The organism is Pseudoalteromonas sp. MER144-MNA-CIBAN-0113, from assembly GCF_040308965.1.
Lineage (GTDB): Bacteria > Pseudomonadota > Gammaproteobacteria > Enterobacterales > Alteromonadaceae > Pseudoalteromonas > Pseudoalteromonas tetraodonis.
This window is the reverse complement of the sequence record NZ_JBEOOG010000020.1, coordinates 1-57,671: the sequence shown is the minus strand read 5'-3', so window position 1 is coordinate 57,671 and position 57,671 is coordinate 1. Positions and strand designations below refer to the sequence as shown.

Annotated in this window: 48 protein-coding genes and 1 pseudogene (1 of these 49 running past the window's edge); 21 read left to right on the top strand and 28 right to left on the bottom strand. The window is 39.6% G+C overall.

Features of this window, described 5'->3' with window-relative positions:
* The 9 genes and pseudogenes from AAEY57_RS07545 to dnaK all read right to left on the bottom strand — a co-directional run.
* A pseudogene (locus AAEY57_RS07545) lies at positions 1–21 on the bottom strand (porin); its annotated part reaches 597 nt to the left of the window's first position; the annotation flags it as partial.
* Positions 22–194: 173 nt separating this feature from the next.
* Positions 195–1,556 (bottom strand): sigma-54-dependent transcriptional regulator, encoded by a 1,362-nt coding sequence (locus AAEY57_RS07540; protein WP_350607258.1) that lies wholly within the window; start codon positions 1,554–1,556, stop codon positions 195–197.
* On the bottom strand, positions 1,549–3,279 hold the full coding sequence (locus AAEY57_RS07535; RefSeq protein ID WP_350607256.1) for a sensor histidine kinase: 1,731 nt from the start codon (positions 3,277–3,279) through the stop codon (positions 1,549–1,551). Before AAEY57_RS07535 ends, AAEY57_RS07540 begins: the two co-directional genes overlap by 8 nt.
* A gap of 171 nt (positions 3,280–3,450) precedes the next feature.
* Positions 3,451–3,714, bottom strand: a complete 264-nt coding sequence (locus tag AAEY57_RS07530; protein ID WP_008112375.1) for a CBU_0592 family membrane protein — start codon at positions 3,712–3,714, stop codon at positions 3,451–3,453.
* Between the two features lie 163 nt (positions 3,715–3,877).
* Positions 3,878–4,129, bottom strand: a complete 252-nt coding sequence (locus tag AAEY57_RS07525) for a hypothetical protein (RefSeq protein WP_008112372.1) — start codon at positions 4,127–4,129, stop codon at positions 3,878–3,880.
* 136 nt (positions 4,130–4,265) lie between these two features.
* Positions 4,266–4,634: a response regulator gene (locus AAEY57_RS07520; protein WP_008112370.1), complete on the bottom strand. Its 369-nt coding sequence runs from the start codon at positions 4,632–4,634 to the stop codon at positions 4,266–4,268.
* Between the two features lie 180 nt (positions 4,635–4,814).
* The gene (gene ybaK / locus AAEY57_RS07515) at positions 4,815–5,276 is read right to left on the bottom strand and encodes a Cys-tRNA(Pro) deacylase (protein WP_076921728.1); all 462 of its coding nucleotides are present in this window, start codon (positions 5,274–5,276) and stop codon (positions 4,815–4,817) included.
* 104 nt (positions 5,277–5,380) lie between these two features.
* The gene (gene dnaJ, locus AAEY57_RS07510) at positions 5,381–6,520 is read right to left on the bottom strand and encodes a molecular chaperone DnaJ (RefSeq protein ID WP_036932825.1); all 1,140 of its coding nucleotides are present in this window, start codon (positions 6,518–6,520) and stop codon (positions 5,381–5,383) included.
* A gap of 215 nt (positions 6,521–6,735) precedes the next feature.
* Positions 6,736–8,652: a molecular chaperone DnaK gene (gene dnaK / locus AAEY57_RS07505; protein WP_008112365.1), complete on the bottom strand. Its 1,917-nt coding sequence runs from the start codon at positions 8,650–8,652 to the stop codon at positions 6,736–6,738.
* A 239-nt stretch (positions 8,653–8,891) separates the two neighbouring features.
* On the opposite strand from dnaK, the gene AAEY57_RS07500 reads away from it, so the two are divergent.
* Positions 8,892–9,701 (top strand): thioesterase family protein, encoded by an 810-nt coding sequence (locus AAEY57_RS07500; protein ID WP_008464384.1) that lies wholly within the window; start codon positions 8,892–8,894, stop codon positions 9,699–9,701.
* Here the strand turns inward: AAEY57_RS07500 and AAEY57_RS07495 are convergent, their stop codons facing one another.
* Positions 9,702–10,472, bottom strand: a complete 771-nt coding sequence (locus AAEY57_RS07495) for a substrate-binding periplasmic protein (RefSeq protein ID WP_290219028.1) — start codon at positions 10,470–10,472, stop codon at positions 9,702–9,704.
* 139 nt (positions 10,473–10,611) lie between these two features.
* Here AAEY57_RS07495 and AAEY57_RS07490 point away from each other — a divergent pair, with 139 nt between their 5' ends.
* The 3 genes from AAEY57_RS07490 to AAEY57_RS07480 are packed head-to-tail and all read left to right on the top strand — an operon-like array spanning position 10,612 to position 14,101.
* Positions 10,612–11,841 (top strand): paraquat-inducible protein A, encoded by a 1,230-nt coding sequence (locus AAEY57_RS07490; protein ID WP_008112361.1) that lies wholly within the window; start codon positions 10,612–10,614, stop codon positions 11,839–11,841.
* The gene (gene pqiB, locus AAEY57_RS07485) at positions 11,838–13,493 is read left to right on the top strand and encodes an intermembrane transport protein PqiB (protein WP_008112360.1); all 1,656 of its coding nucleotides are present in this window, start codon (positions 11,838–11,840) and stop codon (positions 13,491–13,493) included. Before AAEY57_RS07490 ends, pqiB begins: the two co-directional genes overlap by 4 nt.
* A complete protein-coding gene (locus AAEY57_RS07480; RefSeq protein WP_008112359.1) occupies positions 13,493–14,101 on the top strand; it encodes a PqiC family protein in 609 nt (202 codons plus the stop codon). Before pqiB ends, AAEY57_RS07480 begins: the two co-directional genes overlap by 1 nt.
* Here the strand turns inward: AAEY57_RS07480 and AAEY57_RS07475 are convergent.
* Positions 14,098–14,613: a GNAT family N-acetyltransferase gene (locus AAEY57_RS07475; protein ID WP_350607249.1), complete on the bottom strand. Its 516-nt coding sequence runs from the start codon at positions 14,611–14,613 to the stop codon at positions 14,098–14,100. The two genes, AAEY57_RS07480 and AAEY57_RS07475, sit on opposite strands and share 4 nt — an antisense overlap.
* Positions 14,614–14,915: 302 nt before the next feature.
* On the opposite strand from AAEY57_RS07475, the gene AAEY57_RS07470 reads away from it, so the two are divergent.
* Positions 14,916–16,298: a Na+/H+ antiporter NhaC family protein gene (locus AAEY57_RS07470; RefSeq protein ID WP_008112356.1), complete on the top strand. Its 1,383-nt coding sequence runs from the start codon at positions 14,916–14,918 to the stop codon at positions 16,296–16,298.
* A 102-nt stretch (positions 16,299–16,400) separates the two neighbouring features.
* On the opposite strand, the gene AAEY57_RS07465 is transcribed toward AAEY57_RS07470, so the two are convergent.
* Positions 16,401–19,283 carry an insulinase family protein gene (locus AAEY57_RS07465; protein WP_008112354.1) on the bottom strand — a complete coding sequence of 961 codons (2,883 nt, stop codon included), beginning with the start codon at positions 19,281–19,283 and terminating at the stop codon, positions 16,401–16,403.
* 153 nt (positions 19,284–19,436) lie between these two features.
* On the opposite strand from AAEY57_RS07465, the gene AAEY57_RS07460 reads away from it, so the two are divergent.
* Entirely contained in the window at positions 19,437–19,856 is a 420-nt protein-coding gene (locus AAEY57_RS07460) for an MAPEG family protein (protein ID WP_350607245.1), read from the top strand.
* A 44-nt stretch (positions 19,857–19,900) separates the two neighbouring features.
* Here AAEY57_RS07460 and AAEY57_RS07455 read toward each other — a convergent pair whose 3' ends face one another.
* On the bottom strand, positions 19,901–20,644 hold the full coding sequence (locus AAEY57_RS07455) for a peptidylprolyl isomerase (protein WP_350607242.1): 744 nt from the start codon (positions 20,642–20,644) through the stop codon (positions 19,901–19,903).
* Between the two features lie 296 nt (positions 20,645–20,940).
* Here AAEY57_RS07455 and AAEY57_RS07450 point away from each other — a divergent pair, with 296 nt between their 5' ends.
* Both AAEY57_RS07450 and ushA read left to right on the top strand, forming a co-directional pair.
* A complete protein-coding gene (locus AAEY57_RS07450) occupies positions 20,941–21,135 on the top strand; it encodes a hypothetical protein (protein ID WP_008112349.1) in 195 nt (64 codons plus the stop codon).
* Between the two features lie 75 nt (positions 21,136–21,210).
* The gene (gene ushA / locus AAEY57_RS07445; protein ID WP_008112347.1) at positions 21,211–22,830 is read left to right on the top strand and encodes a bifunctional UDP-sugar hydrolase/5'-nucleotidase UshA; all 1,620 of its coding nucleotides are present in this window, start codon (positions 21,211–21,213) and stop codon (positions 22,828–22,830) included.
* Between the two features lie 125 nt (positions 22,831–22,955).
* On the opposite strand, the gene AAEY57_RS07440 is transcribed toward ushA, so the two are convergent.
* Both AAEY57_RS07440 and AAEY57_RS07435 read right to left on the bottom strand, forming a co-directional pair.
* Positions 22,956–23,903 carry a hypothetical protein gene (locus AAEY57_RS07440; protein WP_008112345.1) on the bottom strand — a complete coding sequence of 316 codons (948 nt, stop codon included), beginning with the start codon at positions 23,901–23,903 and terminating at the stop codon, positions 22,956–22,958.
* Positions 23,903–24,772, bottom strand: coding sequence for a type 2 periplasmic-binding domain-containing protein (locus AAEY57_RS07435; RefSeq protein WP_008112343.1), 870 nt, complete (start codon positions 24,770–24,772; stop codon positions 23,903–23,905). Before AAEY57_RS07435 ends, AAEY57_RS07440 begins: the two co-directional genes overlap by 1 nt.
* 236 nt (positions 24,773–25,008) lie before the next feature.
* Between AAEY57_RS07435 and AAEY57_RS07430 the strand changes: the two genes are divergently transcribed.
* From AAEY57_RS07430 to AAEY57_RS07420, 3 genes are all read left to right on the top strand, one after another.
* On the top strand, positions 25,009–25,863 hold the full coding sequence (locus AAEY57_RS07430) for a S1/P1 nuclease (protein WP_008112341.1): 855 nt from the start codon (positions 25,009–25,011) through the stop codon (positions 25,861–25,863).
* Positions 25,864–25,906: 43 nt separating this feature from the next.
* Entirely contained in the window at positions 25,907–29,113 is a 3,207-nt protein-coding gene (locus AAEY57_RS07425; protein ID WP_036985049.1) for a TonB-dependent receptor, read from the top strand.
* 327 nt (positions 29,114–29,440) lie between these two features.
* A complete protein-coding gene (locus AAEY57_RS07420; protein ID WP_262976648.1) occupies positions 29,441–32,560 on the top strand; it encodes a TonB-dependent receptor in 3,120 nt (1,039 codons plus the stop codon).
* Positions 32,561–32,614: 54 nt separating this feature from the next.
* On the opposite strand, the gene AAEY57_RS07415 is transcribed toward AAEY57_RS07420, so the two are convergent.
* Complete coding sequence (locus AAEY57_RS07415) at positions 32,615–33,160, bottom strand: MarR family winged helix-turn-helix transcriptional regulator (protein WP_290191364.1); 546 nt, start codon at positions 33,158–33,160, stop codon at positions 32,615–32,617.
* Positions 33,161–33,190: 30 nt separating this feature from the next.
* Between AAEY57_RS07415 and hmgA the strand changes: the two genes are divergently transcribed.
* Together hmgA and maiA are read left to right on the top strand one after the other, a co-directional pair.
* The gene (gene hmgA / locus AAEY57_RS07410; protein WP_273002633.1) at positions 33,191–34,492 is read left to right on the top strand and encodes a homogentisate 1,2-dioxygenase; all 1,302 of its coding nucleotides are present in this window, start codon (positions 33,191–33,193) and stop codon (positions 34,490–34,492) included.
* A 7-nt stretch (positions 34,493–34,499) separates the two neighbouring features.
* Positions 34,500–35,129: a maleylacetoacetate isomerase gene (gene maiA / locus AAEY57_RS07405; protein WP_290191365.1), complete on the top strand. Its 630-nt coding sequence runs from the start codon at positions 34,500–34,502 to the stop codon at positions 35,127–35,129.
* Positions 35,130–35,138: 9 nt separating this feature from the next.
* Here the strand turns inward: maiA and AAEY57_RS07400 are convergent, their stop codons facing one another.
* Entirely contained in the window at positions 35,139–35,372 is a 234-nt protein-coding gene (locus AAEY57_RS07400; RefSeq protein WP_288984863.1) for a TIGR02647 family protein, read from the bottom strand.
* A 104-nt stretch (positions 35,373–35,476) separates the two neighbouring features.
* Between AAEY57_RS07400 and AAEY57_RS07395 the strand changes: the two genes are divergently transcribed.
* Positions 35,477–35,779, top strand: coding sequence for a DUF1496 domain-containing protein (locus tag AAEY57_RS07395; protein WP_290191366.1), 303 nt, complete (start codon positions 35,477–35,479; stop codon positions 35,777–35,779).
* A 97-nt stretch (positions 35,780–35,876) separates the two neighbouring features.
* Positions 35,877–36,185: a VF530 family protein gene (locus AAEY57_RS07390; RefSeq protein WP_008112331.1), complete on the top strand. Its 309-nt coding sequence runs from the start codon at positions 35,877–35,879 to the stop codon at positions 36,183–36,185.
* 42 nt (positions 36,186–36,227) lie between these two features.
* Here AAEY57_RS07390 and AAEY57_RS07385 read toward each other — a convergent pair whose 3' ends face one another.
* From AAEY57_RS07385 to AAEY57_RS07350, 8 genes are all read right to left on the bottom strand, one after another.
* Entirely contained in the window at positions 36,228–37,850 is a 1,623-nt protein-coding gene (locus AAEY57_RS07385; protein WP_138563385.1) for a diacylglycerol kinase family protein, read from the bottom strand.
* A gap of 308 nt (positions 37,851–38,158) precedes the next feature.
* Positions 38,159–38,779 (bottom strand): TetR/AcrR family transcriptional regulator, encoded by a 621-nt coding sequence (locus AAEY57_RS07380; RefSeq protein WP_335675335.1) that lies wholly within the window; start codon positions 38,777–38,779, stop codon positions 38,159–38,161.
* A 138-nt stretch (positions 38,780–38,917) separates the two neighbouring features.
* Positions 38,918–40,327, bottom strand: a complete 1,410-nt coding sequence (locus tag AAEY57_RS07375) for an efflux transporter outer membrane subunit (RefSeq protein WP_350607234.1) — start codon at positions 40,325–40,327, stop codon at positions 38,918–38,920.
* Positions 40,327–43,458 (bottom strand): efflux RND transporter permease subunit, encoded by a 3,132-nt coding sequence (locus AAEY57_RS07370; protein ID WP_350607231.1) that lies wholly within the window; start codon positions 43,456–43,458, stop codon positions 40,327–40,329. The genes AAEY57_RS07375 and AAEY57_RS07370 overlap by 1 nt, the downstream gene beginning before the upstream one ends.
* Positions 43,459–43,470: 12 nt before the next feature.
* Positions 43,471–44,640 (bottom strand): efflux RND transporter periplasmic adaptor subunit, encoded by a 1,170-nt coding sequence (locus AAEY57_RS07365; RefSeq protein WP_350607228.1) that lies wholly within the window; start codon positions 44,638–44,640, stop codon positions 43,471–43,473.
* 201 nt (positions 44,641–44,841) lie between these two features.
* Entirely contained in the window at positions 44,842–46,131 is a 1,290-nt protein-coding gene (gene paeA / locus AAEY57_RS07360; protein WP_350607226.1) for a polyamine export protein PaeA, read from the bottom strand.
* Between the two features lie 120 nt (positions 46,132–46,251).
* Positions 46,252–46,953: a substrate-binding periplasmic protein gene (locus tag AAEY57_RS07355; RefSeq protein WP_350607223.1), complete on the bottom strand. Its 702-nt coding sequence runs from the start codon at positions 46,951–46,953 to the stop codon at positions 46,252–46,254.
* A 98-nt stretch (positions 46,954–47,051) separates the two neighbouring features.
* The gene (locus AAEY57_RS07350; protein WP_350607220.1) at positions 47,052–48,161 is read right to left on the bottom strand and encodes an arginase family protein; all 1,110 of its coding nucleotides are present in this window, start codon (positions 48,159–48,161) and stop codon (positions 47,052–47,054) included.
* 412 nt (positions 48,162–48,573) lie between these two features.
* On the opposite strand from AAEY57_RS07350, the gene udp reads away from it, so the two are divergent.
* On the top strand, positions 48,574–49,329 hold the full coding sequence (gene udp / locus AAEY57_RS07345; protein WP_350607219.1) for a uridine phosphorylase: 756 nt from the start codon (positions 48,574–48,576) through the stop codon (positions 49,327–49,329).
* Here the strand turns inward: udp and cdd are convergent.
* Both cdd and ppc read right to left on the bottom strand, forming a co-directional pair.
* Positions 49,318–50,247 (bottom strand): cytidine deaminase, encoded by a 930-nt coding sequence (gene cdd, locus AAEY57_RS07340; RefSeq protein WP_350607216.1) that lies wholly within the window; start codon positions 50,245–50,247, stop codon positions 49,318–49,320. The two genes, udp and cdd, sit on opposite strands and share 12 nt — an antisense overlap.
* Positions 50,248–50,369: 122 nt before the next feature.
* Entirely contained in the window at positions 50,370–53,015 is a 2,646-nt protein-coding gene (ppc, locus tag AAEY57_RS07335) for a phosphoenolpyruvate carboxylase (RefSeq protein ID WP_350607214.1), read from the bottom strand.
* A 120-nt stretch (positions 53,016–53,135) separates the two neighbouring features.
* On the opposite strand from ppc, the gene AAEY57_RS07330 reads away from it, so the two are divergent.
* The 5 genes from AAEY57_RS07330 to AAEY57_RS07310 all read left to right on the top strand — a co-directional run bounded on the left by AAEY57_RS07330 (position 53,136) and on the right by AAEY57_RS07310 (position 56,995).
* On the top strand, positions 53,136–53,534 hold the full coding sequence (locus AAEY57_RS07330) for a thiol-disulfide oxidoreductase DCC family protein (protein WP_350607212.1): 399 nt from the start codon (positions 53,136–53,138) through the stop codon (positions 53,532–53,534).
* Complete coding sequence (locus AAEY57_RS07325; protein ID WP_350607210.1) at positions 53,531–54,256, top strand: SDR family oxidoreductase; 726 nt, start codon at positions 53,531–53,533, stop codon at positions 54,254–54,256. Before AAEY57_RS07330 ends, AAEY57_RS07325 begins: the two co-directional genes overlap by 4 nt.
* Positions 54,257–54,267: 11 nt before the next feature.
* Positions 54,268–54,876 carry a flavin reductase family protein gene (locus AAEY57_RS07320; RefSeq protein ID WP_350607207.1) on the top strand — a complete coding sequence of 203 codons (609 nt, stop codon included), beginning with the start codon at positions 54,268–54,270 and terminating at the stop codon, positions 54,874–54,876.
* A gap of 129 nt (positions 54,877–55,005) precedes the next feature.
* A complete protein-coding gene (locus tag AAEY57_RS07315; RefSeq protein WP_350607204.1) occupies positions 55,006–56,226 on the top strand; it encodes a M24 family metallopeptidase in 1,221 nt (406 codons plus the stop codon).
* 109 nt (positions 56,227–56,335) lie between these two features.
* A complete protein-coding gene (locus AAEY57_RS07310) occupies positions 56,336–56,995 on the top strand; it encodes a DsbA family oxidoreductase (RefSeq protein WP_350607202.1) in 660 nt (219 codons plus the stop codon).
* 37 nt (positions 56,996–57,032) lie between these two features.
* On the opposite strand, the gene AAEY57_RS07305 is transcribed toward AAEY57_RS07310, so the two are convergent.
* On the bottom strand, positions 57,033–57,671 hold a 639-nt coding region (locus tag AAEY57_RS07305), incomplete at its 5' end, for a transporter substrate-binding domain-containing protein (protein ID WP_350607200.1).

Below are 57,671 nucleotides of genomic sequence, written 5' to 3'. Positions count from 1 at the left end.
TTGGAATAGATTATTTTTCATTATGTATCCTAATTATGTGATGCTACTTGTTGTCTGCACCTACAAAGCAAGAACATGACCAACTAAAAATAATAAATATTTTCAGTAAGTTAAAAAATAAAGGTTTAAAAATAAACACTGAAATGTGCGGGTTTCCACACATAAAAAACACTCAACATCACCATTTCCACCCATTAATCGGTGAACATATCCCGATTAAGGTTATATTTACTCATTTTATCGTAGAGGGTTTTACGCGCAATTTGTAAGGTTGTCATGGTGTCTTTAATGCTGCCATGGTTAAGCTCTAGCGCCTCTTCAATTAAGGATTGCTCATAAAAGCTGACCTTTTCGGCTAGGCTCAAATCTAATGATAGCGTGCTGTTGCTTGAGTCACTTTGTGCAAATGCCAGATCGGGGCCTAGCAATACCGAGCGCTCGGCTTGATTTCTCAATTCCCGCACATTGCCAGGCCAATCGTGCGCTAGTAAACGTTGTTGTAGTTCTATATTGAGCGCCCCTAACGGTTTATGAAAGCGGGTCGCAGCAATAGAACTAAAATGCTTAAATAACAGTGGAATATCTGCTTTTCTGTCTCTTAATGCAGGAATACTGACTTTTACTAAACTCAATCGGTAATATAAGTCGGCTCTAAACTCACCTTTTTCTACCAGCGAAAGTAAATCGACTTTGGTGGCTGCGACAATACGAATATCAAGCTCTATCGCTTTATTAGCACCAACGGGGGTTACTTTTCGCTCCTCGAGTACCCGTAGTAATTTAACTTGAAGCGATAAAGGAGTGCTTTCAATTTCATCTAAAAAAACGGTGCCGCCTTGTGCAAACTCAAATTTACCTTTGCGATCGTGTGTTGCGCCAGTAAAGGCTCCGCTGATAGCCCCAAACAGTTCGCTTTCTATTAATTGCTCTGGGACTGCGCCACAGTTAATAGCCACAAACTGACAGCTTGAACGGTTACTATGATCGTGTAAATAACGGGCAACCAATTCTTTACCTGTGCCAGTTTCACCTTCAATTAATACATCTGCGGGTGTATCAATCACTGTGTTGAGTAAGTTCATCATGTGCTGCATTTTAAGGGTCTCGCCTAAAATGCGCACACCAGGCGCGGAGGTCTTTTCAACCGCACGCTTCAGAGCTCTATTTTCCATAACTAAAGCACGTTTGTCTGAGGCCCTAGCAATACAATCTAATAAATTTTCATTCAGGGGTTTTTCAAATAGATCATAAGCACCTAATTGCATTGCTCTAACCGCTACAGAAACATCGGCATAACCGGTTAAAAATATTACCGGAAGTTCACTGTCGAATGCTTTTACCTGCTCAATAAAAGTTAAACCATCCATAGTTGGCATATTTATATCACTGAGGACAACGCCACAAAAACTACGATTTAAGCGACTTAAGGCAACACTTGCATCACTAAAACACTGTACCTCATACCCCTCGAGCGTTAATAGCTGATTCAATGAATCGCGGATCATCGCTTCATCATCAATAACAATAATCTGTTTGCAAACAACGGCTTCAATCATTTTTAGTGGCCTCTATGCTTGATAAACTAATAATAAATTGCGCACCGCCTTCAGGGCGATTATGTGCAGTTAAGTAACCATTAAATGATTCAATAATTTGCTTTGAAATCGATAAGCCCAGCCCTAAACCGTTACTTGATTTGGTACTATAAAAAGGTTCAAAAATAGACCCCAGCACATGATGCTCAATACCAGGGCCACTATCTAATATAGAAAGCTTAACGCGCTCTTCAAAGCATTCAACATCAAAACTGAGCTCTCTAACTGGCTCACCTTTCATTGCCTGTGATGCATTGGTGATCACATTAACCAATACTTGTTCAAACTTTAACGCATCGACCCACACCGTGATCTCTTGCGAAAACTGCGGTGCACTTACGTTAACATCGTCTTGTTTAAGTTGCGGATGGGTGATCATCAACGCATTGTTTAATAACGCCGACAGTGGATGGGGTCGCAGTTGCATGGCCGCCGGTTTACTAAAGTGTTTAAGCTGCGCCACTATTTTATGAACCCGCTCTACTAAATTCTCAATAATAATTAAATTTTCACTTAATGCATTGAGTTTTCCTTTTTTGAGGAAAATTTTAGCGCTTGCCAAATAAGTGTTCATGGCGCTCAGTGGCTGGTTAATTTCATGATTAATACCCGCACTTAGTTGCCCTATTGTGGCTAATTTTGCCGACTGTACTAGTGCGGTTTGGGCTTTTTCCAGTGCTTGAGTACGCTCTAGTACTTCGAGCTCTAAACTGTGACGCGAATACAGTAATTTTTTATACCCGGCAAAGCGTGTCAATAAGCTATATCCAACAAAAATAAACACCCAATAAAATAACACTATCCATAGTAATCTAGGCACCTGTAAGGCGTTAATGTTTGAAATATCAACAAGCACTGTCATGGTTGCATTCAGATGAGTTAAGGGTCTTGAGGCGGAAACGTATTCATCTTTAGCAATTTTAAATTGCTCAATGCCTTGGCTTTTGTAGCGCTGTTGCTTAATTTGTAGCGGTTGATGATCTAAGTAAGCACGGCGCTGTTTAATATCACGACGCGCGGTAATATCAAGCTCTGTAAAACTATTTAAACGCCATGCGGGTTCATCTGACATGGCAATAATATTATCGGCAAGTTGCAAATAAAAATGGCTTCCTTTTGAGGTATTTAAAAGCGAACGATCGTTTTCAAATTTAGCGACATTAATTTTAAGCGCCACCACGCCAATGGCTTTTCCATCTAGGTAAATAGCTTGGGAAAAATAAATTCCGCGCTCTTTTGAGCGCTGACCAAGTGCAAAGTATGCGACCTTTTCACCGGCAAACGCTTGTTTAAAATAAGGTCTAAATGCAAAGTTACTACCTAAAAATGTATAGTCGGTTTGCCAGTTACTACTGGCAATAACATCGCCATGAGTATCTAGTATGTATACATCTGAGGCACCACTGGCTTGTTGAATATCAGCAACGTAATTGTTAATTGCATTAAAGTGTTGTGATTCATTATTAGTAAAACGAATCAATACGTTATTTTCAGTTAGCAGCTGAGGGATAGCCGCAAATCGAGCGAGTTCGTTATCGATATAATTATTTAATTGGATAACTTGTTGATCAGCTTGAATTTTGGCTTGCCCTAAATCATAAGCACGACCAAACGAAAAGGTGACCACCAATAATAGTACTAACAATATACAGGCAAAAATAATTTTTTTGGGGATGGAGAACATAAACGCCTATGACAACTATGATGCCAATAATAAGTAATAGCCAATATTGTAACGAGTTATCCCCCTTTGCAGAAGAAACTTTTTGTTAACAATTGTACTGAAACTAAAAAACCGTGAAATATTACATTCCACGGTTTAATCACCTTTTAAGGTGTGCTGTTTTAGCTTAATTTACGCTTTTGCAACGACAGGTTTGTCTTTAAAATATTTGTATAAGCCAATTAATGAGGCTGCAATCCAAAATATTTCAATCACAAAGCTTGCTAAGTTAAAGTTATAACAAAGGCTAATAAGTAACAAAATAGCGCCACTTAAATTCATTAAGTTATACGTTAAACTTTTAGGTGAAACTTTATTTAGTTGCAGCAAAAAAAATGAACCAACCACTAAAAAAGTACCACTCATACCAACAATATCAAATAAAAGTGCGATCACACGTCTATCCTTTTCCATTTTAAAACCCAACTGACTGGCCCAATCCATGGGGAGGGTTTTTTTCAATCATTGAAACAGCAAAACCAGCGAAGTTTACCAGTGAAATAAAAGCAAACAAGGGCTTATGTCCGCCCCTCACTACTTTAGACTATAAACAAAACGTTTATTTAAAAGTAACTTTACCACCAATCATTTTATAGGCGGGGGTCCCTCTTATGATTGTGGTGCGGGCAAAAGGTCGTTCACAGCCTGGGCATACGCATTCAGTATGGGTGTGATCTTGGGTTATTCTTTCTATAAAACATTTTACTAAAGCACCTTTGCCACCTTTACGGTATTTGAATAACGGTGCCTTACACGCAGAACAAAATATATCGACCGTTTTTGTAGGCCCTTTTTTATTGGGCTTAGCCATACTTCCTCAATAATTACTTTACGATTAGTTAATAGCATAATGCTATCACATCAGCGGTAGAAAATAATGAATGGCTGTTGCGCTAATACATTTTTTAAACAGCCGATAGATAACTCTACTTTATAAACGATTCGCTTTAGGCTTTTATCGATAAACGGGTTAATTGAGCTGATAACACATTCATATTAAAAGGCTTTACGATAAACCCTGACACTTTAGCATTAATCGCTTTTTTGACAGTCGAAGAACTATCTTCACAGGTCACCATAAGTACAGGAAGGTTTTTCAGCTCGGCATCTTTTCTAATATTATCAAGTAAAGTAATGCCATCCATTTTAGGCATATGAAGGTCTGTTATAACCAAATCAAACATTTGATTTTGCAGTATGTTTAATGCTTGAAGCCCATCTGTGGCTTCAACAATATCTTTATAATCTAACTGCCTTAACATATTAATTAATACATGACGCATTAACGGCATATCATCAACAACAAGTATTTTCATGCGTATGTTTTACCAAAATAGCTGCGAGCAAATTTTCGTTAAAACAAAGTAAAGGCGACACGCCAATCTAAAAGGTATTAACAAAAACGTGTTATGTGTAGTAACAACATTAGTTAACAATACCTATTGCCGCAAGTAATCAGATGGATACTTGTATCCCCTTATTTTAGCTAAAAAAGTTTAAAAAACTGCAAACGAAGCTTGAGTTATATGTGCTAAGCTTTTTGCACTTAGTGTTACTTCTAACCCTCGTTTTCCGGCACTAACATATATCATTTCAAAATCTAACGCACTGGAGTGTATGTATGTTTTTAGCCGTTTTTTTTGGCCAAGGGGGCTTACTCCTCCCAAAATATAACCGGTACTCGCCTGCACTTTTTGTGGGTCTGCCATCATCACTTTTTTTACTGCACAAAGCTTCGCAAGCTGTTTAAAATTAGCCTGCTGAGTGACGGGAGTCACCGCTACAATAAGCTGTTGCTCTGAGGTTTCTAGCACTAGGGTTTTAAATACTTGGGCGCTGTTAAGATTAAGCTTTTCAACCGCTTCAAGGCCGTAATTAGTATTGTTTATATCGTGCTCGTAACTGAGTATGTCAAACTTAATATCGCTTTTTTTTAGCTGCTCTATAGCGGGGGTCATCTGATAAAGTCCAAAATAAATTTCCCTAATAATTTAGCACATTAAACATAAAAAAACGGCGCTAAAAAAGCGCCGTTTTTATTAGGGTCTATTGATCCGACTAATTACTTAGTTAAGTCATCAAAAAACTTTTTAACCCCATCAAAAAAGCCTTGCTCTTTAGGGCGGTTTTTTGAGCTGTCTCTGCCCATACTTTCATCTAATTCTTTAAGTAAGTCACGTTGACGCTCGTTTAAATTAACTGGCGTTTCAATCACAACCTTACAAATTAAATCGCCTTGAGCGCCACTGCGTACTGACTTAACACCTTTGCCACGCATACGGAACATTTTGCCCGTTTGTGTTTCTGACGGTATTTTAAGCTTTGCACGCCCATCAAGCGTTGGCACTTCAATTTCACCGCCAAGGCCTGCGGTGGTAAAGCTTATTGGTACTTCACAATATAAATTATTAGCTTCACGAACAAATATTTTGTGTTCACGAACAGATACTTGCACATACAAGTCACCTGCTGGTGCACCATGCATGCCTGCTTCGCCTTCACCTGATAAGCGAATACGATCGCCAGTATCTACGCCTGCCGGGATTTTAACCGATAGCGTTTTAGTTTTTTCTACACGGCCTTGCCCATGACATTTATTACAAGGATCTGAAATGATCTGACCTTGTCCATGACACGTTGGACATGTTTGCTGTACGGCAAAAAAACCTTGGCGCATTTGTACTTGGCCTGCACCATGACAGGTTGTACATGTTTTTGGTTTAGAGCCCGCTTTTGCACCACTGCCATCACATGGTTCACAACTAACCCAAGTAGGTACTTTAATCTCAACGTCTTTACCACGAACCGCTTCTTCTAAGCTTAAGTCCATGTTGTAACGTAAATCTGAGCCACGTTGCTGGCGTGATTGACGTCGACCACCGCCGCCACCAAAAATATCACCAAATACGTCACCAAAAATATCACCAAAATCACCTTGGCCGCCGCCAAAGCCACCGTGACCACCGCCACCACCTTGTTCGAAGGCTGCATGGCCGTATTGGTCATACATTTGACGCTTTTGCGCATCAGTCAGTATTTCGTAAGCTTCTTTAACTTCCTTGAATTTAGTTTCAAGGTCTTTATCACCGGCGGTACGATCGGGGTGATATTTCATCGCTAAGCGTTTATACGCTTTTTTTATGTCTCGCTCACTCGCATCTTTGCTTACGCCGAGGACTTCGTAATAATCGCGTTTTGACATATCTATCACACTACTCTTTTCTATTTACAGCGTTAGCTGCTGGACAAACCGATAAATCATATCGATTTATCATTGAATTTTTAAAGCGTTTTATTCACTTCTCTTTACATGCAAAAGGCGCGTTAAGCTTTAGCCTACGCGCCTCATGTGTTCATCCTAACTCAAACACTTGATTTGGTCATGTGTTTTAAATTAGCGAGAAGCGTTAGCAACAATTACTTGTCGTCTTTAACTTCTTCGAACTCTGCATCAACAACATCGTCATCTTGTTTAGCTGACTGTTGTTGTTCACCAGCGTCACCACCAGCTTGTTGTGCTTTAGCTTGAGCGATTTCCATTAGCTTTTGAGACTTTTCAGCAAGCGCTTGCGTTTTCGCTTCAATCTCTGCTTTGTTATCACTCTTAATTGCTGCTTCTAGGTCAACAACAGCCGCTTCAATCGCGTCTTTGTCTTCGCTTGGCAGAGCATCACCCGCTTCTTCAATTTGCTTACGTGTACCGTGAACAAGTGCATCAGCTTGGTTACGTGCAGCTACTAACTCTTCAAACTTTTTATCGTCTTCAGCGTGCGCTTCTGCATCACGAACCATTTTTTCAACTTCTTCATCACTTAAGCCAGAAGAGGCTTGAATAGTGATTTTTTGCTCTTTACCTGTATCTTTATCTTTTGCAGATACATGTAAGATACCATCGGCATCAACATCGAATGTTACTTCGATTTGTGGCGTACCACGTTGTGCTGGGCGAATGCCTTCTAGGTTAAATTGACCTAGCGATTTGTTATCACTTGAACGTTTACGCTCACCTTGTAACACATGAATAGTTACTGCAGATTGATTATCTTCTGCTGTTGAGAATGTTTGCGATTTCTTAGTAGGAATCGTGGTGTTTTTCTCAATCAGTGCTGTCATTACTGACCCCATCGTCTCAATACCTAGAGATAATGGTGATACGTCTAGTAATAGTACGTCTTTCACGTCACCTGCAAGTACACCACCTTGAATCGCAGCACCCACAGCTACCGCTTCATCAGGGTTAACGTCTTTACGTGGCTCTTTACCAAAGAACTCAGCAACTGTTCTTTGAACAAGTGGCATACGCGTTTGACCACCCACTAGAATGATATCGTTGATATCGTTCACAGACAGGTCAGCATCAGCTAATGCGCGTTTAAGCGGTTCAATCGACTTAGTCACTAAGTCTTCAACCAGTGACTCAAGCTTAGCACGTGTTAATTTCACGTTCATGTGCTTAGGACCTGATGCATCAGCGGTTACGTACGGAAGGTTAACTTCTGTAGATTGTGCTGATGAAAGCTCAATTTTTGCTTTCTCTGCTGCTTCTTTAACACGTTGCATTGCAAGCGGATCATTTTGTAAATCGATACCTTGATCTTTCTTGAATTCAGCAACTAAGTAGTTGATTACACGGTTATCAAAATCTTCACCACCTAAGTGAGTGTCACCATTTGTCGCAAGTACTTCAAATGTGTGCTCGCCTTCAACTTCATCAATTTCAATGATTGATAAATCGAAAGTACCACCACCTAAGTCGTATACCGCTACTACGTTTTCGCCACGGTTTTTATCCATACCGTATGCAAGGGCTGCAGCTGTTGGCTCGTTGATAATACGTTTTACTTCAAGACCTGCAATACGGCCCGCATCTTTTGTAGCTTGACGTTGAGAATCGTTAAAGTATGCCGGTACTGTGATTACCGCTTCAGTTACTTCTTCACCTAAGAAGTCTTCAGCCGTTTTCTTCATTTTTTTCAGTACTTCAGCAGAAATTTGTGGTGCAGCGCGTTTTTCACCGCCGGCTTCTACCCATGCATCGCCATTATCTGCTTTGATAATTTTGAAAGGCATGATGCCGATATCACGTTGTACTTCTTCGTCTTCAAAGCGACGACCAATTAAACGTTTGATTGCAAATAACGTGTTTGTTGGGTTAGTTACCGCTTGACGTTTTGCAGGTTGACCTACTAACGTTTCACCGTCTTGCGTGTAAGCAATAATAGACGGGGTTGTGCGATCGCCTTCCGCATTTTCAATAACACGTGCTTTGTCACCATCAAGTACTGCAACACAAGAGTTAGTAGTACCTAAATCGATTCCAATAATTCTACCCATGAATCTTCTCCAACTTCTAAATTCGTTAATACATTCGATGACTAGTTAATAGGGATGCCACAAACTTAATTCAACTGTAAAAATGAAAAAAAACGCATTTTTTTTAATTTATTTACTAAATAACCCTAAAAAGAGTAGGGATTGCTCATTTTTTGTAATTTGGGAGCTTATTTATTGTCTGGTCTGATGAGTTTGGGTGTGATATAAATTCAGCAAATAACAGCAAAAGGACATTATTTGTGCACTTTGAACAATTATTAAAACAAGCAGCCCAAGCGAGTCAGGAAACTGACCCGTTAACCAATACCATGCAGTTTCCTGCTAACTGGTGCCAAGGTCGTACTGCTTTTGGTGGCCTCTCTGCTGCGCTACTTTATCAAGCAATGCGCAATAAAGTTGATTCATCAAGAAGACTGCTTTCTTTAAGTACAAACTTTGTAGGGCCATTATTGGCTGAAAAACCGTTTTCTTTATCGGTAGAAATATTACGTGAAGGTAAAAGCAGTACCCAAGTGCTCGCCAAAGCGATTCAAGATGATGCGGTGTGTGTCATCGTGCAGGCCTGTTTCGCCAAAAATCGTAACTCATCAATTAATGTGCCGGTATCAAAGTCGTTAACCTTACACCCTGTAAACGAAGGCCATTGTTTAGGCTTTGTACCTGGGAAAATGCCAGAATTTTTTCAGCATGTTGATTTATGCCCGCAACAAGGCGCCATGCCGTTTAGTAGTGCGCAAACATCTCACCTTGGTGGTTGGATGCGATTTAAACACACGCCTGAAGAAATTACAGAAGCTCATGTTATTGCTCTTACTGACGCATGGCCGCCAACATTACTACAAATGTTTAAGCAACCTGCACCGGCTAGTAGCATGTCATGGTATTTAGAATTTGTACAAGCGCCTAATTTAGTGCCAGGTGAATGGTTGGGTTTTGAAGCAATCACTCATCATTCAAAAGATGGCTATGGCTTAGAAGATGGCTGTATTTGGTCGCAATCGGGCGAGCTTATTGCACTCACCCGCCAAACGGTTGCCTTATTTGATTAATTAAAGAGCAGTGAAGTCGCGCTGGGTATATTGCTTATCTAAGTTAAGCATTATGGTGCGATATTCACCGCTTTGAATTATATTTGCTAAGCCTTTGTCAAACTGCTGTCTCAGCAAATCATTGTTAAAATACGCAGGCCTTGCCGCAGGTGGAAAAATAGCATGAATAACAAAATCTTTAGTGGCATTAGTTTTTTGATATTCCTTTAAGTAGTGAAGAAATATACGCCTATCGAGAATAATCGTATCAACCCACCCTGCCATTAAATGGTGTATCTGCGCTTGTTGATTGAATACTTCTTCATAGCCTCTCAAGTTTTCCAAGTTATGACCAAATTCTTTGGGTAAATAAGCAGGCGCATTTTGAAATGCTAAAACACTTTTAGTCGCCAGATCGTAAATACTATTAATAGTGAAGTTACTCTTTTTAAGACTCACCACCACATTCTCATAACTAACAACCGATTGGCTTCGATATATGCCAGCAATTAAAATACCCGAGTAATTTAATGCAATATCAACATGGCCTTGGTTCAATAAAGCATCTGCACGCTGATTTGACATGTAATGTACATCAACCTCATTTATGTCTTGATTGTTAAGTGCTGCCTTTACAATCTCGAGCTGAATACCTGAATCATTTTCACTTATTACATAAGGCACAACAGTAGGGTTAGCCGCAATAATAACTCGTTGCTGCTTAATACCTTTAACAAATGCCAAGCTATCGCCACATAAACACACTAAGGCTAATAAAAATAGCACTTTCACACTATCACCTAATCCGTTTTTTTTTCTGTTGTTGGGGTTACTTTTCTTATTATATTGTTAGTAATTTAGCCGCAGTGTTTGTATTTAGCTATTAATTATAGCAATATTTAAATTATTGAATTAACTATAAGCTAACATTTTGCAAACTGCCTGCCCAAGCTGTGATCTTATCATTGATATTCCCGACATTGATGCAAAGCAAGTCGCACTGTGCCCTCGCTGCAACCATAAGATTCGCGGTATTAATGTTAATAATGACATCGAAATAGTCGCCCTGAGCCTCAGCGCACTGCTGATGTTGCTCAGCAGTATGTTTTATCCATTTATTTCTTTTAGTAGCAACGGTATTACCCAAACGATTACCCTACCTGACGCTGCTCGTATTTTATTTAATTATGATAGTGACCTACTTGGCCTATTTATTGATATCAGCATTATTATTTTACCTATGAGCTTACTCATTATTTTAATCCCATTGCACTTAGGAGCACTTAAAGCACTGCCGCAAGCAGTTGCAAGAAAACTATTAAAATTCACTTTAACGCTAGAGCCTTGGATCATGTCAGAAATATTTCTGATTGGTGTTTTGGTTAGTATGGTTAAAATAATGTCATTAGCTGATGTTAGTTTTGGCACTAGCTTTTTTGCCTATGTGGGATTTGTAGTTTTATATGTTAGTGCGTTAACACGGTTAAATCGTGCTAGGCTGTGGTCTCAAGTAAGCCCTGCCACTACACTTCAAAATACTTCAAACGCTGAGCGGGCTATTGATGAGAATATAAAAGCCTGCCATGTTTGCCATCAGCTGAGCGTTGAATCAATCTGTCCTCGTTGCCACAGTAAAACGTATTTAAGAAACCCCTACAGCGTACAAAAGGCAGCGGCATGGTTGGTTACTTCACTTATTTGTTATATCCCAGCAAATTTACTGCCCATTATGTACACTATTAGCCTAGGGGATGAAACTCCTGCAACCCTTATTTCCGGTGTAATTACCTTATGGAATAGTGGCTCATACCCTATTGCGCTGATTATATTTTTTGCAAGTGTAGTGGTGCCATTAGCCAAGGCGCTTATTTTAAGCTTTTTGTGCATTATGGTTACAAAGCCCGCCAACCTTTATACAAAAGGTTACACAAAAGTGTACCAACTAACTGAATTTATAGGAAAGTGGTCTATGATTGATGTATTTGTTGTGGCTATATTAGTCGCCCTTGTGCAATTAGGAAACTTAATGTCGGTTATACCTGGTTTAGGCATCGTCTTTTTTACTGTTATGGTATTATGTCAAATGATGGCAGCACACGCATTTGACCCTCGTTTACTGTGGGATTCACCTAAAAATAAAAACGCAGAGAATAAAGCATGACTAAAACAGCCAACGTAGCACAAAAAACACGGATTTCTGCGATTTGGATTATTCCAGCGGTTGCCTTATTTGTTGGTATTTGGATGCTTTATCAGTATCAATTAAATAAAGGGCAAACAATCTACATCACTATGCCGCAAGCCGAGGGCATTATTGCTGGTAAAACAGAAATTAAAGTGCGTAGTGTAAAAATAGGTCAAATAGATCACGTACGCCTCTCCAACAACCAAGACAGCGTAATAGCTCGGGCACAAATAGATAAAAATTACGATAATTTACTTACCGAAGATGCCAGCATTTGGGTTGTAAAACCTCGCATAGATGAAACCGGCATTACTGGTATGAGTACTTTACTTTCAGGGGTTTATTTAGAGTTTTCACCAGGCGAGAGCAAACAATTAAAGAAGCAGTTTAAACTTCAAGAAGAGCCTGCATTAATAGGCAAAGATGTACAAGGTGGACGCTTTAAGTTGCTCAGTTACAATGCAGAAGTACTCGATGTGAGTACTGGCATATTTTTTAAAAACTATAAAATAGGCCAAATAGAAACCGCCACCTTTGATTGGAAAAACCAAGCAATGCAATACGGTATTTTTATTAAAGCTCCCTACGAGAACTTGATCACCTTAAACTCTATTTTTTGGGTTAACTCAGGAATAGAAATAGATCTTTCTGCTGATGGCATAAATATTAACACCGGTTCACTGAGCAAGTTATTAAAAGGTGGTATTTCTGTCGGTTTACCTGACCAGCAAGCTCCCGGCGATTTGGCAAAAGACGGTCATAGCTTTTCTTTAAGTCAAAGTTACAATCAAGCTCTAGAAGAGCGCTTTTATGACTTTGATTATTACCTTATCGAATTTGAACAATCGATTAGAGGACTCCGTATTGGTGCGCCAGTAGAGTATAGAGGTACACGCGTCGGCACAGTGGTTGAAGCGCCCGCCAATGTAATTATAGATGGAAAACCGGCTCATTTTCGCGCTAAAAGTACCGCTGTCCCTGTATTGATCAAAGTGGAATATGGACGTTTATACCACAACAACGCCTTAGCTAAAGAGTATTGGAAATCAAGCATAATCGAGTGGATAAAAAATGGCATGAGAGCGTCACTTAAACCGGGTAATTTGCTAACCGGTGCAGTTTATGTTGATTTTGACTTTTATACCGACCCCCCTAAAAGCGAGCTTAAAAAGCTTGCTCAATACGATGTGTTTCCTAGTGTATCGAGCGGGATAACGGTGCTTGCTGACCAAGTGTCTGATGTACTGAATAAGGTAAATAATTTAAAAATTGAAGACAGTTTAGCCAAAATGCAAACTACGTTTAGCGAGTATCAAGCTCTGGCAAGTGAGATGCGCACGTTATTAAATAAGCCCGATACACAAAATTTACCGGGCGACTTTAATCGTAATCTCGAAAAAATAACTAAAAGTATGGAACAATTTGAAATAACCATGCGCCAGTTTGACAAAACCATGGCAAGCTATCAAGCAGGCTCTCAAATGCACTATCAACTTGAGCAAACACTGCTACAAATTAAGCGTTTAACAGAAGAGTTTCAGCCTCTTACCCGTGGCTTAAACGAGCAACCTAATATGCTCATTTTTGACAAATCACTACCTAACGATCCACAACCGAGGAAGCAATAATGAAAGCACTATTTTTACTTTTAACGGGTGTGATCTTTATCAGTGGTTGCAGCTCTGCTATTCAAACAACAATTCAGTATTACCAATTTGAGCAACCCATTAATGACTCTTCGCGAAATGTGCAAGATACACAGGCACAACTGCGCGTGCAAACAGTCACCTTAAGAGGCGCATTGAATAACCGGGGTATTGCTATGAAAGTAGATAGTAATCAAATCCATGCTGCTAATTATCATCTATGGGGCGAGTCGCCAGATGTTATGCTCAGTGCCAGCGCGCAGCAAACATTATTTAATACCATGACCAACTGGATGGTTATTAAAGGCTTACCCGTTATTACTGACCAACAGCAACAAACATTTTACGAATTAGAATACGAACTACACCACTTTAACGGTGATCTGCAAGGTAATGCAGATATTTCAGGGCTATGGCGTTTATACTACACTCACCCAGAATCGGGTAGGCGTTTAATAAGCATCCATAATTTCTCATCTGTTTTGCCAATTGATGATGATGGCTATGATTCATTGGTGGCGACTCTTGAAAAAATGTGGCAACAAATCAACATCCTTGCGGCAAAAGAAATTGAAAAAGCGCGAATTTAATTTCGCTCTGTATTAAGTAAATATACATCTACCGCAATGTTAGTGTTCTCTATAATCACTTGACCTTGGGTTTTAAAACCGAGCTTTTGTAATACATTTTTTGATGCACGGTTATCATTGCGGGTGATCGCCGTAACTTGTTTAATCCCCAAGTTTTGTCTATGGTTTAGCAAGGTATTTGCCGCTTCAAAAATATAGCCCTTTTTTTCAAAACCGTCTTTTAGCGCAAACCCTAAATCGGGATATTGCAGAACAGCTCGCTGATAAAACCCAACAATACCAACCAGTGTTTCATCATGTAATACGATTATATAAGGCCCAAAGCCATGCTGCTTATGGGCAGATATAAAACTGTCTTTGATGTATTTTTTAGCGTCGTCTAAGGTGTAAATACCTTTATCACCAATGTATTTAGTGAAATTATCCTGATTAACCAACTTAAATAACTCTGCCGCGTCTGCTATTTGTGCGAAGCGTATGTATAAACGCTCTGTTGTAAAAGCAATATTCAAAATAACTCCTGATAAATTTTTAACGACCCGATATTTTTTTATTGACTGAAATAAAAAAGAAGATTATTTTTGCGCCGATGTTTTTAAAGGCACAACAATAGCGGCATGCATTCCTTGCGCCGTCTGGCGCCAAAGCCAACGCGTTTCACTAAAACTATTAATTTAACATAATTTTTTAAGTGCCCTCCACGCGTGCAAAAGCAGTGACTTGGAAAATGATTTAACAACAAACTTATCATCTTCTTTGTTTTTGTATAAGCAGTTTACTTTTTAAATCTGCTTTTAATTTTGTGATCTTATAAATGCTTGAACCTTCTGCGTTAACTCTACTGCCGCCTGCGGTAGTGGTTGTATTGGCTGTTGTTTTACGCCGCCCTATTTTATCGTTACTGATTGGTGCATTAGTTGGCCTTGTTTTAGCTGACCCTAGCAAAGTTCTCTCAAATTTTGCCAGCACATCACTCAAAGTAATGACTGATGAAACCATTGGTTGGTTAATACTTGTGTGTGGCGGCTTTGGTGCGCTTATTGCCTTATTAGTGCGCACTGGAGGGGCTTCTGCGTTTGGTAGTTTGGCTTTAAAGTACACCCGAGGTAAACGATCCTCCTTATTTATGACCTTTTGTTTGGGTGTCGTGATATTTATTGACGATTATTTAAACGCGCTTACCGTGGGTGAAACCATGAAGCGGATCACCGACAAATTTAAAGTGAGTCGTGAAATGCTCGCTTACGTTGTTGATTCAACGGCAGCGCCTATTTGTGTACTCGTCCCTTTGTCAACGTGGGCTGTATTTTTTGGTGGCCTGTTAGTGGATAACGGCATTGCAGAAGAAGGCAAAGGCATTGCCGTTTACATTCAAGCCATTCCGTACATGTTTTATGCCTGGTTTGCGGTGTTGACTGTGGTGCTGGTTATTGCCGGCGTGATCCCTACTTTTGGCCCCATGAAAAAAGCCGAGCAACAGGCGCTAACTCACGCTCCTACTTTAGAGCCTGCGATTTATACTCAAGTACAAACCGCCGATGAATATGCAGTAAAAGCAGCGGAGGAACACTTTGAAGATGCGGATCCTAAAGGTAAGTTATATAACTTTTTGTTGCCGATTATTTTATTAGTCGCATTTACCGTATATTTTGAAATAGATGTGTACAAAGGTCTATTAGCGACAATGGCTGTCACTTTGCCATTTTATGCGTTACAAAAATTAATGAGCTTTAGCGAAATGATTGAGCGTATGCTGGATGGTTTTAAAAGTATGATCCCCGCAATTGGAACCGTGATTGCCGCCTTTATTTTTAAAGATGTATGCGACTTAATTGGCTTACCACAATTTGTGATTGGCAGCTTAAGCCCGTATATGACCGCTGGCTATTTACCTGCGGTGGTATTTATTGCGATGTCGATATTAGCGTTTGCTACGGGTTCAAGTTGGGGGATTTTTGCGGTTTCAATTCCTATTGTCATGCCCCTTGCGACGGCGGTTGATGCAAATATTCCATTGGTGATTGGCGCATTACTTTCAGCGTCTTCATTTGGTAGCCAAGCCTGTTTTTACTCTGATTCAACCGTACTAGCAGCACAAGGCTCTGGCTGTAATTTGATCAGTCATGCTGTAACGCAATTACCTTATACCTTAATTGCTGCAGGCTTTGCCATAATTGGCTTTTTACTTATGGCCTAACATGGCAATGGTAGCCATTTTACTAAAACCATAATTAACGCCGTTAAAACAAAACCCAGTCAACAATGGCTGGGTTTTGTTTGGTTTTTGAGTGATTTCAACTTACTTTTGCAATTTTATATCGCTGTAGTAAGCATCTAAACTCGTCACTTTAGTTTGGTTTGGTAAATCAGCAAACTCGCTATCACTAAACTTAGTGCCGCGTAGCTGCACATTTAAGCGGGCTGCTTGTGGATTTAACATGGTTTGCTGGTAGTAGTCTTTAATATCAGCAAGGGTGACCTTTTCTACTTCTGCAATTAGCTTTTGTTTTGAATCAAAATCAAAGTTTTCACGGTACCAATCGTTAATCAATGGGCTCATTTCGTCGCTTAAATTCTTTGGCTGTTCTTTTAACGAAACCAACGTTGCATTTTTAAGCTGTGCAAATGTTTCTTCACTCATAGCATTAAGCTCAGAAGCGTACTCTTTTTTGAACTTATCAAAGCGTACTTGAATTTCTTTTGGCCCTTTGACCGGCGTTTGAATAAACAAACCAATACCAGAGTAATCCTCAATAGGACGCGCTAATGCCCCTACCGCATAAGCTAGTTGTTCTTCGGTACGCATTTTGTCAAACGCGATTGTTCTAAAGTGCCCTTGTAAAACCGCCGCCTGCGCTTTTTGTTTATAACCTGGCGTTGGGTGAATGGTCATATCGACAACGGCTACATCGGCTACATCAATATCTTTGTGTAATACGCGCGCTTCACCTTGTTGTGGTAACCAGGCTTTACTGCGAGCAAACTCAGATTTTGTATGATTATTTGGTAAAATAGCCGTTAACTCAGCAGCAATGGCATCAATATCTTTTTGGTTATAGTTGCCATAGCTAAATACGCGTAAGTTATTATTCGCTAATGTGCTTTGCTTTAATGCTTGTAAATCAGCGAGCGTCAGTGATTGAGCTGCCTTAATGAGCGCGTCAGTATCAAAACTACCGGTTCGAGTCAGTTTTGAATATTCACTAAACGCTTGTGCATACGGGAACTGTTTTTGCTGATTGAGTAAATCACGTTGATAACGGTCAATCGCTTGATTAAATGCTTGCGCTGAAATTTTATCGTCAAATCCAGCTAACGCTTGTTTAAGTAAGGTATCTTGTTTATCGGTAAAACCACTTAATGATAAAACTAAGCCATTGCTTGAGCTTAAATTAACATTCATACCGGCAATAGCCGCTTCGGTTCGTAGCTGACTTAATTGAGTGTTATATAAATCTGCCCACACAGAATAAAGGACGGTTGAGTTAATATCACGCAACCCTGTTTGTGTGTTGATATACACCTCAACTAAACCTTTGGGTTGCTCTGCAAACTGCTGGCTTGCTTGGCGCCAGATTTTTACACCGTTTTTATCATAGCTAAGTTCTGGGTGTTTTTGCTCTTTAAAAGCCTGCGTTTTAATTGCAAAACTCTCTGGCAGTAAGTTGTTAACACTTGGTAAGGCTAAATTAAATTCACTTGGTTTTTCCCAGCTGGCAATTTCTGCGTCGCTAATATCACTAATTCGGTATTTACCATCATAAAAATGTAATTGTGAATCAGTGTCTTCTTGTTGAGAAATATACCAAACACGTAAGGTATCTGCGTTAAGTTGTTTTAGTACATTATTAACCGCATCAGCATCAAACTTAGCGTAGTAGTATGGTGCGTTTATCGCATGATTTAACGGATAATCTTGCATGCTTTGAGTCAGCGCACTGACGTAGTTAAACTCATCGCCTTTTTCTAAAAATTTAAACTGGTTATTCAAAGAGGTGCGAATTTCATTAAAGTACTTACTATTAACACCTTCACGTTTAATTAAATCAATATATTGCATAATAGTCGCAACAATGGCTTCGCGGTTTTTCATGCCCTCATCAGTCAGCTCTATGTTCACATTTAAAGAGCCATAGTTACCATATTGATTTGGTGAAGCAGATGCTGATAACTGCGATACCCAGCCTTTATCACGTAATATTTGTGCTGGGCTACCTGGCATTTCATTGCTAAGTAAATAGGCAACAAAACGATTAGGTTTTACTGCAAATTCAGTTTGATTATTAGTGATTGTAAAGTCGAGCTGTAATTGTTTAACGTCTTCGTTTGGCGAGTAAAAAACACGTTTACCACCGGCATTATCAAAATTTAGCTTGGCTGATACTTTTGGCTTTTCAATATTTTTATTTTTAATATCAGCGAAGTATTTTTCTGCTTTTTTCTGCATTTCTTCAAGTGGTAAATTAGAAATTAACGCCACTTTCATAATATTTGATGAATAATATTTATTATAAAAATCAACAGTTTCTCTGTGTAATGAACTATCAGCTTTATCGCCTAACGTTTCAAGGTTACCAATTAAGAATCGATTAGCTGGGTGTTCACCCATCATTTTACGTGCAAGTTTAAATTGGCCAAAAAAGTCCATTTCACGACGCATTGACCACTCAGCATTCACTGCGTTTTTTTCTTTTTCTGTATATTCTGGGTAAAGCTTAGGGGCTTTAAAAAAGTCTGAAAAGCGGTCTAAGCCTTCATCAAACGCATCGTTATTAATTTTAAACATGTAGTTTGTAATATCGAGCCACGTATAGGCATTATGCGCTCCGCCGTTTTTAGTCATAAAATCGGAGTACCCTTTAGTGTCAGGGTAGCGCTCAGTGCCTAAAAACAACATATGTTCTAAATAATGCGCCATACCTTGCTGGCTCATTGGGTCGTGCAGTAGGCCGACACCGACACTCAATGAAGCAGCTGATTTTTCTGCGCTTGGATCAGAAACTAAAATCACTTCAATATCATTGGCAAGTGTTAGTGTTTTGTATTCACGATTATCGTTAGGGCTTACAACAAGCGCTGGTGATAAAAGTGATGTTTGTGATGATTGAGAAAGAGTGGCGGTATTCGAACAACCGCTTAATATTGCCAGTGCAATTGCACTTAAGCCGATGATGTGTTTCATTTTAGTTATATCCATTGCTGTTAAATACGGGCTTAGTGTTATAAAAAGACTAAATCACTTATAAACTACCATTATCAATTAATACTATGCTACTAATTAGTACTTAATTGTGTAACACATTGTGAATAGTTAATATAAATAATAAGGTAAGTTATGGAAAAGATAATAATAATAGCCATGTTTGTGCAGGTAACACTTTCATTAGTTGTTATGGTGATTATGGGAAAACGTCGTTTTGCAGCGGCTAAAAATAAACACATACAGTTAAGCGACTTTGCTGCTATGCGCCTCGATAATGCGGGCGATCATGTGAGAGTAGCGGATCGTAATTTTAGCAATCAATTTGAAATACCTGTGCTTTTTTATGCGGGTTGTTTGCTTGCTTTACAGCTTAATATGGCGAGTGTCTCTATTGCAGTATTGGCGTGTATATTTGTAGCGACACGCATTATTCATAGCCTCATTCACCTTGGTAGTAATCATTTAAGAGCTCGTTTTAGAGTATTTTTGCTAGGCTGCTTAGCTGTGTTTGTAATGTGGTTTTTGCTATTGCTGGGTGTACTTTTAAACTAAAAAATAACAGCGAATTTAGTAATTCGCCGTTATTTTTTTAAAGTTTACTTAGCACGTTTTAAGCGAGGTGCTACAAGCAATAGTGCGCCTAATAACCATGCCATACTGCCACTAGAGTCTGAACTTTGTGGTGGTGTCACTTCTACGTTATCAATTAATGTATTCTCTTTAGGTGTTAAATTTTGTGCTGAATTAGGATCGTCATCAAGCACAACCACCGTTTGTATTGATACTAAGTTTTGATTACTAATAACCACATTTTCATCTGAACATTGCTCTTTAGTAATACCAACCAATGGTACCTCTGCACAATGAACTAAGGCCGCTATTTTATCTAAAGTTTCTTGGCTTTGTGCTGTTATTTGTCCGAAAACGGTAAACCCACCATTTTGTAAATCTAAGTTTTGGCTGTTATCACTCATATTAAAAAACCATTGGCTAGTGGCGCTGTTTTCGTTGCCGCCCTGCTTTGCCATGGCAATTGTGCCTTTTACATTTGAGTAAACAGGTTCGTTAATAACCGCTGGCTTGGTTGTAATGGGATCCATTTCATCAGAAAAAGTAAAACCTCCTCCTTGAATGACAAACTTATCAACAGAGCGGTGTATAACCGTTTGATTGTAGGCGGCATCATTAACATAACTTAGGAAGTTTTCTACTGTTTTAGGTGTTTGTTGATCAAACAAGTTAATTTCTATCGTTCCTTGACTCGTTTGCATTTCGACTATGGTTGCTGCGCTTGAAAAGCTCGCTGCAGTTAAAATTGACGCTAAGATAAGCTTCTTCATTATTATTCCTATTTTTTATTGTCATTAGGCGTCATAGAGTAGTGTTATTCATTTTATAAATCGATACATAAGTACTTAACGCTACAATTCATATCAAAGTAATTACACTGCAGTTACAACTGTTTACATTTTAATTTTAAACACATTATGGAGAGTTAATTGTCTGAGTGCCTTGATGTACATCACGGTGACTCTTTTTTAAATTAACTTTAAGCCTAGCAAGGTACTTAAAAAGCCCCTTATCAATCACTCTTTTTTTGTTATTATCAGCCTACACAGTGATAGGAGTAAATATAATGGCAAACAACACGACTATTTGTGACTTTGGGCTACACCAAGGTGAACCATACACCCAGCTTCCCGTCAGCTTTTTGAAATGGATGATTGATGTAAATCATCAAAAATCTCAATACGCACATGATGAGCTCGCACGCAGAAAACGGGTTGTAGAGCAGCAACGTGAAGCCTTATTGGCTGAAAAATATGAATAAGTGCGTTTTTTTAACCTCGAACTAGTTTAAACTAGCCGCCTACTATACTGAGTTTTGTTAATCGATAGGTATTTTATGCGTACTCTTGTTTTTCTCATTTTATTTCTTGGTTTATATGGCTGTGCCAGTGACTCTGTCAATAAACCTGCAGCACACTATTTAACTGTTCTTCATACCAATGATAATCATGGTCGTTTTTGGCATAATGAAAAAGGCGAATATGGTATGGCCGCGCGTAAAACCCTAATCGACCAGCTAAGAGCCGATGCAAAAGCACAAGGGCATCAGGTGTTATTATTATCTGGTGGCGATATTAATACTGGTATCCCTGAATCAGACCTGCAATTTGCTGAGCCCGATTTCAAAGGCATGTCGAAAATTGGCTATGACGCAATGGCATTAGGTAATCATGAGTTTGATAATCCATTAAGTGTATTAAGACAGCAACAGCAATGGGCTAACTTCCCTCTTTTATCGGCTAATATCTTTGATAAACAAACTAACGAAACTATTTTTGAACGTTATAAGATATTCAACAAAGGCGGCTTAACCATTGCCGTAATTGGGTTAACAACGACAGACACCGCTAAAATTGGTAACCCGCAATACATTGGCCACTTAGAATTTAAAGATCCGGTTGAAATAACCGCCTCACTTACCCAAACATTAAAAGCAAAATACAATCCTGACATTACCATTGCGGTAACGCACATGGGGCATTATGTAGATGCCAATTATGGAATAAATGCTCCAGGTGATGTTACGCTTGCCCGCTCTTTAGATAAAAATGCCCTTGATATGATTATTGGTGGCCATTCCCAAGAGCCAGTGTGTATGGCTGCAGAAAATGTCACAGATGAGAATTTTAAGCCAGGTTTAGCCTGTAAACCTGATCGACAAAATGGAACCTGGATAATGCAAGCCCATGAATGGGGTAAGTATGTGGGTAAAGCGGAGTTTAAATTAGAAAACGGTCAATTATCACTGCTAAGTTATCAATTATTGCCCGTTAATTTATACGTAGATAAAAAGCAAAAAGACGGTAGCGTAAAATCCGTACTTGCTGCAAATTACATTAAACCAGATCCAGCGCTACAAACCTTTTTAGCGGCGTACCAACAAAAAGGGGCAAAACAAATTGAAGGTAAAATTGGCTTTGTGAATGACAGACTCGAGGGTGATCGTAACAAAGTACGCTTCGAGCAAACTAACCTTGCTCGCGTTATTATTCGAGCGCAAATGAATACCGTAGGTGCCGATTTTGGCATTATCAGTGGTGGTGGTGTTCGCGATAGCATCAATGCGGGTGACGTGAGTTATAAAGACATACTCAAAGTACAGCCTTTTAAAAACCGTGTCGCTTATATCGATTTCAAAGGCAATGATATTTTAACCTATTTAAATGTCGTGACGCGTTTCCCACCAGACTCTGGAGCCTACATGCAATACCACAACTTAGCCTTTGAACTTAAAGAGGATCAAGTAACTAACGTGTTCATCGCCGGCAAGCCGCTTGATATAAACAAAACATACCGCATGAGTATTAATGAATATAATGCTTCTGGTGGCGATAGTTACCCTAAAATTACTCACATGAAAGGATTCGTAAGCACCGATGAAACGGACGCTCAGGCATTAAAACGATTTTTTGCAGAGCACAGCCCTGTTGATGCACATGAGTTTGCACCTAAATAGTAATCTGTATTGAACAGTGATGAGTGTCATTGATATAGTCATGACACTCATCGTTGAGGTTTATGTGCTAACCAAACCAATTTAAGCTCTCTTAATCAGAGTTATGGTTAAGTAGCAAAGCACGATTACTTTCCTATTATTTCTATATTTCCTTGACCCACATTTGCTAACCCATAACTGTGCATTCGTGAGCGTGAGCCCTCTCCAAATGCTTTCGGTGGGTAGTATAATCCCTTTTGCTCAGGGCAATCGTTTAACACATCATCCAGTGACGCACGAATTTCACTCAATGTTTTCTCTAGACTGTTATTAAAGTTTGGACGTTTTCTTACTGTATGACCAAGCTCAACTAAACGATAGAAATACTTATTGGCAAGCTCTATCAATTCCTCGGGTACATTCTTGTTATGATTAAGCTTGATCTCTGGATTGTTAGTGCAGTATTCCACAAGCGCTAAATAAAAACATAACGGTTTGTTTGCCAGAGCTACTTGGTGCTCCAAAGAAACGCTACTCGATAATGTTTTACTTTTTAAATCAATAATCAGGGTTAATGGTTTTGACTCTGTAGTATTTGATTCTGCGTGAATAACCTGCTTATCATCATTTTTGTTGATATAGGCTAATTTTATTAAGTACGTAAGTAATATACTAAGAATAAAAAGCATCCCATAAATAGCTACCACATCACCCGTAAAATACGGCTGTCTCAAAGAGAAAACGATGAACACCACACCATTATTACTATTTAACTCTCGAATAAACTCTGTGGAAGTTTTTAAAGAAGCATCAAATTCATGTTGTGGCGTTATAGCTACAACCTCAATATCGGTACTATTAATAAAGGTGTTTAAGGTTTGAATATAATTAAGTAAAGCTGCTTTATTACCTGAGTGTTTAAGCAGCTCATTTGATAAATCTAACAAAGGTAAGTCTAAAGCGATTTGTTTTTCTATTTGTATTATTTGTAATTTATTTACTTGCTGTTGTTTTTGTATTGTCGAAATATAAAAAACAGACGAGAAAAACAAGAATAAAAAAATTGTGCATATTATCCATATTAACCTATTCATTACGACTCCCCTATAAAGGTAACGGGGTAACTGTTGCACTGCCAATATGGCTCAACATTTTGATAATATTGAAACGATTGTTCTTTAGACATACTCAATAAGTGAGACTGTACAGCACAGAGTAAATCAGTATTATTATGCTGCATTTTTAAGTACCAACGGGTGCCTGCCACATTACTACTAATAGGCGTAATATAATTTTTTGAAAAACGCTGACTGTCACTTTCTCTCCAAAAAGAGGCAATAAGGTCTACTTCCCCGTTCGCCAATAATTCTCTCAACTCATTGTGTGAACTCGCATAGGTTATTTTTAGCTGAGCAATGTTTAGGCCTAGCTCTTTAAAGGCTTGTTTGGGTAAAATGTGTCCTGAGCGACTCGTTGGATAATCTAACAGACCGATTTTTTTATCTAAAAAATATTGTTTGCTGATCTTTGGTTTTTCTTTTGAAGAGATAAAAAACGCAGTGTAATCAGAAAAGCCAACCACAGGCTGATAGTTGTAAGTAGATTCAGCCTTAAACGCATCCATAATATTATTTTTCGCTAAAATTAAATCTGCAATACCTTTACCTACAAACTCTAAGCTATCAACGGTTCTATATCCCCAATAGCCAATGACAGAGCCATATTGCTTAGCCACAACTTTATCATCACACAAGTTTTTAGTAAGTAATTGAGCAACGTATTTTGAGGGGGTAAATACTATAAGTTGACTCTTATTAGCCGTTGCCGTTGTTTGACATGTCGTTGATGTCTCTATTATTACTGGAAACGTTATATCTTCCTCGCCCACAATAACTTGACCTGAAAACCAACTTAGCAACACGCCTAGAAACATAAATGTAACAATTGATATTTTATGCAACATTAACTTCTTAATATTCAAAAAGCACCCGTTTAAATTAGAGTAATAGCTCATTTGAACAATTTTAATTACTTATTACAACAGGTAATTTTACCTGTCAAACCCAAACCATTGAATAAAAACAATTTTAAACAAGAAAATATGAATTTTATTGAGTCCTTTCTATCAACTAAAAAAATGAGGACAATTGACCTTATCAGCGTTTACAAAATAAATGTCACACTAACTAGGATGCTTCAATGTACAAAAATGTAAAATATTCGCTTTCTTTAACACTTTTAATTAGTGCAATATTTGCAAGCACAGATTGTAATGCTTGGGGCCAAAACGGGCATCGTGTAGTGGGTAAAATTGCAGAGTCGCACATAAGCGAAACTACTAAGACTGTACTTATCCCCTATCTCAACGGTGAATCTTTAGCTCAGATTTCAACATGGCCTGACGAAATGCGATCTGCACCAGGTGACTTTTGGCAAAAAAAATCATCTCGTTGGCATTACATTAATGCTGATGACAACGCGACCTTTAGTTTTGACCACGACCACACTAAACACAAAGAATCAGTAACAAACATATTAGAAGGCATTCACTACTCTATCCGCGTGTTGAAAGATGATAAATCAAGCCTTGCGGCCAAACAGTTTAGCTTGCGTTTTTTGGTGCATTTAGTGGGTGACAGCCATCAACCATTTCATGCAGGAAGAGCAGAAGATAGAGGCGGCAATCGCGTTAAGGTTTCTTTTTTTAACCAACAAACCAATCTACATAGCCTATGGGATACCAAGTTAGTAGAAAACGAAAACTTATCTTTTACTGAATACGCTCAGTTTATAAATACCAACAACAGCGAGCTAATTAGTGAATATTTACAAAGTACACCAACAAGCTGGCTTGAAGAGTCGCACAACTTAGCCCTAAAAATATATGAATCAACAGAAGAACAGATTAGCTACGACTATATCTACAACAACACCCCTATTGTGAAAACACGCTTGCAACAAGCGGGAATTCGCTTGGCTGGATTGTTAAATACATTATTTGATCCTGCTAACACGCAATCAAAAATGGCCTTAACACAGCAAACACAAAAATAAATTCAGTTTCTAACTTAAATCATCTAAATGGGAAATCAACATTATGACTAAGCTTCGCCTTTCGAAATTAACTGGAGCAGTAATTCTTGCTCTAGGAGTTTCAACAAGCGCTATGGCTGCTGACACTTCATCTGCAATGCGTGGTAAAATAACCACACCTTCAGGTGCGAGCGCTGCAAACGTTAAAATTAAGGTTGTTCATCAACCAACTGGCACAATTAGTGAACTAACGACCAATGAAAGTGGTACTTTCATTGCAAATGGTTTACGTGTTGGTGGACCTTACACTGTGATCATCGACTCTGATACGTTTAACGATACCACCGTTGAAAATATCTTTTTAAACCTTGGCGAAACTTACCGATTAACGTCGCAATTAGCACCACTCAATATTGAAAAAATTGAAGTGTCTGGTTATAAAATTGTCCAACAATCGGGTGGTTCTAGCAGCACGTTTGGTGAAGATACCATCAACAACATGCCTAGCTTTAATCGTGACATTAAAGACATCGCACGTTTAAACCCACTTGCTAGTATTAATGGTAGCGGCGAGCTAACCTTTGCCGGTAGCAACCCACGTACAAATGGTTTAACTGTAGATGGTATTGGCCAAAATGACGACTTTGGTTTAAGTTACGGCGGCTACCCTACTTCGCAGCCCCCTGTAGCCCTTGATGCGATTGAGCAGATCTCTGTTGATGTTTCTCCATTTTCAGCCTCTAAAGGCAACTTTGGTGGTGGTACTATTAACGCGGTAACTAAGTCAGGTACTAACGAACTTAAGTTTTCTGGTTTTTACGAAACATCAACACCAGATATTGCTGGCGATGTAGACAGCATATCTCAAGTGTTTGCTGATAACCGCCCTGTTTTAGATGACGATGGTCACCGCACATACATTGTTGAACAAGTAGAACCTAACCAAACTGAAAAACGCTACGGTTTTAATGTTGGCGGCCCACTTATAGACGATACCTTATTTTACTTTGTTAACTACAATAAATGGTCAAGCGAACTAGATTTAGATTATGGTTTTGAAGGTTCAGGCGCAACCAACGAATACGATGTGAGTGAAGAAAGCTATAACCGTTTCCTTAATATTCTAAATAACGAATACGGCTTAACAGACTCTCTTGGAGGCGACCCTAAAGACACCAACGAAACATTACTTGTAAAATTAAGCTGGAACATTGCTGATGATCATCGCTTAGATTTTACCTATCAGTGGCAAGATGACAAAGATGAAACAAACTTTGGTACTGGTGGCACATCAGTTCAGTTTGCATCAAGTCGTTATACCTACGCAACCAAGTTTAATAACTTTGCTACCAAGCTATATTCAGATTGGAACGAAGACTTTTCAACTGAAATCGGTATTGCATACAAAGATGTATCATCGAGAAGTTTAACAAATTCTGATATTGGTAGCGTTAAAGTTGAAGAATACTTCCGCGGGCCTTCTTATAACTTTGGTACCGATGAGTTTCGCCATGCAAATAGCTCAGCAACAGAAAATTTAACACTTTCTCTTGATGCCACTTATTTAATGGACGAGCATGAAATTAACTTTGGTATGCAATATGAGTCGTTAAACTTATACAACCTTTTTGCAGCTAACTCACTCGGTTCATGGGAATTTGATAACTTTAATGGTTTCGAAAATCGTGAAGTAGGTAACTACAAAGGAAAGTACGATTTTAGCTACAGCAATGCCTTTACAAATAACCCTAATGACACCGCTTACGACGCAACCCGTAATCAATTAGCACTTTACATTGAAGATACTTTTTATGTTGGTGATGATTTAGAAGTAACAGCAGGTGTTCGTTATGAGCGTTTATCTTCTGATGATAAACCAACACTCAACGAAAACTTTTTAAACACCTATGGCTTTAGCAATCAAGAAAACCTCGATGGGTTAGATATTATTCTACCGCGTATTGGCTTTAAGTATTACGCTACAGAAGCATTAACAGTTAACGGTGGCGTGGGTCGTTTCCAAGGTGGTATCCCTAACGTTTGGTACAATAACTCATTCCAAAACGATGGCATTACTTTTGTAGATGCACCTCAAAGTGCTATTAACGATTATTATGCTAATAATCAAGCTGATATCACTCAAGTACCAGATGCCATAAAAGGCTCTTTAGTTCAAGGTGCAGGTAGCACAAACTATGTTGATCCTAACTTTGAACTACCGTCAAGTATTCGTGCACAACTTGGATTTGAGTACGACTTTGATTCTGAGTTACTAGGTGAAGGCTTTAAATGGCAAGCAGAAATTGCTTATCACAAAAAAGAAAACGAAGCTGTGTGGCATAACACCGCCATAAAACCTGTAGGTGTAGCGGCCGACGGCGAGCGTATCATCTATGAAAGTATTTACAGCGGTGATTTAGCTGATAACTTTGATATCGCAATGACTAACTCAACTGATGATGGTCGCTCTGTTATTATTTCAACAGCACTTGCTAAAGAGTGGGAAAATGGCCTTTATATTTCAGCAAGCTATGCACATCAAGATGTAACAGAAGCGTCTTCAGGCTCTTCATCACGTGCACAAAGCAACTATCAGTACAATATCACTAAGAGCCGAAATGAAGACTTTGCTGCCCGTGGTGCGTATGAAGTAGAGCATAGCTTTAAAGTTAATTTAGCGTATAACACTGAGTTCTTCAGTGGCTATGCCACAAGATTTAATGTGTATTTCGAACGTCGCTCTGGTCGTCCATTTAGCTATACTATGGGTATGTATCAAGATAGTGACTTAGGTGATACGCGTGACTTTTATTCAAGCTCAGCTTATTTAGCGTATATTCCAACTGGTGCAGATGATGCCAATGTAAATTGGGATGAATCAGGGCTATCATGGAGTGAACTTGAGACACTACTTAATAGAGCGGGTATTTCTGAGCGAGGCCAAATCTTAGACCGTAACTCAGGCACGCAACCATGGGTTACCACTATGGATATTAGCGTTAAACAAGAGATCCCTGGTTTTGCAAAAGGTCATAGCGGTGAGGTTTACTTTATGATTGATAACTTTGCCAACTTATTAAACAGTGACTGGGGCGTAGAAAAGCGCTTAGGTTTCTCTGACCAAGCAGTTTACGACTTTGGCGGGTTAGACGATCAAGGTCGTTATATAATTGATAGCAGATTTAATGGCGCTGATGTTCGTAACTATAGCCAATATCAAACTAGCTCATCAGCTTGGCAAGCTAAAATTGGTGTTAGCTATAAGTTTTAATACATAGCCTGTACATCAAAAACTCGTAAAATTAAAAAAGCCATTACATGCATGTAATGGCTTTTTTTATGGAAAAAATCACTTTTCATCTGTTTGTCATAAAAACTACTTACTATTTGAACGGTAAAATATTGAAACATAGATAAAATGCTAAATTTCATAAATAAAGTGTTTTATAATAAAAAAATTACAGTTGTATTTTATTTGTAACAAACAAATGAGGTACACTATGTAAGTATTTTGGGTAAAGTGTATTTTGCGGTCGCTTAATCCAAAATTAAAATAAAAAAGCTATTAAAAGTTTATTTAACTACACGGGAAAATAAAATGAAAATTCAACTTCGCAAAACAGCTCTATCACTTGCTATAGCAGCATGTGTTGGTGTGAGTGGTGCTGCAATTGCAAACGAAACAACCTCTGCAATTAAAGGTCAAATAAAGGGTCCTAACGGTAACCCTGCTGCAGGAACTAAAATTACTATTTTACACGTTCCTTCAGGCTCAGTTAAAACAACTGAAACTAATGATGCTGGTTACTTTACAGCTAAAGGCCTACGTGTTGGTGGTCCATACAGAGTAGTTGTAGATTCTGACACTTATGCAGACCAAGAGTTCAATAACATTATTCTTAACATTGGTAACGATTACCCGGTAAATGCTTCTTTAGAGAATATCTCTAACATCGAGCAAATTGTAGTTACGGGTGCCCCTATCAGTGCTATGTCTGGTGGTACAGGTCCTGCGTCTACTTTTACGCTAACGGATCTTGAAAACCAACCAGCTATCAACCGTGATTTAAAAGACATCATCCGTATTGACCCACGTATCACAATTGATGATAGCCGTGGTTCAATCAACTGTGGTGGTGGTAACCCACGTTACAACAGCTTAACGCTTGACGGCGTTCGCATGAACGATAACTTCGGTTTAAGCTCAAACGGTTACCCTACTATCCGTGCCCCTTTCTCTTTCGACTCTATTGAACAAGTTTCAGCTGAGCTAGCCCCTTTTGACGTTCAATACGGTGGCTTTACATCGTGTAACATTAACGCTGTAACTAAATCTGGTGGCAACGACGTTCACGGTGGTGTTTTCTTCGATTACACAAACGATTCAATGAAAGGCGACGAAATTGAAGGTAATGAAGTTGATAACGGTAACTACACTGAAAAACGTTACGGTTTCAACGTAGGCCTTCCGCTTGTTGAAGATACATTATTCTTGTTCACTTCATACGAAAAACTTGAAGGTGTTCGCCAGTTTAATTACGACGGTCTTAGCAGTGGTAGTGTTACAGCTGATGACGTATCTCGCATTCAGAGTATTTCTCAATCAGTTTACGGCTACGATGCTGGCGGTATGCCATCAAGCATGCCTGTTGAAGATGAAAAAATCTTAGTAAAACTAGATTGGAACATCAACGAAGATCACCGTGCAAACTTAATCTATAACTACAACGACGGTAACACAATTTCTCAGTCTGATACTGGTTCTAGCCGCGTTTCTTTATCAAACCACTTCTATAATCAAAGTGCTGAGTTTACATCAATCATTGGTTCTGTATATTCTGATTGGTCAGACGATTTTTCTACTGAAATTCGTTTAGGTAAATCAGAGCTAGATGCAACGGTTCAGTCATTAGATGCTGCAAGCAGCTTTGGTGAAATGCAAATCCGCACTGATAATGGTGGTACGGTTTACATTGGTCCTGATGATTCTCGTCAATCAAACGACCTAGATTACGACACAACTACATTTAAAGTTGCTGGTACTTATTACTTAGATCAACACACAATTACTGCTGGTTACGAGTTTGAAGAGCTATCTGTTTTTAACTTGTTCGTACAGCAAACAGAAGGTGAGTGGCGCTTTGACTCAATTGACGACTTTGAAGCAGGTCAAGCAGCGCGTATCTACTACAACAATGCTGCAGGTACTAATAACCCGAATGATGCGGCTGCAAGCTTTAAATATGCTCAACACACATTTTATGTACAAGACGAATACGCGTTTACTGACTTAGATGCAACAATTCAGTTTGGTTTACGTTACGACAAGTACACAAGTGACGACGTACCTAACTTTAACCAAAACTTCACAAGCCGTTATGGTTTCAGCAACCAGTCTACATTCGACGGTATTGACTTACTGCAACCACGTGTTGGCTTCCAATGGTATGCAACTGACGAACTTGAAGTTCGTGCTGGCTTAGGCTTGTTCTCTGGTGGTAACCCGAACGTATGGCTATCTAATTCGTATTCTAACGACGGTATTACAAACATTAGTACGCAGTTCCGTGGTGTAGATTTATTTAACACAGCTAACGTAAACGGCGGTACTCCTGGTTTTGACGTACCTCAAGAAATGTTCGATATTGTTGCAAACACTGAAATTGGTGTAGGCGATGCAACTGTTAATGCTGTAGACCCTGATTTTGAAATTCCTTCAGAGTGGAAATATTCACTTGGTGCTACATACACAACTGAAGACGAATACGTAATCTCTGTAGATTACTTATACTCGAAGAAAAAAGACGCTGCATTAATGCGTGATATCGCACTTCAAGATAGCGGTGAAACTACGTTTGATGGTCGCCCAATTTACGAGTCTATCGAAGGCCGTGGTAACGAATATTTATTAACTAATGTTAGTGGCGATAGCGGCGATTCTTCAGTTATCTCTGCAGCAGTTAGCAAAATGTTTGATAACGGCGTTAACTTCAGTTTTGGTTATGCATACACAGATGCAGACGATGTAAACCCAATGACTAGCTCTGTAGCCGGTTCTAACTATGGTAACATCGCGCTTACTAATCCAGGTAACCCAGGTGTTGCGTCTTCAGATTATGAAATTCCGCATCGTTTTACTATGACGCTTGGTTACAAACATGAGTTTGTAGATGGCTTTGAAACACGCTTTAACCTTTACGGTGAAGCATACAAAGGCCTACCTTACAGCTTCACGTTTGACGGAAGTGACCGTAATGTATGGGGCGATAACAACTGGAATGGTAACCGTCAGTTATTATACGTTCCACTTGAAAACGATCCTAACGTTGTATACGACATGTCTGCAGCTGAAATCAATGAGTTCAACGACTTCATTGCATCTGAAGGGCTTAAACGTGGTGAAATCGCAGGTCGTAACCAACAAAATGCTGACTGGTTTGTTAAGTTCAACTTTAAAGTTACACAAGAATTACCAGGCTTTATGGAAGGTCATAAAGGTGAAGCATTCTTTGTAATCGACAACCTTACAAACATGCTAAATGATGACTGGGGCGTTCTTAAGAAAGGTCCTTTCGTAGGTGCAAGCATGATCTCAACATCTTTAGATGACCAAGGTCGTTACGTTTACTCAGGCTTTAACGGTAATAACGCTAATACTTCAGTACAAACTGGTGCTTCAGTATGGGAAATGCGTGTAGGTGTACGTTACACTTTCTAATCTAAATTGTCAGATTAGTTAAAATTATAAAAGCCCATCATTTGATGGGCTTTTTTATGCCTGCAATTTATTTTTTAGCTTATTAAGTACGCTTATTAATAAATCTTGTTCATGTGTGTTCAACGAAGCCAATAGTTCTTTTTCCCACCTTAACGCCTCGGGTACTATTTTTTTATACATCTCCTTTCCAGCTTCACTTAATGAAAGTATGGCTGCGCGCTTATCCTCTGAATTAATTTGAGTCATTAGCAACTTTTTTTCTACTAATATTTTTATTGCACGCGACACGGTCGATTTATCCATATCTGCCTGCGTACATAAATTTTTGGCATTACTTTGACCAAATTGCGCTAAATTCGCCAAAATTCGCCATTGAGGTATCGTTAAGTCAAATTTGCTCTGGTATACCTTAGCAAGGTCATTACTTACCAAACTTGCTACATTAATTAGTTGATATGCTAAAAAAGTGTCTAAATCCAGTTTCATTGTTATCCCGTTAAATAGGTTTACTCGCTGTTCATTTATATTTACATACACATTCATTGAGCAATTTGAAATTACTCTCACTTGAGAGTATCTTAACTTAAATAAATAAAACATAAAACTAGCCTTCTCTCACAGGAGTCAGTAATGGCAGAACAGTTAAAGTACATGACCGGTTTTGGTAATGAATTTGAAACCGAAGCGCTACCCGATGCCTTGCCTATAGGGCAATTTACTCCTCAAAAAGTTAAGTACGATCTTTACACTGAACAATTTAGCTCTACAGCATTTACCGCGCCTAGAGCAGCTAACCGCAGAACATGGCTGTATCGGTTACGCCCTTCGGTAGTGCAAGGTGATTACACCGCTGTTGATAACGGCTTGATTCGAACTGCGCCTATAACTGAAGCCGTAACACCTCCGACTATGCTTCGCTGGAACCCCGTTGAAATTCCTACAAAGCCAACTGATTTTCTAGATGGACTCATAACAATGGCTGCTAACGGCAGTGCTAATGGGCAATCTGGCATCGGTATTCATGTTTATGTTGCTAACAAGTCTATGGTCGATCGCTACTTTTACAACGCTGACGGTGAAATGCTATTTGTACCCCAACAAGGCGAGCTACTCCTGCATACAGAATGCGGTAAGCTCTGTGTAAAACCAGGTGAAGTTGCAGTCATACCCCGAGGGATGAAGTTTTCTGTTGATTTAATACAATCAACGGCCCGTGGTTATATCTGCGAAAACTATGGTCATGCTTTGGAGCTTGCAGAGCGAGGCCCTGTTGGTGCAAACGGCTATGCCAACGACCGTGACTTTCAATACCCAGTTGCAGCTTTTGAAGATAAAGAAGGTGATTTTGAACTGGTGTCAAAATTTAATGGCAACTTATTCAGCTGTGAGATTAAGCATTCCCCTTTCGATGTTGTTGCATGGACAGGTAATAGCGCGCCTTATAAATACGATTTATCGCGATTTAATGTAATGAACACAGTAAGCTTTGACCATCCGGATCCTTCTATATTTACCGTTTTAACCTCGCCATCAGCTACTGAAGGAATGGCTAATGTTGATTTTGTTATTTTTCCACCGCGTTGGATGGTTGCTGAAAACACTTTTCGTCCGCCCTACTATCATCGTAATATCATGAGTGAATTTATGGGGTTAATTGAAGGTGTATATGATGCAAAAGAGCATGGCTTTGTGCCAGGTGGCGCAAGTTTACATAATTGTATGTCTCCGCATGGACCTGAAGCGGATGTATTTGAAAAAGCATCTAATGCGGAACTGGTTCCACAAAAATACGAAAATACCTTAGCGTTTATGTTTGAATCCCGTTATGTCATTTCACCGACTAAATACGCATTAGAAGGTAAAGAGCGCCAAGCTAATTACACTGACTGCTGGCGCACAATTAAAAAACACTTTAACGGCAATCAAGGGTAATTAGATTATGAAGCTTTATACTTATTTTCGCTCATCTGCAGCGTATCGTGTGCGCATCGCATTAAACCTAAAAAATATTGTTCACCAGTTGGTGCCGGTAAACTTACTAAAATCAGAGCAACAAAGCACAGATTACTTACAGAAAAACCCCCAAGGACTTTTACCTTCTTTAGAAACAGAAAACGGCATATTAGGTCAATCTCTAGCAATTTTAGAGTACCTTGAAGAGCAATATCCTGAAACACCATTACTGCCTGGTAATGCATGGCAAAAAGCACATATTCGCAATTTAAGTTATGCAATTGCGTGTGATATTCACCCGATTGATAATTTACGTGTGCTTAAGTATTTAAGTAGTGAACTCAATGTTGATGATGAAGCAAAAAATAAATGGTACCGCCACTGGGTTGAAGTGGGTTTTGAAAAAATAGAACGCATGCTAGATAGCAAAAACACATTTTGCGCAGGCGACTCGCCAAGCTTAGCTGATGTATGTTTAGTACCGCAGGTATTTAATGCCATTCGTTTTAAAGTAGATATGGCTGCCTACCCTAAAATAGCAGCCATATATCAGCGTTGTAATGAGTTGGCAGCCTTTATTGATGCAGCCCCTGAAAATCAACCTGATGCAAACTAATAGAGTAAATTAACTTTTAAGTGCACTGTGTATTACAGTGACATGCTCAATTAAATCTAAGCCCAGTTCGGTTAAATAGCCACCATCTGGGCTATCTATAACCCCTTTATCGAACAAACGTTGTGCTGCGCTTAGTAAGGCGGGTTCAGCGTCTGAATGAAGTTTAATTCCTTGCATTTTGCTCTCGCGTGGAAATTTTGCTAGTAGTGTAAATTCGTCAATCATGGTTTGATCAAATTGCATATCAGTTCACCTTTTTATTGTTCTGTGTTTTACTTATGTTGTCTTACTTACCCTAGCATGTTTTTTTGCTAAGTGTAGTTATTTTAAACACCTTGAGGTTATTCATGCGTTATTATTTTACTTTTATTATTGCTGTTTTATGCTTGTGTTTTTCAGCTTTAAGCTACGCTAACACAATACAAACGCTTCCTATTGTTGATGCTACCCAGCTTATAAACACTAGCACTGAGTGCTGGTATGATAATAAACGTTACAGCGAAGGAGCTATACTGCAGGTTCACTCAGTTACGCTTATTTGTGCTGCAAAGTACCCCCAACATAACAACAGTCAATTGATTTGGCTAAAGCTTGATAAGCAAGGTAACCTTATTTACCCCAAGAAGCCTGCAACTATTACTGTAAATTAATCAAGATTAACAATCTGGAATCTGCCAGCCATCTCCAAACTATTAAGATGCGGTGGGATACGTTACAATACATGCAGTTTAAAAAAGCAGTGTGACTATGAATAATCAACCAAAAAACCCGCTACATGGGATAACTTTAGAGCAAATTCTTGTAGAACTAGAGCAACTTTTAGGCTTTAAAGCAATGGGTGAACAAGTAAACATAAAATGCTTTACTGATTCTCCGAGTATCAAATCAAGCTTAAAATTTTTACGTAAAACCCCATGGGCAAGAGATAAAGTAGAAGCACTTTATATTCATACCATGAGTAATAAACCGCTACGAAAACCCAGAAATAAACCAAAACTAACAGAGCCCACGCAACCTGATACATCAGATTTTGTATGGCCCTCTATTAAAAAATAAATGAGTGCTAAATGGCGTAATATTTACGCCATTTTTAGTCAGTTAGTTTTGTTCTTGGCATATTACATTCAATGAAGCAGGGTGAATACTCACTACCACTTTATCGGCAGATTTAACCTCACCATCAATTACATAATCTAGCGTTTGATCTGCGCTTATCTCTACACGTTTTGCGTTAGTATAATGCGAGTTAATAGCAAAATGTGTTTGCGTGATACTGCTAAACATTAGCTCAGCAATACTCAATACTGTGGTTTCATTGTCTTTGTTTGGCGTTAACCAGTTTACGTCTAATAATCCATCACGGTGGTCGGGTTGTCCCCCACCTTGGGCTAAAAGGGTTGTAAATGGGGCAGCATTAGCGACAATAAAGCTATTTGTATTAATAGCTTCAGGCTCATTATCATCGAGTTTAACCATCAGCTTTTGCGCTTTATTCTCGCCAAAGGAATGTAAAAAACCATTTAAATAAGCAAGCTGGCCAGCTTTATTTTTCGACTCTCTATCTGCTTTTTCAATCATTGCATGCTCAAAGCCAATGCCAATTAGCAATAACATCAAATCGTTATTACAATATGCGGTATCGATCAGGTTTGTCTGACCATCAATTATTAAATCGCACGCTTGCTCAACAGGAATAAATTTAGATTTTATTCCCATCAGCACATGGGCCAACGCATTAGCTGTCCCCAACGGTATAATTCCTAATCGACAAGACGTACCCACTAAAACACTCGCAACCTCTGTGACAGTGCCATCTCCACCGCAGGCAATTATAATATCAGGCTCGTGCTCTATAGCTTGTTTAGCCAATGTAATGCCGTTTTGTTCTGGTGTAGTTTTTAAAATGGTTAAATCATAATAAGCAGATAAACGTGTAACGATTAAATGCTCTTTTTCAGACCATAACTTAGTACCTGATACAGGATTAGCAATTAAATATGCTTTATTTTTTATCAGTAGCTCACCTCTTCGGTGGCGCTTAACTAAATGGCGTAATTGGCGTTTATTAAGATTGGCTGTTTCACGTGTTTCTTTAATTTGAGCAAGAATGTCATGTACATCAGCTTCTTTATTTTGACTCAATAAATACGCTGCCATAACAAACACCGAACGTCCGCGACCTAATGCACAATGCACCACAACACGACGGTCTTTCTTTATATGATGATGGATCCAGTTAATTGCCTGGTTTAATTGCGAGTGAGTAGGCACACTATGATCAAGAACAGGAATGTTTAAATAACTAATATTTTCTTGGGTAGATGTCCACTCAAGTCCATCAAATTCACAAGTCACATCTAAAATAGCGGTAATGCCATTTTCTTTTAATGTATCTATATCAGAGGGAAACAAACGACATGCTAAAAATAAGTTATCGTTTATTTGTTGAATTGGGGGTACCTTATCGTGTTTGCGTGACCATGCATTATAAATTTGTGCACCTAACAAAAAAGGAACAAATGCCCAACGAATGTAAAAAGGGATAACGCCATTTTCGCGTTTTCTAAATACTTTTCCTGCGTTAAAAAAATAAGCACCGCTGACCAATATCAGCGACAGCGCCGTCCAAAAAAATGCAACCGCGAAGTAAACAGAATTAACCTTCAATCCCAGTACTATAAATACTAATGCTGTTACAAGATAACTGACTGCAGCCCACATGAGCTCTCCTTTAAGTTGGCAGCGCCATATTAGCGCCTTTAATATAGTCCTAACTTGCAAATAATACGCCAAAAAAGCAATTTATCTTGTTTGTTGTCGTTTCGCCACCGGCGTCGATGTCACATCAACTGGCTATAACCCATTGTTAATCATTGCTTTTTAATATGAAAAAGGAATAACTTCACGCTAAAACATCGTACTCAGTTTTTATTGATTACGCTTAAATAAAAGCAGCTTAATTTATATAACTCTTTCATATTTACAACAATATCAGTCAAATATTCATAATTATTTAATGCTTCAACTTATTATTTATCAAATGGCATAAGTAATGTTTTCATTGCTGGGCGCAGTGCAATCAATACAGTTTCCTCGGTCAATTCAGGAAATAACATTTTTCGTAATAGCAGTCCGGCCATCACTGAGAAAATCACATTAATGCGGCTTTCGAGTTCTTGCCCTGAATGTGATTTTATTAAACTACTTTCACTGACTAATAAATCACGCATTCTGTTACGTGCTTGCGTATCAGCCTCGCGTAGTAATAAAGCGACTTTTTTGTTTCTACTGGCCTCTGCCATCATGTCTAAGTCAACTACGCAGGCCCCCGTGTCCATATGACGCTGCACACCATGGTGTAAGCCATCAAGTAACACTGTTAAAATATCGCCAGGTTGATCTTCAAACTCTTGAAATATGGAAAACATTTCTTCCATATCTTGTTCAATAATACTTTCAATTATGGCTTCTTTACTTTCAAAGTAATTATAAATATGGCCGGCACTCATCCCTGCTGTTTTAGCTATTTCTGCCATACCTGCGCCATGGTAACCTTTGCGACGAAAACAATCAGCAGCGGCGGTTAATACCTGCTCGCGACGCGCTTGTGCTTGCACCGGATCTAGGTGTTTTTTATTTTTAGGTTTCATTTGAAACTCCAGTATCGAGTCTCTCAACTCGAAATATTTAGCGTTTACTGCTTTGATCACAAAAAATAAACGCTAAACGGGCATTACTTTAATCACGCATAAAACCTTTTATTGTTAACAGGCTTTATGCGTACTAATTTACTTAACGGTTGAAGTAGTGGTCTGCCAGCCACCGCCAACCGCTTTGTATAAATTGATTTGACTTGCAAGCACAGCTTGTTGGCCCGTGATCAATTGCTGCCTTGCGCTATACCAAGTTCGCTGAGCGTCAAGCACTTGTAAAAAGCTATCAACCCCTTTATCGTATCGCGCCTGTGACAAGTCATAGGTTATTTTTCGGCTTTGTAGTAGCTGTTCAAGTGCGCTTAATTGGGCATTGTAACCCTCTCTATCAGCAAGCACGTCAGCAACTTCACGAAACGCTTGCTGAATTTTTTGCTGATACGTTGCTACAGCAACTTGTTGCTCTGCATTAGCGACATCTAAATTAGCTTGGTTACGTCCCATATTAAAAATAGGCAAATTTACCGACGGCATAAAGCTCCACGTACCTGATCCTGCATCAAATAAATTACTTAAATCACGTGATGCTGTTCCTGCATTGGCTGTTAAACTAATACTTGGGTAAAACGCTGCCCGCGCAATCCCTATATTGGCATTTGCGGCAAATAATTGATGCTCGGCCGCTTTTATATCAGGACGCTGTGTTAGTAAATCAGACGGAAGGCCGACAGGAACAGCCGGTAAATCAAGTAATGAGTTCAACTCTTTAGTCGGTAGTAAGTCCTGCCCCACCGGATTACCTACTAATAAATCAAGCGCGTTTTTATCGCGTTTCACTAAACGTTGGTATTTAGCAATATCAACTTTCGCTGTGGCTACCGTACTTTTAAGCTGTTCCAGCGTAATTTTAGAAGCGGCACCTAAATCAACACTTTTTTGGGTTAATGATAAGGATGCTTGCTGCGATGATAACGTCTCTTGTGCCAACGCTAACAACTGTTGATCGGTCGCGTAATTTAACCAGGCATTAGCAAGCTCTGCAATTAACGACACTTGCATGGTGTATTGGCTCAGTTGAGTTGAATAAAGCATTTGTAATGCTTGCTCTGACTGATTGCGTACTTTACCCCATAAATCTAACTCGTAAGCCGTCATGCCTACCGTTGCACTGTATTGAGAACTTATTTGTGGTTGACCACTTGCTGATAAATCGCTGGGTAAACGCTGACGACTTCCTGATGCATTAAAATCCAGTGATGGATATAACGCAGAATCTTCGATCTGATATAAACCACGCACTCGTTGCACATTAAGTGCTGCTATTTGCAGGTCTTTATTATGTTCAAGACTTTGTGATATCAGTGTTTTAAGTTTTTCATCATTAAAAAACTGCTGCCATTTTAACGAGGACACCTGCTCATCCCCTGTCTCTGATGCATACGCATCAGGGACAGGTAAATTTAGCGCTTCTTGTTGAGGAGCTAACTGACATCCAGATAAAATAGCTAAAGTTAAAGCACTAAAACTGATTGCTCTTACACTCATTATGCTTCCTCCTGCGAGCTGGTTTTAGCTTTACCTGAAAACAGTCTGCGTACTAAAACAAAAAACAATGGCACAAAAATTACCACCAGTGATGAAGCAGCAAGTGTACCACCAATAATAGAGATACCCAGCGCATTTTGTGCACCCGACCCTGCGCTCGACGCAATAGCCAAAGGTACAACACCACAAATAAAGGCCAGCGAGGTCATTAATACTGGGCGTAAACGCAGTTTAACAGCAGCTATTGCAGCATCCACTAAGCTCAGGCCTTCTTCCATTTTATGAATAGCAAATTCAACTATTAATATCGCGTTTTTAGAAGCTAAACCTATGGTGGTTAATAAACCAACTTGTAGGTAAATATCATTTGATAAATTACCTAAAAAAGCAGCCATAACAGCACCCAATATACCCAGTGGCACAATAATCATTACCGCAAATGGTACCGACCAGCTTTCGTATAACGCAGCTAAACATAAAAATACAAATAGCAGCGATAATCCATATAACAACGGCGCTTGACCGCCACTTGATCGCTCTTGAAACGAAATACCAGTCCACTCAGAGGCAATACCGTTAGGTAGTTGCTTGACTAAACGTTCCATTTCATCCATTGCTTGCCCTGTACTGTAACCTGGCGCAGCTGTTCCTTGAATTTCCATAGCAGAAAAACCATTATAACGCTCAAGACGTGGCGAACCATAGGTCCAATGCGAACTGGCAAATGCTGAAAATGGCACCATATCACCGCTATCATTACGTACATACCACTTGTTTAAATCCTCTGGCACCATTCGCGATTCAGCATCGCCTTGTAGGTATACTTTTTTTACACGGCCGCGGTCAATAAAGTCATTTACATAACTACTACCCCAGGCTGTTGCAAGCGTGCTGTTAATATTAGCTTGCGAAACGCCCAGTGCCTGAGCTTTTGCAAGGTCTACATCAAGCTGGAGCTCTGGCATATCTTCTTGGCCATTAGGTCGTACGCCCGCGAGAATTGGGCTTTGGCTTGCTAAGCCTAATAACTGGTTACGCGCGGCCAGTAGAGCCTCGTGGCCAAGTCCAACACGGTCTTGTAAAAACATATTAAAGCCATTGGCTGTACCTAGTTCCACAATCGCTGGCGGCGGAAATGCAAATACAAACGCTTCTTTAATGGTAGAAAAATAGCCCATTGCTTTACCTGCAACTGCTTGCACAGATAAACCTTCGCCTTGACGCTCATCCCAGTGCTTAAAGTTAACAAAGGCAATTGCTGAGTTTTGGCCAGAACCTGCAAAACTAAATCCAGTCACCGTGAAAATACCATTTACAGCATCCGATTGATCGTTCAAAAAGTGTTTTTCTACTTTTTTAACTACTTCAAGCGTTTCTTCAGTCGTTGAGCCTGCTGGTAATGACACCTGATTAAACAAAATACCTTGGTCTTCATCTGGTAAAAAAGCAGTTGGTAAGCTTGAAAACACATATACCATACCACCCACAAGCACACCATAAATAAGTAAGTAGCGCTTTGATTGGCTGATCATACGCCCAACAATACCTTGTGCACCGCGGTTTGTTTTATCAAAACCACGGTTAAAGCCAGAGAAAAAACGACCGAATAACGAGCTGTTATCGTGAACATGGCTTGGTTTTAAAAGCGTAGCACACAACGCAGGCGTTAAAATAAGTGCCACTAATACCGACAAGCCCATTGCCGACACAATAGTAATAGAGAACTGACGGTAAATAACACCGGTAGAGCCACTAAAAAACGCCATCGGAATAAATACTGCCGACAGCACCATAGCAATACCTACCAATGCGCCTTTAATTTCGTCCATTGATTTACGTGTTGCATCTAATGCCGAGAGTTTTTCTTCAGTCATTAAACGCTCTACGTTTTCTACTACAACAATCGCATCATCAACCAACAGGCCAATGGCAAGTACCATAGCAAACATGGTTAATGTATTTATTGAATAGCCAAACGTGTACAAAATACCAAAAGTACCGAGTAACACCACCGGCACAGCAATCGTTGGAATAAGCGTAGCGCGGAAGTTTTGTAAAAACAGATACATAACAACAAAAACGAGTACCACTGCTTCTATTAAGGTATGAACCACTTTTTCAATCGATAGTGATACAAAAGGGGTGGTATCGTAGGGTACAACAACGTCTAATCCCTCAGGGAAAAACGCTTTAAGCTCTGCAATCGCAGCTTTTACACCTTCAGCTGTATCAAGGGCATTTGCCCCACTGGCAAGCTTAATACCTAGGCCTGATGCAGGTTTTCCATCGTAACGAGCTACAACACGGTAGCTCTCGCCACCTAGCTCCACACGCGCTACATCTTTAAGGCGAACAAACGAGCCATCAGCGTTTGCTTTTACTATAATTTGTTCAAACTCTGCTGCGGTTTGCAAACGGCTTTGTGCTGTTACCGTTGCATTGAGCTGCTGGCCTTCAACCGCTGGCATGCCCCCTAATTGACCAGCAGATACCTGCGCATTTTGCGCACTAATTGAGGTGCTAATATCAGCAGGGGTTAATTTGTAGTTTTGCAACTTAGCTGGGTCTAACCAAATACGCATAGCATATTGAGAGCCAAATAGCTGAACTTCACCCACCCCTTCAACACGCGAGATAATATCTTGCACATTAGATGAAACATAATCACCAATGTCGATATTGGTCATGCTGCCATCTTTTGATACAAAACCTAATACCATTAAAAAGTTACGTGCAGACTTAGCCACCGATACACCTTGCCTTTGCACTTCTTCTGGTAAAAGCGGTGTAGCTGTGGCTAACTTGTTTTGCACTTGTACCTGTGCAATGTCTGGGTCTGTATCGGCGCTAAATGAAAGCGTAAGCGTAGCCGAACCACTCGACTCAGACGTAGATGACATATACAACAAGCCATCTAGTCCTTTCATTTTTTGCTCTATAACCTGGGTAACCGTATCCTCTAGGGTACGAGCTGATGCCCCTGGGTAAGTAGCGGTAATGCTAATTGCTGGCGGTGCAATTGACGGGTATTGTGCTATTGGTAAACTTTGAATAGCCAACACACCTGCAAGCATAACCACGATAGCAAGCACCCACGCAAAGATGGGTCTGTCGATAAAAAATCGTGACATTAAAACTCTCCGTTATTGCGCTTTGTCGGCTGTTGCAGACGGTGAAACTTCTGAAGGGCTAACTGGCGCACCTGGGCGAATTTTTTGTAAGCCTTCAACAATTACTTTATCGCCATCAGCTAATCCAGCGGTAACTAACCAGTTAGAGCCAATCGTTCTATCTACTTTTAACACGCGGCTTTCTACGGTGTTTTCTTTACTTACAACCATCGCTGTTGGCTCACCTTTGGTGTTTCGGCTTACTCCACGCTGCGGCACTAAAATAGCGTCTTGTTTTACACCCTCAACCACTGAGGCACGTGCATACATACCCGGTAGTAATAACTTATCTGGATTTGGGAATTTAGCGCGTAAAGTTACCGACCCAGTGCTTGGGTCTACAGTTACTTCTGAAAATTGTAACGTGCCTTTAATTGGGTAAATAGAGCCATCTTCCATTTGCAGCTCAACGTCGGCTTGTGCTTTTGAGTCAACACTTAGTGAACCAGAAGAAATGGCTTTTTTAAGTTGAGTTAGCTCGTTGCTTGATTGCGTTAAGTCAACATAGATAGGGTCAAGCTGGGCTACTGTTGCCAGTGCCGTTGTTTGATTAGCACTTACAAGCGCACCAACAGTAACGTTCGATTTACTAATTTGACCACTAATCGGAGAAGATACATGGCAGTAATCAAGATTAATTTGCGCGCTTTGTAACTGTGCTTTTGCTGTTAATAGCTCGGCTTGTGCTTGCTTGTATGCTGCATCGGCTTCATCAAAGTCTTGCTGGCTTACCGCTTTAATTTCTAGTAATTCTTTATAACGCGACGCTTTAGATTTACTGCTTGCAATACTAGCCTCTGCGCGCGCAACGGCCGCTTTGCTGGCTGCGAGTTCTGCCTCAAAAATGTCAGGATTAATGTGATAAAGCGCTTGGCCTTGCTCAACCTGTGTGCCTTCTTCAAATAAGCGAGATTGAACAATACCACTTACTTGAGGACGAATTTCAGCAATTTGAAACGCACTAACACGCCCTGGTAATTCTTTTTTAAGTGTAATAGCTTGGCTTGTTAAGGTGACCACACCAACAGGTGTCGCTGCAGGAGCAGAAGCCTTAGGCTGTTCAGCAACCTGATCACAACCACTTAAAGCAACAGAACCAACGAGGGCCGAAAATACAAAAAAAGCGATGCGGGAACGCTGCATGTAAAATACCTTTTAGTTTAGAATGAACGATCATTCTAAACTAAAGTAAAGCAATTTAAAATAGCTACTGAGCAACATTTACACATTTTTACAATTGAATAGATAAGTAACACAAATAACAGCTGAGTTATTTAAGCAACACCCATAAAAAAAGCAGCCAATGAACTTTCATTGGCTGCTCTTAAGCTATGTTGGCTGTCATTATTCGTTGTCAGTATTAACTCTAGAGACTAGTAATTGCTCAATACGAATTCCTTCCACGTCCACAACTTCAAATTTAAAACCTGCAAATAAAACAAACTCTGCGCGTTTAGGAATATGTTTCATGGTATAGATTAAATATCCGGCCACGGTTTCATAATGATTTTGATCAGGAAATTCATCAATTTCAAGTACCTTCGCCAGCTCAACAATCGGGGTTAAGCCATCTACTAACCAAGAACTCGCGTCGCGCTCAATAATTAACTCTTCACTTTGATGAGTAATTAAATCGCCCATAAAACCTTTCATTAAATCTTTAACCGTAACAATCCCAACCACCAAAGCATACTCATTAACTACCACCGCAAAAGGATGCACAGCGGTTTTAAACGCATTTAACGCTTCAGATAAACTCAATGTTTCGGGCAAGTAAAAAATATCTTTATCAAGCATGTCATCGTTAATATTTGCCGCCTCACCTTTGAGTACTTGGCGTAAAATATCTTTAGACTCAACAGAGCCAATTAACTTATCAAGATTGCCTTTGCACACTAAAAAGTGATTGTGCGGGTGATCTATAATTTTATTTGCTATATCGTCGCTAGATTCATCAATATCAAAATAAACAATTTGCTCACGCGGTGACATAACGCTTGATAAGAAACGCGCTTCTAAATCAAATACATTTCCTATTAAATCATACTCTTGTTGCTGTAAACTGCCATATTCAGCACCAGCATCCATCATCGCAACAATATCTTCAGTGGTCACAATATCTTCACGTTCGCTGGGCACTTTAAACACCCGTAAAACAATATTGGTTAAGCCATTAAAAAATAATACCAGTGGCGTGAGCGCAAAAGTAACCCAGCGCATAATTGTCACCACCCTCACCGCAACGGCCTCAGGTAAAATCATCGCTAAACGCTTTGGGAGTAAATCGGCAAATAAAATAAATAACGAGGTAATAATTAAAAACGATAATACAAAGCTAATTTGCCCAAGTAATGGACCTTGATAAAACAGCTGTAGTATTTCTTGCATGTAAGGAGACAATGCTTGCTCGCCAACAATCCCGCCTAATATGGCAATCGCATTGAGCGTAATTTGGATCATGGCGAAAAAAGCCCCAGGCTGCTCTTGCAGCTTTAATACTGCTAGCGCTTGCACATTTCCTTCGTCAGCCATAACTCTTAATTTTATTTTGCGTGAAGCGGCAATCGAAATTTCTGACATCGCAAATAACGCACTCATCAAGATTAATAAAGCAATCCCGATTAAATCACCCATTTATAACTCCAAAATAATCGCTTTTATTAGCAAAAGCAGCTGGATTATAGCCGCTTTTATAAACAGGGCAATTGATATTTAAATAATATTATTTTATTAAATTAATCAATAACTTAATATTTATAGTTTAGACTCATATGAAGAAAAAGCCGCGCTAAGTTGTTGCTTTACGTTATCGGGGAGATTTTTATTACAGGCAAAATATAAAGGGGCTTGATGGGCATTGATGGGCATGAGTGATTCGAGTTGTAATTTGTTTAATAAATGAGATTGTTCATGGTTTATTCGCTGCGCTGGTATAACAACTAAATCAATACTCGAACTTCGGGTTTGGATTATCTTAAAAATATTATCAAAACTACTAAACAGCATTAAATTTTCGTTTTCTTTAAAGCCTTTTGAAAGTAAGTAATGATGGCTGTAGTTATCTTTTAAAACCGCAATACGGTATTGCTTAGCCTGCTCTAAATTAGTTAAGGAAATACCTTTGCTTTTAAGGGAGTAAAAATTAGTGTCAAATTGGGCAAGCTTAGCAAACCAAATAAAATTATTTTCCCGTTCAGGCGAACGAGAAATGGAAAATATACAGGTTTGGGGATCTCTCAGTGCAATATTGTAAGCCATACTCCAATCGCTTACAGAGATTGAATAATCAATGCCTGCGCTATCAAGCGCCAATCGGACTTTATCGGCAGCATCACCTACTAAATTGTTATTCGCGTCCAGATACTGCGCAGGCGCAAAGTTCTCTGTTACAACAGTAAGTTTAGCCGCACAATGATGGCTTACAATGAGCAATAATACGAAATACCACTTAGTCACAATAACCCACTATATAAAATTTAAGATGTTACTTTTTTGGTAAAAGCAAATTTAATATAGCAGATTAATTACAAATAGCCAATTTTGGGCCTGTGGGATTAACGATTCATTGCTGCAATTAAGAATGCTGAAATTTTAGCGCCTTCTCTAAGCGTCGTCTCTGAGCTTGATTGACCCACTAATGAGCTGTCGGTAAACGGCGCGATTTCCATCATATCTGCACCGGTTATTGGAAACTCATCGGCAATGGCTGACAAAATATCAAGCGCATGCTGTGGTGTTAATCCATTTTCTTCAGGTGTACCTGTTGCTGAGGCAAATTGAGCATCGAGTGCGTCAATATCAAAGCTTACATACACTTCATCAACCTTGTCAGCCTTTAGTTGCGCGATTGTATCGGCAGCAACAGCGGCTGCGCCACGCTCAATAATTTCAGCAGCCCAGTGCTGTTTAACGCCAAAGGTACTTTCCCAATGTGATTTAGGCTTACCACTTGAGCGAATACCAAATTGAATTAAATGATGTGGCGCGGGTAAAAATTCTAAAATATGGGTACACCAAGAGCCAAAACATAAATCGATGCCTAAACGCTCAACCAATAAATCGGTGTGGGCGTCAAAATGAATAATAGCCGTACGCTTACCTTGGCTACGCTTTGCTTTTAAGTACGCTTTTGTCAGCGGGTAACTAATAGAATGATCGCCACCAATGCCAAAAATGCCTTTATCTTGGAATGTTGCATAAAAGCTGTCACATACATCTTCAGTAATAGACAATGGGCTTACATAATGATCGTTATTGTCATTGCCATAAAGCGCTTTTTGGCAATTGGTAATTGTTGCCTCGTTTAAGTATTTATCGTGTAATAAATGCGGTATTACACGTACATCACCTAAATCAAACGAACGACACTGTGTTTGTTGATCAATCAATGCTGAGCGTAAAAATAAAGGCCCCCAGTTAGCGCCACGTAAAATCCCACCACCGCAATCAGAGCTAATGCCTAGCATTACTGCTTTATGTGGTGAATTAGGTAGCTCGTTAAGTGAGTCACGCCATAAAGCATCGACATTTTCAGTTTGACCATATAATTTATTTCTGAGTGCTGCTTTGCGTTCTTTTGCCGTATTAACCGTAAATACACCGTCGCCAGGTGCACATAAACAGTGTTCAACTTTATTTTTAAATGCTTGAAATTGTGTGCTCATTGTAAACCCTTTTTCAATCTGAATATCTTGTCTATTATTGAGTAGTTATGCAAAACGACGAACGCTGAAAAAATTAAAAATTAATTGTCTGTGGTTATAAAAATCACTGAACGTTGTGTTTTGCAAGGTTAGGTCAGTGGCAAAACAATACAAAACCTACTAACTAACCTTATGAATATAAACAATTTAAAATTTAGCTAACAACTCTTTTGGCTAGCTACTGGTTTGCTCTGAGGTATGAATATAGTGTCTGAGCAAACAAGTCAACTGGCTCATTTTGTTAGTAATTTTAGCCATTGATTGAATATTCAGAGTTGATGAATAAATCAATACGGACATCCGTCCTGTACTTCATTTAGGTTTCTCGTAATCATGTTAAATTGACAACAACTCTTATTAAAAAGGCTTAGTTATGGAAAAGGTATTTCACTTAGGACTGTGTATTGATGATTTAAAAGGTGCAAAACTGGCTATTGTTCCAGGGGATCCAGATCGTGCAGCACGCATTTCACAGTTCTTAGATAATCCAACCTGCCTTACTCAAACGCGTGAGTTTCACATTTATTTAGGCCAATTAAACGGCCACTCAGTGGTTGTATGTTCAACCGGTATCGGCGGCCCTTCAACGTCAATTGCGGTTGAAGAACTGGCTCAACTTGGCGTACGTAGCTTTCTTCGCATTGGCACAACAGGCGCGATTCAGCCGCACATTAACGAAGGCGATATTTTAATTAGCCAAGCCTCAGTTCGTTTGGATGGCGCGAGTCAGCATTTTGCACCGCTGTGCTACCCTGCTGTTTCTGATTTTTTTGCCACTCAAGCGATGGTAAAAGCCTGTGAAAACCTAAACATCGATTTTCATATCGGTATCACCGCTTCAAGCGATACCTTCTACCCAGGACAAGAGCGTTACGATACGCATTCTGGTTATGTTCCTAAGTCATTACAGGGTAGCTGTGAAGAATGGCAAAAACTAGGCGTGATGAACTACGAAATGGAATCGGCTACTTTATTTACTATGTGTGCCGCTCTTGGCCTACAAGCAGCCTGTGTTGCAGGTGTATTAGTAAATAGAACACGTCAAGAAATTCCTAACGTAGACCACGGCGAGATTGAGAAAAAATCGGTTGCCGTGGTACTTGAAGCCGCTAAAGTGTTACTTGGCTAATGTTGCGCTAATAACCTCAAGTGTTGGCAAGCCAGTAAAGCTTGCTAACACGGCTTTTGCCACCCCTGATTGGTTTTCATGACCAGCCGTTTCTAATAACGTAACTGATTTAACTGTTTGCTTATCAAAGCTCAGTCCTGCTAAAAACAACTGACTCACAGCACTTTGTAATGGCGATAAACTCGGGCTGTACGCTGCATTTTCTGCATAGCTGCCATAAAAATCACCGTTTTCAAACGTACTTATTTTTACTGCACTGTAATTTTGGCTGTATGGCACATAAGCCGCTAAAGCATAGCTCATCAGCTTTTCATCAAGTTGTTTGTTTTCAAAACAATTAGTTTGCTCTGCTGGGTTAAATAAGCTGTGCTCATTGCCTAAATCGGTTGGTCCAAATGAATGAGGTAATAACTCTGCCAATTTAAAGTTTTGTGCTGGCAGTAAAATATCAAGCTCTTTTGCATCAGCGAGTTCATTCATAAATTGACGACAGTACCCACATGGGACATCACTAATCGCTATTTTAAGAATTTTTTTACCGCCATTTAACCAGGCATTATTAATTGCAGATTGCTCACCGTGCACCACTAAACTAAGTGCTTGATGGTCAAACTCAGCGTTAGCGCCAAAGTAAAAAGTGGTGTTTCCTTGTGAATCAAGCCCTTTTACAATTGCGCCGACATGAAATTTGGAAATAGGTGCAACCGAAAACTCTGAAGCCATAGGCACTAAGCCTTGCAATAAAGTATCTTCGCTAACATTGAGCTCGGTGCAAAGCGCTTTAATATCGCTTGAATATAAAATACCGCGTTGAGTTTTTAATTGACTGCGTAGAGCTTGCGTTTGCGCTACGTTTAATGAGATGTGTGAATTGCTAAGTGCTGTATTATGTTGCACTTTAAAAGTTGCTGAAGCCATAATAGTTTTTATTTGTTCAATGGCCAAGTAGTGTAAAAGGTTGGCAAACGAAATACCAGCCTATTCAGCGTAAAAAAAGGGAACACGTCGCGTGCTCCCTTTAAAACTAATCTAATTTTGGATTAACCTGTATTTCGCATACCCGCTGCAATCCCCGTCATGGTGATCATTAGGGCATTATCTATATCGCTTTCATTACCTTTATCATCGCCACGAGAGCGACGTAATAGCTCAACTTGTAACACGTTAAGGGGATCAGTGTATGGATTTCTAAGCCCAATAGACTCTTTGATCCAAGGTTGATCGGCTAATAGACTTTTTTGTGGGCTCAATGATTGCACTAAGGTTATCGCCTCTGCTAATTCCTCACGTAAGGCAACACCTAAAGGTTTATACATGTCTTCCACCAGCGCATTATCGTAATGCTCACTCAACCAGCTATCCGCTTTACTAAATACCATTTCTAGCATTTCTAAACGAGCTCTAAAGAACGGCCATTGCAAACTCATTTCACTTAAGGTTTCAATCCCATATTTTTCAAGCGCGGCTTTAAGTCCACTTAGTGCGCCTAACCATGCAGGTAACATTAAACGATTTTGACTCCACGCAAATATCCACGGAATAGCGCGTAAGCTCTCTACCCCACCATTCGGATTACGTTTAGCTGGCCTTGAACCTAATGGCAATTTAGATAGCTCCAATTCTGGTGTTGCCATTCTGAAGTAAGGTACAAAGTTTTCATCGTGGCGTACCACATTGCGGTAGTGCTCACACGATACATCACTAATTAATGCCATGACTTCGCGCCATTCATCTTTAGGCTCTGGCGGTGGTAATAAGTTACTTTGCAGCACCGCACCCGCGTATATGTTTAAGCTTTGCAATGCCACATTGGGTAAGCCAAATTTAAAGCGGATCATTTCGCCTTGCTCTGTCACCCTCAGGCCCCCTTTGAGTGAACCCGGTGGCTGCGAATGCAAGGCTTGCGCTGCAGGTGCACCGCCTCGACCAACCGTTCCACCACGACCATGAAATAAAACCAGCTCAATACCGCGTTCATCCGCCAGTTGCACTAATTTGTCCATTGCCTCATATTGTGCCCAGCCAGCAGCCATCATACCGGCATCTTTGGCTGAGTCTGAATAACCAATCATCACATTTTGAGTATTTTTAATATGACCTCGGTACCACTCATTATTAAGCAATGTAGTAATAACATTATGACCATCATTTAAATCATCTAAGGTCTCAAATAATGGCGCCACAGGGAGCTCAAAACCGCAGCCTGACTCTTTAAGTAATAGCTGCACTGCTAAAATATCAGAAGCGGTTCGGGCCATAGAAATAATATATAAACCAAAGGTTTTTGCATCTTGTTGCGCAATAACATCAAAGGTGTCGAGTACCTCTTGTACATCAGGGCTAGGTTGCCAATGCTTAGGAATAAGCGGGCGACGAGAGTTAAGCTCAGCAAGTAAAAAAGCCTGTTTATCTTGCTCTTGCCATTGATTGTAGTCACCAATACCTAAGTAACGAGTTAGTTCAGAAAATACATCACTGTGTCTTGACGAATCTTGGCGCACATCCAGTTTTGCCAAACGCAGTCCAAAGCTATTTACTCGGTGGATCATATCAAGTAATAAACCATCGGCCACCACTTGCATGTTGCATTTTAATAATGAACGATAACATGCCTCAATAGGGTGTTTAATTTGGTTGATATCGGTGATTAAATCTTGTGATTCTGTACGCTTGTTTTTAATTTTAGCGCTTAAGTACATCACTGTTTCAGCCACTTGGTTTTTAAGCTCTTTGAGCACGGCTCGATAAGGTTCAAACTCTTGCCCTGCCAGTTTAATGAGCTCATCACTGGCATCAGACATTGAAAGTTCAGCACACAAAGTTTCTAAATCACGCTGGTATAAATCCAGCGCCATCCAACGGCCATGGTCGAGCACTTGCTTGGTTACTTCGGCGGTTACAAACGGGTTACCATCCCGATCTCCCCCCATCCATGAAGTAAATTCTATCGGGCTGTAATCTGCAGGCAATTCTAAGCTTAAATGCTGTTTTACATGCTGGCTAAACTCACGTAAAAAACGAGGCACTGCTTCCCACAAACTGTTTTCAATAACTGCATAGCCCCATTTAGCTTCATCGACAGGGCTTGGGCGTGAACGACGAATATCGTCAGTATGCCATGCTTGGCTAATTAACTGCGCAATACGGTTTAATATTGCTTCGCGTTCTTGCGCAAGGTTGTCGGTACGCTCAAGCGACGCTAAACAATCGCTAAGCTCAACGTGTTTATTAATAATAGTACGGCGAGTCACCTCGGTTGGGTGTGCTGTAAGTACTAAGTTTATGTGGAGTTTTGAGAGGGTATCGGCTAAATGGTTATGATTAAGCTGACCTTGTTCGGCTTTTGCTGCTAACGTTTTTAATGTTTGAGTGAGAGGATTTAGTTGGCAAAAACCAACATCATTAAAACGTGATACGGTATGAAACTGCTCTGCAACATTCGCTAAGTTTAAAAAATGATTAAATGAACGGGCAACCGGTAAAAGCTCTTCATCACTAAGCGCATGCAGTACATCTATAAGCGCTTTACGATCGGCTTCATTGCCACTGCGAGATGATTTTGATAAAGCCCTAATTTCTTCTACTTTATCTAAAATATCTTGTCCTTGAGCATCTTTAATAGTTTGTCCTAATAATTGCCCAAGTAAATTTACATTACCTCGCAAGGCGGCATATTGTTCACTCATTTTTAGCTCTCCTTTGTTTCTTTGAAACCTATTAATATCATTATGTTTACTTATTTAATAGATCCATTTGCACTGACAGGTCGTAAAAAAGCATATGTAAAATAAACACAAAGCGATGACATGATCATTTTTTATGATGGTAATTGCCCCCTTTGCAATGCAGAGATGCAGCATTTAAAACGTGCCGATGTTGATCATAAAGTTACACTAGAAGATTTAAATGCTGATGACTTTAATACGCGTTTTCCTGCAATCGATAAGCAACACGCCATGAATATACTGCATGCCCAAACTGATAATGGGCAGATAATTTTCGGCTTAGACGTGACTTATCAAGCTTGGCGTACTGTTGGCAAATACCCTTGGCTTAAAATTATTCGTTTGCCCGTAATTCGCTTTTTTGCCGATCATGCTTACACTTTTTTTGCAAAATACCGCCATCATATAAGCCGTTTTTTAATGCCCAATGCGCAGTGTAGTAATGGTCAATGCAATATCAAATCTAAAGGTGAAAAATGAAAACAGTGATTTTATTTGGCGCCAGTAGCGCAATTGCACAATCCTACGTAAGTCATTTAAATCAGCAAGCAACACAATTTAATATAATTTGTGTCAGCTCATCGAATATTGAGCATAATGATGACAAGGTAACCTATTTCCACAGCGACTACTCGGCGCAAAGCCTAAATGAGCTAACCCAGTCGTTAAAGTCACAACAAATTGAGCTTGCTCAGGTAATAATATTTAATGGTCAATTACACAACGACCAGCACATGCCGGAAAAAAAGCTCGAAGAAATTAACAGTGATTATTTTATGCAGCTTTTGCACTCTAATACACTTGTCCCCCTGCTGTGCTTACAAAGCATAATGCCATTACTTAACCACAAAGTTCATTGCACAATTACCGCTTTAAGTGCTCGTGTAGGTAGTATTAACGACAATAAATTGGGTGGCTGGTACACCTATCGCGCATCAAAATCAGCACTTAATATGCTATTTAAAACAGCCGCTATTGAGCTTGCTCGTCGTGCTAAAAACACTAAACTAGTCTTATTTCACCCAGGTACCACAGATACTGATCTATCTAAGCCATTTCAAAAAAATGTACCTGCCGATAAACTATTTACCCCTGAGTTTGTTGCCCAACAATTATTCAAATTTACTTACGATAATCCCCAATTAGAACTTAACGGCGAACCTGCCTACCTAGATTGGCAAGGAAACACCATAAAATGGTAAGGAATCAACACATGCATTTTTCCAAAGACCGCATAGCCGCACTTGAAAAACACACACGCACACACTTTATAAATTCGCTGTCAGGATTTAAAAGTGCCAACCTAATTGGCACGCAAGACTTACAAGGTAATACTAATCTAGCCATTGTTAGTTCGGTTATTCATTTGGGCGCACACCCGCCGCTAGTAGGCATGATAATGCGCCCGCACAGTGTACCAAGGCATACATTCGAAAATATTATAGAAACGGGCGTTTATACTATAAACCAAGTAAATAGTGATATTTACCAGCAGGCACACCAAACCTCTGCCCGCTATAGCAAAGACGAGTGCGAGTTTGATGCAACCAACTTGACTAAAGAATACTTAAACGAGTTTAACGCCCCCTTTGTTGCGCAAAGCCGACTAAAATACGCAGTAAAATTTATTGAGAACCAACATTTAGCGGTCAATGGTACCGAATTGGTTATTGGTGAAATAATGGATGTATATGTGGATGAATCAGCACTCCAAAGTGATGGTTTTTTAGATTTACAAGCCATTGATACGGTTGCAGTAACCGGATTAGATAGCTACCACACGGCAAACAAGCTTAATCGCTTACCCTATGCAAAAAAATAACCTCAAGCCTACCGAATTGGTAGGCTAATTTCTTTATTTATTCACACACTGCGCTACTTACCAATCGCAATTAATTTGAAATTAAACTGTTAAACCTACACACTATGCAAAATTTTGTAGGAGAAATGTATGACCACAGTTGGTATTGGTACTCACACACCCGAGCAAGCACTTGCTAGTTTAAGTAATATGACCCACTCAGTAACGCCAATTCAGGCCGATGAGTATTTAGCGCGTATGGCCAAAGCGCAAGCTTATATGCAAGCGAACAACATTGATGCCATTTATTTAAACGCAGGTACCAACCTAACCTATTTTACCGGAATGAAATGGTATGCCAGTGAACGACTTGTTGGCGCTATTTTACCTGCCGTAGGTGATGTGCAATACATTGCTCCACATTTTGAAATTGGCTCTTTAAATGGCTTTAAGGTTATTGATGGCCCCATACACGGCTGGCAAGAGCATGAAAGCCCGTTTAAGCTATTCGTTAAAGTGCTTAAGCAGCTTAATATTAGCGACACCGCTACCGTTGGTATTGATGAGAGCGCACAGTTTTTTATTTTTGATGGTATCAATAAAGCCAGTTCAGGGTTAAAATTAGTTAACGCACAACCTGTCACTGCGCATTGTCGAATGCATAAATCAGCCAATGAATTAGCATTAATGCAATGCGCCATGGATATGACCTTAGCGGTTCATCAGGCTACAGCGAGCATGCTTTATGAAGGTATTAGCACGATAGAAGTCGAAGAGTTTATAAAAAAAGCCCATCAAAAAGTAGGTGCAGCGGGCAATTACTTCTGTATTGTATTGTTTGGCCTGGCCACCTCATTCCCACATGGTGTAAAAGATCCACAAATTTTGAAAAAAGGCGACATGGTACTTATCGATACTGGATGTAAAGTGCACGATTACCTTTCTGATATTACGCGTACTTATGTATTTGGTGAAGCAACCAGCCGCCAACGCCTATTTTGGGATTTTGAAAAAGCGGCACAGTTAGCAGCTTTCAATCAAGCAGCCCTTGGCGAAACCTGTGAATCGGTTGACGAAGCCGCTCGCAGCTACTTAGCAGCACAAGATTTAGGGCCTGAGTATCAAACACCAGGTTGCCCACACCGTACAGGCCATGGTATTGGCTTAGACATTCACGAATGGCCATACCTAGTTGGCGGTGATAAAACCCCGCTTGCCACAGGCATGTGTTTTAGTAACGAACCTATGCTGGTTATTCCAGATGAGTTTGGGGTTAGATTAGAAGATCACTTTTACATGACAGATGACGGCCCGCGCTGGTTTACCCAGCCAAGTTACAGCATTGACGACCCGTTTGGCTTAAACAGCTAATATGTAAAAAGAGCAGCACCTTCGCTGCTCTTTTTGTGTTCAGTGATTGATAATGTAGACTTCATCCCAATATCCATTGTTATTACTAAGCAATCCTTCAAGGATCCCTATGAAAAACTTAAAAATTGATATCGTCTCAGACGTAATGTGCCCATGGTGTATTATCGGTTACAAGAACCTAGAAACCGCATTGACCGAGCTAAAAGAAGAAATGAGTGCGGATATTACATGGCACCCTTTTGAGCTTAATCCAGATATGCCACTTGAAGGACAAGACTTAAACGAGCATTTGCAGCAAAAATACAGCTTAACCGAAGAAGAAAGCGCGCGAAATCGTCAAAATATGGCGGATGCGGGTGAACGAGCTGGCTTTACCTTTAACTTTGACGGTAAACGCATCATGATCAACAGCTTTGATCTACACCGCTTGCTAATGTGGGCTCGTGAAGAAGGCAAGCAAACTGAGTTAAAATTGGCGTTTTTTGAAGCACACTTCACCGATTTAAAATATTTAAATCAAGAAGATGCATTACTAGATGTGGTAGAAAAAGTCGGCCTTAACAAAGACACAGCCCGCGATATTTTACACTCAGATAAATACGTACAAGCGGTTCGCGAAGAGCAAAATAACTTTAAGCAAATGGGTATTACTTCAGTGCCTACTTTTATTATAAATGATAAGTACGCGCTTACCGGTGGGCAACCGAGTGAATCGTTTATTCAAGCACTTAAGCAAATAAGTGAAGAAGAAGCCAAGCAGGAGCAATAATTTTTAGGGTTAGGCTACATTTTGCGGCCTAACCTTATTAATTTTTTAAGTTAAACACCTGCCTGTTGTTTAAATTAAGCCCGTCCTCAACATCACGATAATAGTGCTCATAAAGCGCATTTAACTCGCCGCTATCTGCTAACTTTGTTAAGCCTTGCTCTAATAACTCAATGATTGCTTTGTTATTTTCGTTTGCGTAAAAATAATAGTAATTATCGTATTGCAGCATAATATGAGGCTCAATAACAAAGTTATACTCGGGATGTTTACGTATTTCGGCTTTTATAGCAGTTACTGAACGCGGAAAATAATCGCCAAGTCCTTCATCTAACGCTTTTAACATGCTTTCATAACTCAAATCACCATTAACTGTTAAGCCATTGTTCTTTAATACATAATAATCAGACCAACTTTGCTTTTGTAAGGCTATGAACGGCTTTAGTTGTTCAAGGGTTTTTATATCTGAAAATTCGCCCAACCGGCTTTGTTTAACCATGAGCAAGCGCTTTGAATGCAGCCCATTATAAATAGGATAACTTGTGCGGATTAAATATCTTTGCTCTGCAAGGGAGTTTGGCAAAGTTAACCAAGCTAAATTAACCTGAATCTCGTTTAAGAAAATTGAACTAAATGCCTGTTCCGAGATCCGATCTTTCGACCAAGAACGATTGGATAA

Excerpts from the sequence above, each read along its gene's own strand:
- AAEY57_RS07540 (WP_350607258.1), bottom strand. The coding sequence starts at position 1,556 with ATGATTGAAGCCGTTGTTTGCAAACAGATTATTGTTATTGATGATGAA.
- AAEY57_RS07535 (WP_350607256.1), bottom strand. The coding sequence starts at position 3,279 with ATGTTCTCCATCCCCAAAAAAATTATTTTTGCCTGTATATTGTTAGTA.
- AAEY57_RS07525 (WP_008112372.1), bottom strand. The coding sequence starts at position 4,129 with ATGGCTAAGCCCAATAAAAAAGGGCCTACAAAAACGGTCGATATATTT.
- AAEY57_RS07520 (WP_008112370.1), bottom strand. The coding sequence starts at position 4,634 with ATGAAAATACTTGTTGTTGATGATATGCCGTTAATGCGTCATGTATTA.
- ybaK (WP_076921728.1), bottom strand. The coding sequence starts at position 5,276 with ATGACCCCCGCTATAGAGCAGCTAAAAAAAAGCGATATTAAGTTTGAC.
- dnaJ (WP_036932825.1), bottom strand. The coding sequence starts at position 6,520 with ATGTCAAAACGCGATTATTACGAAGTCCTCGGCGTAAGCAAAGATGCG.
- dnaK (WP_008112365.1), bottom strand. The coding sequence starts at position 8,652 with ATGGGTAGAATTATTGGAATCGATTTAGGTACTACTAACTCTTGTGTT.
- pqiB (WP_008112360.1), top strand. The coding sequence starts at position 11,838 with ATGACTAAAACAGCCAACGTAGCACAAAAAACACGGATTTCTGCGATT.
- AAEY57_RS07480 (WP_008112359.1), top strand. The coding sequence starts at position 13,493 with ATGAAAGCACTATTTTTACTTTTAACGGGTGTGATCTTTATCAGTGGT.
- AAEY57_RS07470 (WP_008112356.1), top strand. The coding sequence starts at position 14,916 with ATGCTTGAACCTTCTGCGTTAACTCTACTGCCGCCTGCGGTAGTGGTT.
- AAEY57_RS07465 (WP_008112354.1), bottom strand. The coding sequence starts at position 19,283 with ATGAAACACATCATCGGCTTAAGTGCAATTGCACTGGCAATATTAAGC.
- AAEY57_RS07460 (WP_350607245.1), top strand. The coding sequence starts at position 19,437 with ATGGAAAAGATAATAATAATAGCCATGTTTGTGCAGGTAACACTTTCA.
- AAEY57_RS07455 (WP_350607242.1), bottom strand. The coding sequence starts at position 20,644 with ATGAAGAAGCTTATCTTAGCGTCAATTTTAACTGCAGCGAGCTTTTCA.
- AAEY57_RS07450 (WP_008112349.1), top strand. The coding sequence starts at position 20,941 with ATGGCAAACAACACGACTATTTGTGACTTTGGGCTACACCAAGGTGAA.
- ushA (WP_008112347.1), top strand. The coding sequence starts at position 21,211 with ATGCGTACTCTTGTTTTTCTCATTTTATTTCTTGGTTTATATGGCTGT.
- AAEY57_RS07440 (WP_008112345.1), bottom strand. The coding sequence starts at position 23,903 with ATGAATAGGTTAATATGGATAATATGCACAATTTTTTTATTCTTGTTT.
- AAEY57_RS07435 (WP_008112343.1), bottom strand. The coding sequence starts at position 24,772 with ATGTTGCATAAAATATCAATTGTTACATTTATGTTTCTAGGCGTGTTG.
- AAEY57_RS07430 (WP_008112341.1), top strand. The coding sequence starts at position 25,009 with ATGTACAAAAATGTAAAATATTCGCTTTCTTTAACACTTTTAATTAGT.
- AAEY57_RS07425 (WP_036985049.1), top strand. The coding sequence starts at position 25,907 with ATGACTAAGCTTCGCCTTTCGAAATTAACTGGAGCAGTAATTCTTGCT.
- AAEY57_RS07420 (WP_262976648.1), top strand. The coding sequence starts at position 29,441 with ATGAAAATTCAACTTCGCAAAACAGCTCTATCACTTGCTATAGCAGCA.
- AAEY57_RS07415 (WP_290191364.1), bottom strand. The coding sequence starts at position 33,160 with ATGTTTTATTTATTTAAGTTAAGATACTCTCAAGTGAGAGTAATTTCA.
- hmgA (WP_273002633.1), top strand. The coding sequence starts at position 33,191 with ATGGCAGAACAGTTAAAGTACATGACCGGTTTTGGTAATGAATTTGAA.
- maiA (WP_290191365.1), top strand. The coding sequence starts at position 34,500 with ATGAAGCTTTATACTTATTTTCGCTCATCTGCAGCGTATCGTGTGCGC.
- AAEY57_RS07400 (WP_288984863.1), bottom strand. The coding sequence starts at position 35,372 with ATGCAATTTGATCAAACCATGATTGACGAATTTACACTACTAGCAAAA.
- AAEY57_RS07395 (WP_290191366.1), top strand. The coding sequence starts at position 35,477 with ATGCGTTATTATTTTACTTTTATTATTGCTGTTTTATGCTTGTGTTTT.
- AAEY57_RS07390 (WP_008112331.1), top strand. The coding sequence starts at position 35,877 with ATGAATAATCAACCAAAAAACCCGCTACATGGGATAACTTTAGAGCAA.
- AAEY57_RS07385 (WP_138563385.1), bottom strand. The coding sequence starts at position 37,850 with ATGTGGGCTGCAGTCAGTTATCTTGTAACAGCATTAGTATTTATAGTA.
- AAEY57_RS07380 (WP_335675335.1), bottom strand. The coding sequence starts at position 38,779 with ATGAAACCTAAAAATAAAAAACACCTAGATCCGGTGCAAGCACAAGCG.
- AAEY57_RS07375 (WP_350607234.1), bottom strand. The coding sequence starts at position 40,327 with ATGAGTGTAAGAGCAATCAGTTTTAGTGCTTTAACTTTAGCTATTTTA.
- AAEY57_RS07370 (WP_350607231.1), bottom strand. The coding sequence starts at position 43,458 with ATGTCACGATTTTTTATCGACAGACCCATCTTTGCGTGGGTGCTTGCT.
- AAEY57_RS07365 (WP_350607228.1), bottom strand. The coding sequence starts at position 44,640 with ATGCAGCGTTCCCGCATCGCTTTTTTTGTATTTTCGGCCCTCGTTGGT.
- paeA (WP_350607226.1), bottom strand. The coding sequence starts at position 46,131 with ATGGGTGATTTAATCGGGATTGCTTTATTAATCTTGATGAGTGCGTTA.
- AAEY57_RS07350 (WP_350607220.1), bottom strand. The coding sequence starts at position 48,161 with ATGAGCACACAATTTCAAGCATTTAAAAATAAAGTTGAACACTGTTTA.
- udp (WP_350607219.1), top strand. The coding sequence starts at position 48,574 with ATGGAAAAGGTATTTCACTTAGGACTGTGTATTGATGATTTAAAAGGT.
- cdd (WP_350607216.1), bottom strand. The coding sequence starts at position 50,247 with ATGGCTTCAGCAACTTTTAAAGTGCAACATAATACAGCACTTAGCAAT.
- ppc (WP_350607214.1), bottom strand. The coding sequence starts at position 53,015 with ATGAGTGAACAATATGCCGCCTTGCGAGGTAATGTAAATTTACTTGGG.
- AAEY57_RS07330 (WP_350607212.1), top strand. The coding sequence starts at position 53,136 with ATGATCATTTTTTATGATGGTAATTGCCCCCTTTGCAATGCAGAGATG.
- AAEY57_RS07325 (WP_350607210.1), top strand. The coding sequence starts at position 53,531 with ATGAAAACAGTGATTTTATTTGGCGCCAGTAGCGCAATTGCACAATCC.
- AAEY57_RS07320 (WP_350607207.1), top strand. The coding sequence starts at position 54,268 with ATGCATTTTTCCAAAGACCGCATAGCCGCACTTGAAAAACACACACGC.
- AAEY57_RS07315 (WP_350607204.1), top strand. The coding sequence starts at position 55,006 with ATGACCACAGTTGGTATTGGTACTCACACACCCGAGCAAGCACTTGCT.
- AAEY57_RS07310 (WP_350607202.1), top strand. The coding sequence starts at position 56,336 with ATGAAAAACTTAAAAATTGATATCGTCTCAGACGTAATGTGCCCATGG.